The organism is Pseudomonas sp. NPDC087346 (assembly GCF_044744235.1).
Classification (GTDB): Bacteria; Pseudomonadota; Gammaproteobacteria; order Pseudomonadales; family Pseudomonadaceae; genus Aquipseudomonas.
The window spans coordinates 57,672-107,519 of the sequence record NZ_JBIUXX010000011.1; the positions used below are offsets into that span (position 1 = coordinate 57,672).

The 49,848-nt window shown below is 60.0% G+C and carries 41 protein-coding genes and 1 pseudogene; 29 read left to right on the top strand and 13 right to left on the bottom strand.

The genetic code is table 11. The annotated features are described in order from the left end of the window. Nucleotides 1-51: 51 nt before the first annotated feature. The gene (locus ACIOZM_RS09575) at nucleotides 52-1,374 is read right to left on the bottom strand and encodes an MFS transporter (RefSeq protein ID WP_401212550.1); all 1,323 of its coding nucleotides are present in this window, start codon (nucleotides 1,372-1,374) and stop codon (nucleotides 52-54) included. A 193-nt stretch (nucleotides 1,375-1,567) separates the two neighbouring features. Here ACIOZM_RS09575 and ACIOZM_RS09580 point away from each other — a divergent pair, with 193 nt between their 5' ends. After that, nucleotides 1,568-3,304 (top strand): IlvD/Edd family dehydratase, encoded by a 1,737-nt coding sequence (locus ACIOZM_RS09580; RefSeq protein WP_401212553.1) that lies wholly within the window; start codon nucleotides 1,568-1,570, stop codon nucleotides 3,302-3,304. Nucleotides 3,305-3,512: 208 nt separating this feature from the next. Beyond that, a complete protein-coding gene (locus ACIOZM_RS09585) occupies nucleotides 3,513-4,232 on the top strand; it encodes a FadR/GntR family transcriptional regulator (RefSeq protein WP_401212556.1) in 720 nt (239 codons plus the stop codon). A 183-nt stretch (nucleotides 4,233-4,415) separates the two neighbouring features. Here ACIOZM_RS09585 and ACIOZM_RS09590 read toward each other — a convergent pair whose 3' ends face one another. Both ACIOZM_RS09590 and ACIOZM_RS09595 read right to left on the bottom strand, forming a co-directional pair. Further along, a complete protein-coding gene (locus tag ACIOZM_RS09590; RefSeq protein ID WP_401212560.1) occupies nucleotides 4,416-6,800 on the bottom strand; it encodes an RND family transporter in 2,385 nt (794 codons plus the stop codon). After that, the gene (locus tag ACIOZM_RS09595) at nucleotides 6,797-7,840 is read right to left on the bottom strand and encodes a WD40/YVTN/BNR-like repeat-containing protein (RefSeq protein ID WP_401212562.1); all 1,044 of its coding nucleotides are present in this window, start codon (nucleotides 7,838-7,840) and stop codon (nucleotides 6,797-6,799) included. Before ACIOZM_RS09595 ends, ACIOZM_RS09590 begins: the two co-directional genes overlap by 4 nt. Before the next feature lie 438 nt (nucleotides 7,841-8,278). Here ACIOZM_RS09595 and ACIOZM_RS09600 point away from each other — a divergent pair, with 438 nt between their 5' ends. From ACIOZM_RS09600 to ACIOZM_RS09630, 7 genes are all read left to right on the top strand, one after another. Continuing rightward, complete coding sequence (locus tag ACIOZM_RS09600) at nucleotides 8,279-8,869, top strand: amino acid synthesis family protein (protein ID WP_007957412.1); 591 nt, start codon at nucleotides 8,279-8,281, stop codon at nucleotides 8,867-8,869. 44 nt (nucleotides 8,870-8,913) lie between these two features. Beyond that, nucleotides 8,914-9,747, top strand: coding sequence for an alpha/beta fold hydrolase (locus tag ACIOZM_RS09605; protein WP_401212566.1), 834 nt, complete (start codon nucleotides 8,914-8,916; stop codon nucleotides 9,745-9,747). Next, a complete protein-coding gene (locus ACIOZM_RS09610) occupies nucleotides 9,744-11,225 on the top strand; it encodes an aldehyde dehydrogenase (protein ID WP_401212569.1) in 1,482 nt (493 codons plus the stop codon). The genes ACIOZM_RS09605 and ACIOZM_RS09610 overlap by 4 nt, the downstream gene beginning before the upstream one ends. Before the next feature lie 12 nt (nucleotides 11,226-11,237). After that, entirely contained in the window at nucleotides 11,238-11,723 is a 486-nt protein-coding gene (locus ACIOZM_RS09615) for a flavin reductase family protein (RefSeq protein ID WP_401212572.1), read from the top strand. Nucleotides 11,724-11,850: 127 nt separating this feature from the next. Continuing rightward, a complete protein-coding gene (locus ACIOZM_RS09620; protein WP_095125671.1) occupies nucleotides 11,851-12,240 on the top strand; it encodes a carboxymuconolactone decarboxylase family protein in 390 nt (129 codons plus the stop codon). A 59-nt stretch (nucleotides 12,241-12,299) separates the two neighbouring features. Then, a complete protein-coding gene (locus ACIOZM_RS09625; RefSeq protein WP_401212575.1) occupies nucleotides 12,300-13,052 on the top strand; it encodes a GntR family transcriptional regulator in 753 nt (250 codons plus the stop codon). A 1-nt stretch (nucleotide 13,053) separates the two neighbouring features. Next, nucleotides 13,054-13,617: an NUDIX hydrolase gene (locus ACIOZM_RS09630; RefSeq protein ID WP_401212578.1), complete on the top strand. Its 564-nt coding sequence runs from the start codon at nucleotides 13,054-13,056 to the stop codon at nucleotides 13,615-13,617. Between the two features lie 123 nt (nucleotides 13,618-13,740). Here the strand turns inward: ACIOZM_RS09630 and ACIOZM_RS09635 are convergent, their stop codons facing one another. Beyond that, nucleotides 13,741-14,037, bottom strand: a complete 297-nt coding sequence (locus ACIOZM_RS09635) for a DUF1330 domain-containing protein (RefSeq protein WP_401212581.1) — start codon at nucleotides 14,035-14,037, stop codon at nucleotides 13,741-13,743. A 69-nt stretch (nucleotides 14,038-14,106) separates the two neighbouring features. On the opposite strand from ACIOZM_RS09635, the gene ribBA reads away from it, so the two are divergent. The 5 genes from ribBA (at nucleotide 14,107) to ACIOZM_RS09660 (ending at nucleotide 19,536) form a co-directional block, all read left to right on the top strand. After that, nucleotides 14,107-15,216, top strand: a complete 1,110-nt coding sequence (gene ribBA, locus ACIOZM_RS09640) for a bifunctional 3,4-dihydroxy-2-butanone-4-phosphate synthase/GTP cyclohydrolase II (protein WP_401212583.1) — start codon at nucleotides 14,107-14,109, stop codon at nucleotides 15,214-15,216. A 362-nt stretch (nucleotides 15,217-15,578) separates the two neighbouring features. After that, on the top strand, nucleotides 15,579-16,604 hold the full coding sequence (locus ACIOZM_RS09645; protein ID WP_401212586.1) for an ABC transporter substrate-binding protein: 1,026 nt from the start codon (nucleotides 15,579-15,581) through the stop codon (nucleotides 16,602-16,604). Then, a complete protein-coding gene (locus ACIOZM_RS09650; protein ID WP_401212690.1) occupies nucleotides 16,601-17,548 on the top strand; it encodes an ABC transporter permease in 948 nt (315 codons plus the stop codon). The genes ACIOZM_RS09645 and ACIOZM_RS09650 overlap by 4 nt, the downstream gene beginning before the upstream one ends. Before the next feature lie 6 nt (nucleotides 17,549-17,554). Beyond that, the gene (locus ACIOZM_RS09655; RefSeq protein ID WP_401212589.1) at nucleotides 17,555-18,364 is read left to right on the top strand and encodes an ABC transporter permease; all 810 of its coding nucleotides are present in this window, start codon (nucleotides 17,555-17,557) and stop codon (nucleotides 18,362-18,364) included. A gap of 17 nt (nucleotides 18,365-18,381) precedes the next feature. Continuing rightward, nucleotides 18,382-19,536 carry an ABC transporter ATP-binding protein gene (locus ACIOZM_RS09660; RefSeq protein ID WP_401212592.1) on the top strand — a complete coding sequence of 385 codons (1,155 nt, stop codon included), beginning with the start codon at nucleotides 18,382-18,384 and terminating at the stop codon, nucleotides 19,534-19,536. A 130-nt stretch (nucleotides 19,537-19,666) separates the two neighbouring features. Here ACIOZM_RS09660 and map read toward each other — a convergent pair whose 3' ends face one another. The 3 genes from map to ACIOZM_RS09675 form a co-directional block, all read right to left on the bottom strand. After that, nucleotides 19,667-20,458 carry a type I methionyl aminopeptidase gene (gene map / locus ACIOZM_RS09665; RefSeq protein ID WP_401212594.1) on the bottom strand — a complete coding sequence of 264 codons (792 nt, stop codon included), beginning with the start codon at nucleotides 20,456-20,458 and terminating at the stop codon, nucleotides 19,667-19,669. Beyond that, entirely contained in the window at nucleotides 20,455-20,682 is a 228-nt protein-coding gene (locus tag ACIOZM_RS09670) for a ParD-like family protein (protein WP_166217502.1), read from the bottom strand. Before ACIOZM_RS09670 ends, map begins: the two co-directional genes overlap by 4 nt. A 65-nt stretch (nucleotides 20,683-20,747) precedes the next feature. Continuing rightward, nucleotides 20,748-21,605, bottom strand: a complete 858-nt coding sequence (locus ACIOZM_RS09675; protein WP_401212597.1) for a LysR substrate-binding domain-containing protein — start codon at nucleotides 21,603-21,605, stop codon at nucleotides 20,748-20,750. Nucleotides 21,606-21,714: 109 nt separating this feature from the next. Here ACIOZM_RS09675 and phnD point away from each other — a divergent pair, with 109 nt between their 5' ends. From phnD to ACIOZM_RS09715, 8 genes and pseudogenes are all read left to right on the top strand, one after another. Continuing rightward, complete coding sequence (gene phnD / locus ACIOZM_RS09680) at nucleotides 21,715-22,581, top strand: phosphonate ABC transporter substrate-binding protein (RefSeq protein ID WP_401212599.1); 867 nt, start codon at nucleotides 21,715-21,717, stop codon at nucleotides 22,579-22,581. Beyond that, a complete protein-coding gene (gene phnC, locus ACIOZM_RS09685) occupies nucleotides 22,578-23,369 on the top strand; it encodes a phosphonate ABC transporter ATP-binding protein (RefSeq protein ID WP_401212602.1) in 792 nt (263 codons plus the stop codon). Before phnD ends, phnC begins: the two co-directional genes overlap by 4 nt. A 2-nt stretch (nucleotides 23,370-23,371) precedes the next feature. After that, nucleotides 23,372-24,190: a phosphonate ABC transporter, permease protein PhnE gene (gene phnE / locus ACIOZM_RS09690; RefSeq protein ID WP_401212605.1), complete on the top strand. Its 819-nt coding sequence runs from the start codon at nucleotides 23,372-23,374 to the stop codon at nucleotides 24,188-24,190. Between the two features lie 133 nt (nucleotides 24,191-24,323). Then, the gene (gene psrA, locus ACIOZM_RS09695; RefSeq protein ID WP_401212608.1) at nucleotides 24,324-25,415 is read left to right on the top strand and encodes an iron-containing alcohol dehydrogenase PsrA; all 1,092 of its coding nucleotides are present in this window, start codon (nucleotides 24,324-24,326) and stop codon (nucleotides 25,413-25,415) included. Nucleotides 25,416-25,548: 133 nt separating this feature from the next. After that, nucleotides 25,549-26,843: pseudogene (locus tag ACIOZM_RS09700) on the top strand (MFS transporter). A 10-nt stretch (nucleotides 26,844-26,853) separates the two neighbouring features. Continuing rightward, on the top strand, nucleotides 26,854-27,723 hold the full coding sequence (locus ACIOZM_RS09705; RefSeq protein ID WP_401212611.1) for a LysR substrate-binding domain-containing protein: 870 nt from the start codon (nucleotides 26,854-26,856) through the stop codon (nucleotides 27,721-27,723). 74 nt (nucleotides 27,724-27,797) lie between these two features. After that, nucleotides 27,798-28,625, top strand: a complete 828-nt coding sequence (gene phnX, locus ACIOZM_RS09710; RefSeq protein ID WP_401212614.1) for a phosphonoacetaldehyde hydrolase — start codon at nucleotides 27,798-27,800, stop codon at nucleotides 28,623-28,625. Nucleotides 28,626-28,946: 321 nt separating this feature from the next. After that, nucleotides 28,947-29,882 carry a Ppx/GppA family phosphatase gene (locus ACIOZM_RS09715; protein WP_401212617.1) on the top strand — a complete coding sequence of 312 codons (936 nt, stop codon included), beginning with the start codon at nucleotides 28,947-28,949 and terminating at the stop codon, nucleotides 29,880-29,882. Nucleotides 29,883-30,271: 389 nt separating this feature from the next. On the opposite strand, the gene metE is transcribed toward ACIOZM_RS09715, so the two are convergent. Continuing rightward, a complete protein-coding gene (gene metE, locus ACIOZM_RS09720; RefSeq protein ID WP_401212693.1) occupies nucleotides 30,272-32,560 on the bottom strand; it encodes a 5-methyltetrahydropteroyltriglutamate--homocysteine S-methyltransferase in 2,289 nt (762 codons plus the stop codon). Nucleotides 32,561-32,973: 413 nt separating this feature from the next. Here metE and ACIOZM_RS09725 point away from each other — a divergent pair, with 413 nt between their 5' ends. From ACIOZM_RS09725 to ACIOZM_RS09740, 4 genes are all read left to right on the top strand, one after another. Further along, nucleotides 32,974-34,350 (top strand): pyridoxal-phosphate dependent enzyme, encoded by a 1,377-nt coding sequence (locus ACIOZM_RS09725; RefSeq protein WP_401212620.1) that lies wholly within the window; start codon nucleotides 32,974-32,976, stop codon nucleotides 34,348-34,350. Then, the gene (locus ACIOZM_RS09730; RefSeq protein ID WP_401212623.1) at nucleotides 34,347-35,525 is read left to right on the top strand and encodes a cystathionine gamma-synthase; all 1,179 of its coding nucleotides are present in this window, start codon (nucleotides 34,347-34,349) and stop codon (nucleotides 35,523-35,525) included. The genes ACIOZM_RS09725 and ACIOZM_RS09730 overlap by 4 nt, the downstream gene beginning before the upstream one ends. Nucleotides 35,526-36,164: 639 nt before the next feature. After that, a complete protein-coding gene (locus ACIOZM_RS09735) occupies nucleotides 36,165-36,548 on the top strand; it encodes a hypothetical protein (protein ID WP_401212626.1) in 384 nt (127 codons plus the stop codon). A 294-nt stretch (nucleotides 36,549-36,842) separates the two neighbouring features. After that, complete coding sequence (locus ACIOZM_RS09740) at nucleotides 36,843-37,037, top strand: PLDc N-terminal domain-containing protein (protein ID WP_401212628.1); 195 nt, start codon at nucleotides 36,843-36,845, stop codon at nucleotides 37,035-37,037. A gap of 848 nt (nucleotides 37,038-37,885) precedes the next feature. On the opposite strand, the gene ACIOZM_RS09745 is transcribed toward ACIOZM_RS09740, so the two are convergent. The 5 genes from ACIOZM_RS09745 to ACIOZM_RS09765 all read right to left on the bottom strand — a co-directional run bounded on the left by ACIOZM_RS09745 (nucleotide 37,886) and on the right by ACIOZM_RS09765 (nucleotide 45,082). Beyond that, nucleotides 37,886-41,014 (bottom strand): efflux RND transporter permease subunit, encoded by a 3,129-nt coding sequence (locus ACIOZM_RS09745; RefSeq protein ID WP_401212631.1) that lies wholly within the window; start codon nucleotides 41,012-41,014, stop codon nucleotides 37,886-37,888. Next, complete coding sequence (locus ACIOZM_RS09750) at nucleotides 41,011-42,285, bottom strand: efflux RND transporter periplasmic adaptor subunit (protein ID WP_401212633.1); 1,275 nt, start codon at nucleotides 42,283-42,285, stop codon at nucleotides 41,011-41,013. The genes ACIOZM_RS09745 and ACIOZM_RS09750 overlap by 4 nt, the downstream gene beginning before the upstream one ends. After that, entirely contained in the window at nucleotides 42,282-43,538 is a 1,257-nt protein-coding gene (locus ACIOZM_RS09755; protein WP_401212635.1) for a TolC family protein, read from the bottom strand. The genes ACIOZM_RS09750 and ACIOZM_RS09755 overlap by 4 nt, the downstream gene beginning before the upstream one ends. A gap of 98 nt (nucleotides 43,539-43,636) precedes the next feature. Further along, the gene (locus ACIOZM_RS09760) at nucleotides 43,637-43,987 is read right to left on the bottom strand and encodes a hypothetical protein (RefSeq protein WP_401212638.1); all 351 of its coding nucleotides are present in this window, start codon (nucleotides 43,985-43,987) and stop codon (nucleotides 43,637-43,639) included. A 96-nt stretch (nucleotides 43,988-44,083) separates the two neighbouring features. Continuing rightward, nucleotides 44,084-45,082, bottom strand: coding sequence for a bile acid:sodium symporter family protein (locus ACIOZM_RS09765; RefSeq protein ID WP_401212640.1), 999 nt, complete (start codon nucleotides 45,080-45,082; stop codon nucleotides 44,084-44,086). Nucleotides 45,083-45,167: 85 nt separating this feature from the next. On the opposite strand from ACIOZM_RS09765, the gene ACIOZM_RS09770 reads away from it, so the two are divergent. The 3 genes from ACIOZM_RS09770 to ACIOZM_RS09780 all read left to right on the top strand — a co-directional run bounded on the left by ACIOZM_RS09770 (nucleotide 45,168) and on the right by ACIOZM_RS09780 (nucleotide 48,939). Beyond that, entirely contained in the window at nucleotides 45,168-45,956 is a 789-nt protein-coding gene (locus ACIOZM_RS09770) for an AraC family transcriptional regulator (protein WP_401212643.1), read from the top strand. Nucleotides 45,957-46,085: 129 nt separating this feature from the next. Continuing rightward, nucleotides 46,086-47,789, top strand: coding sequence for an amidase (locus tag ACIOZM_RS09775; protein ID WP_401212645.1), 1,704 nt, complete (start codon nucleotides 46,086-46,088; stop codon nucleotides 47,787-47,789). Nucleotides 47,790-47,970: 181 nt separating this feature from the next. Continuing rightward, nucleotides 47,971-48,939 (top strand): TerC family protein, encoded by a 969-nt coding sequence (locus ACIOZM_RS09780; protein WP_401212648.1) that lies wholly within the window; start codon nucleotides 47,971-47,973, stop codon nucleotides 48,937-48,939. Nucleotides 48,940-49,848: the final 909 nt, after the last annotated feature.

The window sequence follows — 49,848 nt, forward strand, 5'->3', positions numbered from 1 at the left end:
ATCGCTGGCAAGCCAGCTCCCACAGGTTCGGCGGTGATTGCTGCATTGGTGTCAGGTGCGGGTCGCGCCTCGGGCGCTCGCGGCAAATTGGTCGGCGGGGAGCACGTGTTTGCGCTCCAGCAACCGATAAACCACGCCAGTCAAAATCAAGCCGAACACCATCACCCCTGACAGGAAATACAACCCCGAAGCCAGATTGCCGGTGTATTCCTTCAACGCCCCAATCACAAACGGCCCGATATAGCCCCCGAGGTTGCCCACCGAATTGATCAGCGCGATCCCCGCCGCCGCACTCGCTCCGGCAAAAAACCGCCCCGGCAACGTCCAGAACACCGCCGTGCAAGAGAACAGCGCAAACGCCACCAGACACAGCGCCGCCAGTTGCGCCACCGGCATCGACAGCCAGGCACTGAGGAACAGGCCAATCGCGCCGAGCACATAAAGCACTGCCAAATGGCCGTAGCGATCATTCAATCGGTCGGAACTGCGCGGGATGATCAGCAAACCGATGATCCCGAAAATGTACGGCACCGAGGACACAAACCCGGTGACCAGATCACTGCCACCAAACTGTTTGATCAGGGTCGGCAACCACAGACCGAGGCCGTAAATGCTCAGGGTCACCGGCAGATAAAACAGCGCCAGCAGCAACACGCGTTTATCTTTCAGCGCATGCAACGGATTGCCATGCCGGGTCTGGCCGTATTCCTGCAAATCCTTTTTCAGCTCGCCGGTCAGCCAGTCCTTCTCGGCCTGATCCATCCATTTCACTTGCTGCGGGCCGTCGGGCAACCAGCGCAGCACTGGCCAGGTCAGCAGGATCGCCGGGGTGCCGATGACGATGAACAGCCACTGCCAGCCGTGCAGACCGAGCACACCGTCCATGCCGAGCAGGCCGCCGGACACCGGGCCGGTGATCATCATCGCGATGGGTTGGGAAAGGATGAACAGGCCAAGGATCTTGCCGCGATGACGCACCGGGAACCATTGGGTGATGTAGTACAGAACGCCGGGAAAGAACCCCGCCTCCGCCGCGCCGAGCAGAAAGCGCATCACGTAGAAACTGTGCGGGCCCTGAACGAAGGCCATGCCGATGGTGATAGCGCCCCAGGTGATCATGATCCGCGCAAACCAGCGCCGCGCGCCGAAGCGTTCGAGCATCAGGTTGCTGGGGATTTCCAGCAGAAAGTAACCAATGAAAAACAGCCCGGCGCCGAGCCCGTAGGCGGCATCGCCGATACCGATGTCGGCGCCCATGTGCAGCTTGGCGAAGCCGACGGCGGAGCGATCCACATAGGCGATCAGGTACAGCAGGATCAGGAAGGGAATCAGTTTCAGTGTGATGCGGCGAATAAGCCGCAATTCCTGGCTCATGGGATCGGTCTCCGATTGTTGTTTTTATAGAACCTCGGGGGACACCTCTCGCGGAAACCGCCAGGGTCAATCCCTCCGTCGAAAACGACTATATAGTAATACTATTTGAGCAACAACACTTCCAAACCGGCGAATTTGCGCTTATGTTTAGCCAAAGCTTGAACACTATAGTCATACAATAAGAGAATCGATCATGTCTGATAAGAAACCCACCCTGCGCTCCGCCCAATGGTTTGGCACGGCCGACAAGAACGGCTTCATGTACCGCAGCTGGATGAAGAATCAGGGCATCGCCGACCACCAGTTTCATGGCAAGCCGATCATCGGCATCTGCAACACCTGGTCGGAACTGACCCCGTGCAACGCGCATTTCCGCCAGATCGCGGAGCACGTCAAACGCGGGGTGATCGAGGCCGGTGGTTTTCCGGTGGAATTTCCGGTGTTCTCCAACGGCGAATCGAACCTGCGCCCGACCGCCATGTTCACCCGCAACCTGACCAGCATGGATGTCGAGGAAGCGATTCGCGGCAACCCGATTGATGGTGTGGTGCTGTTAACCGGTTGCGACAAAACCACCCCGGCACTGTTGATGGGCGCGGCCAGTTGCGACGTGCCGGCCATCGTCGTCACCGGCGGGCCGATGCTTAACGGCAAACACAAAGGCAAGGACATCGGCTCCGGCACGGTGGTCTGGCAGCTCAGCGAACAGGTCAAGGCCGGCACCATCACCATCGACGATTTTCTTGCCGCCGAGGGCGGCATGTCCCGCTCGGCCGGTACCTGCAACACCATGGGCACCGCGTCGACCATGGCCTGCATGGCCGAAGCGCTGGGCACTTCGCTGCCGCACAACGCGGCGATTCCGGCGGTGGATGCGCGGCGTTATGTGCTGGCGCATATGTCCGGCATGCGTGCGGTGGAGATGGTTCGCGAGGACTTGAAGCTGTCGAAGATCCTCACCAAGGAAGCCTTCGAAAACGCGATTCGCGTCAACGCCGCCATCGGTGGTTCGACCAACGCGGTAATTCACTTGAAAGCCATCGCCGGTCGGATTGGCGTCGAACTGGATCTGGACGACTGGACGCGCATCGGTCGCGGCATGCCGACCATCGTCGACCTGCAACCGTCGGGGCGTTTCCTGATGGAAGAGTTCTACTACGCCGGCGGTTTGCCCGCCGTGCTGCGTCGCCTCGGTGAGGCCAATCTGATTCCCAACCCGAATGCGCTGACCGTCAACGGCAAAACCCTCGGCGAGAACACCAAGGACGCGCCGATCTACGGCGAAGACGAAGTCATTCGCACCCTCGACAATCCGATCCGCGCCGACGGTGGTATCTGTGTGCTGCGCGGCAATCTGGCGCCGCTCGGCGCGGTGCTCAAGCCCTCCGCTGCCACCCCGGAACTGATGCAGCATCGCGGCCGCGCTGTGGTGTTCGAGAACTTCGACATGTACAAGGCGCGAATCAACGATCCGGAACTGGACGTTGATGCGAACTCGATTCTGGTGATGAAGAACTGCGGACCGAAGGGTTATCCGGGCATGGCCGAAGTCGGCAACATGGGTTTGCCGGCCAAGTTGCTGGCCCAGGGCGTGACCGACATGGTGCGCATTTCTGATGCACGGATGAGCGGCACTGCGTACGGCACAGTTGTCCTGCACGTTGCCCCGGAAGCCGCAGCCGGCGGGCCTTTGGCGGCGGTGAAGGAAGGCGACTGGATCGAACTCGATTGCGCCACCGGGCGTCTGCATCTGGATATTCCGGATGCCGAACTGGCGGCGCGCATGGCTGATCTGCAACCGCCACAGCAATTGCTGTTGGGGGGGTATCGTCAGCTGTACATCGATCATGTGCTGCAAGCGGATCAGGGTTGCGACTTCGACTTCCTGGTGGGCTGCCGTGGGGCCGAGGTGCCGCGCCACTCCCATTAAGGCATTCAGCAGTTCCTACATTGGAATGCATTTCCCTGTAGGAGTGAGCCTGCTCGCGATTGCGGTCTGTCAGTTGATATTCATGTTGACTAAGACACCGCTATCGCGAGCAGGCTCACTCCTACATTTGCTTGTGTTGCGCCTCAAGATTGCATCACGCCTGCTATGATGCGCGGCATCTTCATCGCTCAGGATCGCGCCGTTCCCCATGGATTACCGCAAACCGTCCGACCGCAAAAGCATGCACTCGCGCATCGTCCAGGAGCTGGGCATGCAGATCGTTTCCGGGCGTTTTCTGCCTGACGACAAACTGCCCGCCGAAGCCTTGTTGTGCGAGGAGTACGCCGTCAGCCGGCCGGTATTGCGCGAAGCCACGCGGGTGCTGGTGGCCAAGGGGCTGGTGTATTCAAAACCGCGCGTCGGCACGGTGGTCAAGGCCCGTCGCGAATGGCACATGCTCGATCCGGACGTGCTGCACTGGCTGATGCAAAGCAGCCCGCAGAATGAGTTCTTCAATGTCCTGACCAGTGTTCGCAGCATCATCGAACCCGCCACTGCCGCCCTCGCCGCCCAACATGCAACCGATGCCGACATTGCTTCCATCAGCGAGGCGTATCAGCGCATGGAAGCGGCGCCGACGCCGGAAGCCTTGCTGCAACCGGATCTGGATTTCCATAGCCGCATCGCCGACGCGACGCACAATGATCTGCTGGCGAATCTGTGCAACATGCTTTCGGTGGCGATTGCCGAGGCGTTGAAGCATTCGAATCAGCGGCCGAATCTGCATGAACTGGCGTTGCCGCGACACAAGGCGATTCTCACGGCGATCGAGAACCGTGATGCGCTGGGCGCAAGGCATGCGACGCTGGTGCAACTGGATGATGCGCGCAGTGCGTTGAGTACAGTGCTGGGCACCGAACTCTCCTGAAACACCACCGCACCCTGTGGGAGCTAGCCTGCTAGCGATTGAGGTGTGTCAGGCAACACAAGTGTGATGGATAGACCGCAATCGCTAGCAGGCTAGCTCCCACAGGGGTCTAGCGTGACATTTGCGGGATAAAAAAAGCCGCAACCCCTCAAGGTTGCGGCTTTTTCATTTCAGCTCGGCAGATCAGTGAGCAAACAGCGAATTGCCCTTCTGCCCCGCCAGTTTCTCAGGCTTGATCAGGAACTTCGCCAGTGCCGGCAACAGCCACAGCGCACCGAACATGTTCCACAGCAGCATGAAGGTCAGCATCAGGCCCATGTCGGCCTGGAACTTGATCGCCGAGAAGATCCACGAGCACACGCCGAAGGCCAGGCACAGACCGGTGAACAGCACCGCTTTACCGGTGGATTTCAGCGTCTGGTAATAGGCTTCCTGCAACGGCAGACCGGCACGCAGGAAACTTTCCAGTCGGCTGTAGATGTAGATGCCGTAGTCGACGCCAATCCCCACACCCAGTGCCACCACCGGCAAGGTCGCAACCTTGACGCCGATGCCCATGAACGCCATCAGTGCGTTGCCGAGTACCGAGGTCAGCACCAGCGGCAGCACAATGCACAGGGTCGCCGCCCACGAACGGAAGGTGATCATGCACATCACCGCCACGCAGATGTAGACCAGGATCAGAATGGTCAGCTCGGCCTGTTTGATCACCTCGTTGGTGGCCGCCTCGATCCCGGCGTTACCCGCCGCGAGGATGAATTCCAGACCGTCCTTGTTGTTGTCCTTGGCGAATTCCTGCACCGCATGCACCGCCCGATCCAGGGTTTCGGCCTTGTGATCGTTGAGGAACACCAGCACCGGCGCCAGCGAGCAACTGTTGTTGTACAGACCATCGGCGCGGGCGATGGAGTTGTTCAGCACGTCCGGGTTACGCGACAGGGTTTCCCATTTCAGGTTGCCCTCGTTCATGCCCTTGATCATCTGCTTGGACACGGTCACCAGCGAGATCGCCGACTGCACGCCCTCGGTGTTCTGCATCTTCCACATCAGCTCGTCGATTGGCGCCATGGCCTCGTAACGCGAGCAACCTTCGGTCTTGGTCTTGACCATCACCACCAATACGTCGGAACTGGTGGAGTAGTTATTGATGATGAAGTTGTTGTCCTTGTTGTATCGCGAGTCCGGACGCAGTTCCGGTGCGCCTTGGTCGAGGTCGCCGATTTTCAGGTTCTGGCTGTACCAGAGGCCGCCACCGAAGGCGACCAACGCCAGCGCAATGGAGATCGGCGCCACTTTCGGGCTGGCGAAGTTCGACAGCAGGCGCCAGAACGGGTGCTCGCGGTGTGCATCCTTCTTGCTGCGGGCGATGGCGCGCTTGCTGATGCCGACATAGGAAATCGCGACCGGCAGCAGGATCAGGTTGGTGAACACGATCACCGCCACGCCGATGGACGCGCCAATGGCCAGTTCACGGATCACGCCGATGTCGATGATCAGCAGCGTGATGAAGCCCACCGCATCCGCCAGAATCGCGATCATCCCCGGCAGGAACAGTTGCCGGAAAGTCCGCCGCGCCGCAGTCAGGGCGTTGTCCGCCTCGCTGGATTGCAGGGCGATACCGTTGATTTTCTGTACGCCGTGGGAAATGCCAATGGCGAAGATCAGGAACGGCACCAGCATCGAATACGGATCGAGCCCGAAGCCGAAAAAGTGCATCAACCCCAGTTGCCAGACCACCGCCACCAGCGTCGTGCTCAACACCGCCACGGTGCTGCGCAGGCAGTTGGTGAACCACAGCAGCAGGATCAGGGTAATCACGAACGCGATGCCGAAGAACAGCACCACCATCACCAGACCATCGATCAGGTCGCCAACCTTCTTGGCGAAACCGACAATGTGAATCTTGACGTTGGGGTTCTGCGCTTCGAACTTGTCACGGATTTTCTCTTCCAGATCGTGGGAGAACTTCCGGTAGTCCAGCGGCAGCAATTTGCCTTGGTCCTGCGGGTCCGGGTAGGACTCCAGCAGCGGGATATCAACGATGCTCGACTTGAAATCGTTGGACACCAGACGCCCGACCTGACCGGACTTGAGCACGTTGTTGCGCAGCATATCGAGGCTGTCCGGCGAGCCGTCGTAGCTCTGCGGAATCACTTCGCCGCCAGCGAAACCCTCTTCAGTCACTTCGGTCCAGCGTACGCTCGGGCTCCACAGCGATTTCAGCCCGGAGCGGTCAACGCCAGAGATGTAGAACACCTCGTCGTTGATCTGGCGCAGGGTCTCCATGTATTCCTTGGAGAAGATGTCGCCGTCTTTGGCTTCAACCGAAATCCGCACCGTGTTGCCCAGGTTCGCCAGATCGTTGCGGTGCTCCATCATCTTCTCGATGAATGGATGCTTGAGCGGGATCATCTTTTCGAAACTGGTGGAAGGACGGATCAGCGTGGCCTGCCAGAACAGGAAGATACTCACCACCAGACAGATCAGGATCACTGCCGGGCGGTTGTTGAAGATCAGACGTTCGAGAAACGTCGCCTTGTCCTGATGATGATTGCTCAAGGAAGTCATAGCCCCGCCTTCTTATTATTAATCTCGGCGCCGTTTGGCGTGGTGGTGTGGACGCCACCCTGCCCGGTCAGAATCAGATTGCCGTCGCCGGCAGCGGTGACCGACGACAGGGAAATCCGGTCCGGGCGATTGAAGATGCTGAAGGTCTCGCCGTTGTCGCTGCTGCTGATCACCGAGCCGCCGTTGCCGACGATGACAATCGAGCCGTCATCGAGCAGCGTGGCGCCGGACAGGCCGAACTCCAGCGAACCACGCGCAGCCTTCAGTTCAACCTGCTGCCAGGTGCTGCCGAAATCGGTGGAGCGATAGAGATTGCCGCGCAAGCCATAAGCCAGCAGGGTCTGCGGTTGAGCGGTGCCAATCACACCGAACAGCGAACCTTCGTACGGGCCCTGGAGTTTTTCCCAGGTCTGGCCCCAGTCGGCGGAGCGGAACATGCTGCCCTGCTCACCCACGATGAACAGCCCGGCGTCTTTCACCGCAGCAATCGCGTTGAGGTGGAACTGGTCCTGATTGTCGAGGCGGTCACTGACGTCCTGCCAGTTCTTGCCGCCATCGGTGGTTTCCAGCAATGCGCCGTAAGCGCCCACGGCCAGACCGGTGTTGACGTCCTTGAACCAGACGTCGAGCAGCGGTGCTTCGCGTTTGAGGTCTTCGAATTGTTTGGTCCAGGTCAGGCCGCCGTCGTCGCTGGCGAGGATCTGCGCGTCATGGCCGACCGCCCAGCCGTGCTTGTCATCGACAAAGTACACCGCCGTCAGCAGTTGCCGGCTCGGCACCTTGGCCTGAGTCCACGAACTGCCCTGATCGTTGGAATAGAGAATGTGCCCACGATCCCCGACCGCCACCAGCCGGGTCCCGGCTTTGACGACATCGAGCATCAGACTTTTCGCGGCTTTGGCCGATTCGGTGGCATAGACCACATCGGCAGGCGCTTCGGCAGCCAGAACGGGCGCCGACAACGTGGCAAAGCCCAGCATGGAGAGTGCTGTGGCCAGCAACGCGGTGTTGCGAAACGCCGGCGGGCGGCAACGACTCATAGACCTTCCCCTATTTATTATTGTTAGGCCATTCGGCCTTAGGGCGCCGCAAGGGTGCTCGGGCGATTGACTGGTCAGAAGCATAGTCCTGAAACCCGCAACCCAGAGCCCCTTCGGAAGCTGGCTCATCCTATCGGGCTTTGGAAACGTCTGACAATCGGCGCCACGTTATCTTTTGTTAACCAAAAGGAGCGAACACAAAACCCTGCAGGAGCTGCGGCACGCTGCGATCTTTTGATTCTGGTCTTAAAAAACAAGATCAAAGGATCGCAGCGTGCCGCAGCTCCTACACAGGAATCACGCCGTGCAGGATTGGGGTGAATGCACAGCCATTCGCCGGATGGATGACGCAAAACTTGCGTGGGGGGACTTGCAGGATTGGTATTATGGTATACCATCAGACGCACAGACACTCTCAATCCCCCTACGGAGCAGCTCATGAGTTTCGAAATTCGCAAGATCGTCAGCTATGTCGAAGAAACCTTCATCGAAGGCGGCAAAGCCTCGGACACCCCGGTGACCATGGTCGGCCTGGCTGTCGTGATGAAAAACCCTTGGGTGGGTAACGGCTTTGTCGAAGACCTCAAGCCGCAGATCCGCGCCAACTGCTCCGACCTCGGCGCGATGATGGTCGAGCGCCTGGTGGGCATCATCGGTGGCGCCGAGAAGATCGAGGCTTACGGCAAGGCTGCGGTGGTCGGTGCCGACGGCGAGATCGAACACGCCTCCGCCGTGATCCACACCTTGCGCTTCGGCAACCATTACCGCGAAGCGGTGAAAGCCAAGAGTTATCTGAGCTTCACCAACAAGCGCGGTGGCCCGGGCACTTCGATTCAGATCCCGATGATGCACAAGGACGACGAAGGTCTGCGTTCGCACTACATCACCCTGGAAATGCAGATCGAAGACGCGCCGCGCGCCGACGAAATCGTCGTGGTTCTGGGTTGCGCCGACGGTGGCCGTCTGCACCCGCGCATCGGCAACCGTTACATCGATCTGGAAGAACTGGCTGCCGAAAAGGCCCAGTAATCATTCAGCAGAACGACAATAAAAAGGCATTGCAGGAGCGCTCCATGATTCGGCTCACCGCTGAACTCACCCCGGCTGGCACCAGTTACCTGGCGACCGGCCAAGGCCAGCCCGTGGTTTTGATCCACGGCGTGGGCCTGAACAAAGAAATGTGGGGCGGCCAAATCGTTGGCCTGGCCACCCAGTACCGAGTGATCGCTTACGACATGCTCGGCCATGGCGCCAGCCCGCGACCGGCCAGCGGCACCGACCTGCTCGGTTACGCCGATCAGTTGCTGGAGCTGCTCGACCACCTGCAATTGCCGCTGGCATCGGTGATCGGTTTTTCCATGGGCGGTCTGGTGGCGCGGGCGTTTGCCCTGCACTACCCCGAGCGCCTGAAAAGTCTGGTAGTCCTTAATAGTGTGTTCAACCGCAGCGAAGAGCAGCGCGCCGGGGTTATCGCCCGCACCGCTCAAGCCGCCGAACACGGGCCGGACGCCAATGCCGAGGCTGCGCTGTCACGCTGGTTCAGCCGTGAATATCAGGCCGCCAACCCGGCGCAGATCGCGGCGCTGCGGCAAACCCTGGCGGACAACGATCCGCAGGGCTACCTGACCACTTACGAACTGTTTGCCACCCAGGACATGTATCGCGCCGACGACCTGGGCAGCATTCAGGCGCCGACGCTGATCGCCACCGGCGAACTGGACCCGGGTTCAACCCCGGAAATGGCTGAGCAACTGGCCCGGTGCATACCCGGTGCGAAGGTTGCCGTACTGCCTGAGCAACGGCATATGATGCCCGTAGAGTCGCCGCGTCTGGTCAATCAGATGCTGCTGGAATTTCTCGAATTCGCACACTCCCGACAAAACCATATAAAGGGGATCGTTGCATGACACTCGCACGCTTCCAGATGTGCATCGGCGGAGAATGGGTCGATGCCCTCTCCGGCAAGACTTTCGAAAGCCTCAATCCTGCCCTGGCCCAACCTTGGGCCGAACTGCCGGACGCCGATGAGGCCGATGTCGAGCGCGCCGTGCAAGCCGCGCAGACTGCCTTCGACAGCCCGGCCTGGCGCGGTTTGACCGCCACGGCACGGGGCAAACTGCTGCGCCGCCTCGGTGACTTGATCGCCGAAAACAAAGAACAACTGGCGCAGCTGGAAAGCCGCGATAACGGCAAACTGATCCGTGAAACCCGGGGTCAGGTCGGTTATCTGCCGGAATTTTTCCACTACACCGCAGGTCTGGCCGACAAGCTCGAAGGCGGCACCTTGCCGCTGGATAAGCCGGATCTGTTCGCTTACACCGTGCACGAAGCAATGGGCGTCGTCGCGGCGATCATTCCGTGGAACAGCCCGCTGTACCTGACCGCGATCAAACTTGCTCCGGCCCTCGCCGCCGGCAACACCATCGTGATCAAACCGTCCGAGCACGCCTCGGCAACCATCCTGGAACTGGCGCGTCTGGCGCTTGAAGCCGGAATCCCGCCGGGTGTGGTCAACGTCGTCACCGGTTACGGCCCGAGCACTGGTGCCGCCCTCACCCGCCATCCGCTGATCCGCAAAATCGCCTTCACTGGCGGCGCGGCCACGGCGCGGCATGTGGTGCGCAGCAGCGCCGAGAACTTCGCCAAGCTGTCGCTGGAACTCGGCGGCAAGTCACCGAACATCATCTTCGCCGACGCCGATCTCGACAGCGCGATCAACGGCGCCATCGCCGGGATCTACGCGGCGTCCGGGCAAAGCTGTGTGTCTGGATCACGCTTGCTGGTGCAGGACGAAATCTACGACGAATTCGTCAACCGACTGGTGGAACGCGCCCAGCGCATCCGCATCGGCAACCCGCAGGAAGACAGCAGCGAAATGGGCCCGATGGCCACCGCGCAGCAACTGGCGGTGGTGGAAGGTCTGGTCGCAGACGCCGTCGCTGAAGGTGCGCGTTTGCGCCTCGGCGGCAAGCGTCCTTCTGGCCTCGGTGACGGCTGGTTCTACGAACCGACGCTGTTCGAGTGCGACCGCAATTCGATGAAGATCATGCAGGAAGAAGTCTTTGGCCCGGTGGCTTCGGTCATCCGCTTCAAGGACGAAGCCGAAGCACTGGCCATCGCCAACGACTCGCAGTTCGGCCTCGCTGCCGGTATCTGGACCCGCGATCTGGGGCGTGCCCATCGACTGGCCCGCGACGTGCGCTCGGGGATCATCTGGGTCAACACCTACCGCGCCGTCTCGGCGATGGCGCCGATTGGTGGCTTCAAGAACAGTGGCTATGGACGCGAAAGCGGCATCGATTCGGTGCTGGCCTACACCGAACTGAAAACGGTGTGGATCAACCTGTCTCAGGCGCCAATGCCTGATCCGTTTGTGATGCGCTAGGAGTCCTGAGAAATGATCGAACCCGGCATTTATAAAGACGTCATGAGTTCGTTTCCGTCCGGGGTCACGGTGGTCACCACCCTCGACCCGGATGGCGGCATTGTCGGCATCACCGCCAGCGCTTTCAGCGCGTTGTCGATTGACCCGGCGCTGGTGCTGTTCTGCCCCAACTATGCTTCCGACACCTACCCGGTGCTGCGCGACAGCAAGAAATTCGCGATTCACTTGCTCTCCGCCGAGCAGACCGCCGAAGCCTATGCGTTCGCCGGTAAAGGCAAGGACAAGGCGAAAGCCATCGAGTGGCACCTGAGCGAACTGGGCAACCCGATCCTCGCCAAAGCCACGGCAATCATCGAATGCGAGTTGTGGCGTGAATACGATGGCGGTGATCACGCGATCATCGTCGGCGCGGTGAAGAATTTAATCCTGCCCGCGCAACCGGTGACGCCGATGATTTATCACAAGGGCAAGCTGGGCGCGTTGCCAACGCTGGCCTGACAGATTCACATAACCCTGTAGGAGCTGCGGCACGCTGCGATCTTTTGATTTTTATTTTGAAGAACAAAGTCAAAAGATCGCAGCGTGCCGCAGCTCCTACAGGGGATGTGTGGTGTGAGGAGGATTTATGAATAACGAAAAATACGAAAAAGGTCTGAAGATCCGCACCCAGGTGCTCGGCGAAGCCTACGTGCAGCGTTCCATCGACAACGCCGATGACTTCACCCGCCCGCTGCAGGAAATGGTCACCGAATATTGCTGGGGCCATGTCTGGGGACGCGAGGGTTTGTCGCTCAAAGAGCGCAGCATGATCAACCTGGCGATGATCTCGGCCCTCAACCGGCCGCATGAACTCAAGCTGCATGTGCGCGGCGCCTTGCGTAACGGCCTGAGTCGTGAGCAAATACGCGAAATTCTGCTTCAGGTCGGCATTTATTGCGGTGTTCCCGCTGCCGTGGACAGTTTCCGGCTCGCCCGTGAAGCGTTCGCCGAAGCCGATGCCGAGGCCTCCAGTTAACCCCCTCGGCTGTTTTGATGCCCGTCTGGCATGGACAGCCATATTAAAGAGCGGACCCCATGAAACGCCTGCCACTCGACGACAGCTTCAAGGTCAATCGCAACCCCATTACCCTGCGCGAAATCGTGCTGGATAAACTGCGAAGCGCCATCATGAACTTCCAGCTCATGCCGGGCGACCGTCTGGTCGAGCGCGATCTGTGTGATCGCCTCGGTGTGAGCCGCACCTCGGTGCGCGAAGCCTTGCGCCACCTCGAATCCGAAGGCCTGGTCGAGTTTGCCGACGCCAAGGGCCCACGTGTCGCCATCATCACCCTCGCCGATGCGGTCGATATCTACGAACTGCGCTGCGTGCTCGAAGGCCTGATCGTCCAGTTGTTCACGCTGCGCGCCAAGGCCAAGGACATCAAAGCCCTGGAAAAAGCCCTCGACGACAACCGCAAGGCGCTCAAGGACGGCGAACTGCAACAGGTGATCGACTCGGTACAAGGCTTCTACGACGTACTGCTCGAAGGCTCCGGCAACCATGTGGCGGCCACTCAACTGCGCCAGTTGCAGGCACGCATCAGCTACCTGCGCGCGACTTCGGTTTCGCAGGAAAACCGTCGCGGCGCGAGCAATCAGGAAATGGAAAAAATGGTCGCGGCGATCAAGAGCGGCGATCCGCTGGCGGCGCATCAGGCTTGCGTCGATCACGTCCGCGCAGCCGCCGCTGTGGCCCTCGATTACCTCAAGCGCAAACAGGAAGAAACAGGCGCCACGCCTGCGATCACCCTGCCCATCGCCTTGAAAGAACCCCGTATAGGTCACTGATATGTTCAGCCCGAGCTATTGCCCGAAATGCGGTGGCCCTGACCTCAGTCAGCAGATACCGCCGGGCGATACGCACGAGCGCCTGATGTGCCGTGGCTGCGGCTACATCCACTACGTAAACCCGAAGATCATTGCCGGCTGCATCATCGAGCAGGACGGCAAATACCTGCTGTGCCAACGGGCGATCCCGCCACGCCCGGGCACCTGGACGCTGCCGGCCGGTTTCATGGAAAGCGGCGAAACCACCGAGCAGGCAGCCCTGCGCGAGGTCTGGGAAGAAAGCGGCGTACGCGCGGAAATCGTCTCGCCCTACTCGATCTTCAGCGTGCCGAAGATCAGCGAGGTCTACATCATCTTCCGCGCCCTCGCCGTGGAAATCACCGGCGAATACGGCCCGGAAACCCTGGACTACAAATTCTTCGCCCCCGAAGAAATCCCGTGGGACCAAATCTACTACCCGGCAATCCGCCAGATCCTCGAACGCTACATCGAAGAACGGCAGGCCGGGGTGTATGGCATCTACATGGGCAATGACGACAGCGGCAAAATCCACTTCATGCGCTGACAACGTTTCGCTTTTTGTAGGAGTGAGCCTGCTCGCGATAGCAGAATGTCAGTCAACATCGTTATCAACTGGCAGACCGCTATCGCGAGCAGGCTCACTCCTACAAGTGTTTTGCGGTGAGTCTTAGAGCGGGGCAATGCCTTCGACGATGATGATTTCCGCCCTGGCCCATTCCTCGCGATAACTTTTCGCCTCCTGATACGCCGCCGAGTGGTAGCACGCCACCGCTTGCTCGTAGCTTTCAAACTCGATCACCACGCTGCGCTGCGGCGTACTGCGCCCCTCCATCGCCTCACTGCGCCCGCCCCTCGCCAGAAACTTCGCACCAAACTCGGCAAACGCCTTGGGCGCACGCTGCGTGTATTGGCTGTAGTGCTCGACATCAGCAATGTCCACATGAGCAATCCAGTACGCCTTCATAGTGACCTCTCCGCTAATCTTGTATTATGGTATACCAATACTATTTCCAACAAACCCTGAGAGTCCAGCATGGCCTTCAACAGCATCGAAGAAATCATCGAAGATTATCGCCTCGGCAAAATGGTCTTGCTGGTCGATGACGAAGACCGCGAAAACGAAGGCGACCTGCTGCTGGCCGCCGACCGCTGCACAGCCGAAGCAATCAGCTTCATGGCTCGCGAGGCGCGCGGGCTGATCTGCCTGACCCTGACCGACGACCACTGCCAACGCTTGGGCCTGGAGCAAATGGTACCGAGCAATGGCAGCGTGTTCAGCACCGCGTTTACCGTATCGATTGAAGCAGCCATCGGCGTCACCACCGGCATTTCTGCCGCTGACCGCGCCTGCACGGTGGCGGCTGCCGTGGCGCCGAATGCCCGCGCTGAAGATCTGGTGCAGCCAGGCCACATCTTCCCGCTGCGCGCCAAGGAAGGTGGCGTGCTGACCCGCGCCGGCCACACCGAGGCCGGTTGCGATCTGGCGCGGCTGGCCGGCTTCACCCCGGCTTCGGTGATCGTCGAAGTGATGAACGACGACGGCACCATGGCTCGCCGCCCGGATCTGGAAGTGTTCGCGCGCAAGCACGGGATCAAGATCGGCACCATCGCCGACCTGATCCACTATCGCCTGAGCACCGAGCACACCATCGAACGCATCGGCGAACGTGAACTACCGACGGTGCATGGCACCTTCCGCTTGATCACTTTTGAAGACCGCATCGAGGGCGGCGTGCACATGGCGATGGTCATGGGCGATCTGCGCCGTGAAGACCCGACGCTGGTGCGCGTGCATGTGATCGATCCGCTGCGTGATCTGGTCGGCGCCAAGTACAGCGGGCCGACCAACTGGACGTTGTGGGCGGCGTTGCAGCGAGTCGCGGCCGAAGGGCATGGCGTGGTTGTGGTGCTGGCCAATCATGAGTCTTCGCAAGCATTGCTGGAGCGAGTGCCGCAACTGACTCAGCCGCCACGGCAGTTCAGTCGTTCGCAATCGCGGATTTATTCGGAAGTCGGGACCGGGGCGCAGATTCTGCAGAACCTTGGGGTTGGCAAGCTGCGGCATCTGGGGCCGCCGCTGAAATATGCGGGGCTGACCGGGTATGACCTGGAAGTGGTCGAGAGCATCCCGTTCACCGAATAACCCAAAGAAATAGGTGCTCCCCTGTGGCGAGGGGATTTATCCCCGCTGGGTCGCAAAGCGGCCCCAAATCCCGCCAAAGCGATCCATCAGACATACCGCATTCATCGGGCACAGGGCTGCTGCGCAGCCCAACGGGGATAAATCCCCTCGCCACAGATTTTTCATCGAGCAAAAAACGCCTGATGAAGCACGAAAACTCACTTTCAGCAGATAGCCGGTAAGGCAAAGTGCTTGCACAAAGTTTGGAATACCATAATATGATATTCCATAGACCGGACACCCAACGGGACGTCCATCTACTGCTCCCGTCAGGCGGGCAACAACGCAAGCCCGCTCAAAAACACAACAATGAGGGCGTAAAAATGGTGTTGAACAAAGCTGCAACCGCGATCTTTTTTGCGGGACTGCTCAGCGTCACCGGCCAGGCTGCAATGGCTGCCGAAAGCGTGAACTTCGTCAGTTGGGGCGGTAGCACCCAGGACGCGCAGAAACAGGCCTGGGCCGATCCGTTCAGCAAGGCCAGCGGCATCACTGTCGTGCAGGATGGGCCGACCGATTACGGCAAACTCAAAGCCATGGTCGAAAGCGGCAACGTGCAATGGGACGTGGTCGATGTCGAAGCCGATTTCGCCCTGCGCGCCGCGGCTGAAGGCCTGCTCGAACCCCTCGATTTCAAAGTCGTCCAGCGCGACAAGATCGACCCGCGCTTTGTCAGCGACTACGGCGTCGGCTCGTTCTTCTTCTCCTTCGTCCTCGGCTACAACGAAGGCAAGCTCGGTGCCGCCAAGCCGCAAGACTGGAGCGCCCTGTTCGACACCAAGACCTACCCCGGCAAACGCGCCCTCTACAAATGGCCAAGCCCCGGCGTGCTTGAACTGGCGCTGCTGGCCGACGGCGTTCCCGCCGACAAGCTCTATCCGCTGGACCTGGATCGCGCCTTCAAAAAACTCGACACCATCAAGAAAGACATCGTCTGGTGGGGCGGCGGCGCGCAGTCGCAGCAACTCTTGGCGTCCGGTGAAGTGAGCATGGGCCAGTTCTGGAACGGGCGGATTCATGCCCTGCAAGAAGACGGTGCACCGGTTGGCGTGAGCTGGAAACAGAACCTGGTCATGGCCGACATTCTGGTGATTCCAAAGGGCTCGAAAAACAAGGACGCGGCGATGAAGTTTCTGGCCAACGCCAGCAGTGCCAAAGGCCAGGCCGACTTCTCCAACCTGACCGCTTACGCCCCGGTCAACGTCGACAGCGTGGCGCGCCTGGACTCGGTGCTGGCCCCGAACCTGCCGACTGCCTACGCTAAGGATCAGATCACTCTTGATTTCGCGTACTGGGCCAAAAACGGCCAGGCCATCGCGACACGGTGGAACGAATGGCTGGTCAAATGAAAATGGCGGCCACCGCGTCCCGTCCCTCCACTGCCACCGGGAGCGCCGCGAGCGCTGCCGGTCCGGCCAACGGAAAAAAGGCGATTGCGATGCCGCAAGCTCCATCGCTTAAACAACGCTGGCGCGGCGCCGGTAATCTTGTCCCGGCGCTGTTGTTCCTCGGTCTGTTCTTTCTAGCGCCGTTGATTGGACTGCTGTTGCGTGGGGTGTTGGAACCGACGCCGGGCCTCGGCAACTACGAACAACTGTTCGCCAACTCGGCGTATGCGCGGGTACTGTTCAACACCTTTTCGGTGGCCGGTCTGGTGACCGTGTTCAGCCTGCTGCTGGGCTTTCCACTGGCCTGGGCGATCACGCTGGTGCCGCGTGGCTGGGGTCGCTGGATTCTCAACATCGTGCTGCTGTCGATGTGGACCAGCCTCCTCGCCCGCACCTATTCGTGGCTGGTGTTGCTGCAAGCCTCGGGCGTGATCAACAAAGCGCTGATGGCCATGGGCATCATCGATCAACCGCTGGAAATGGTGCACAACCTGACCGGCGTGGTGATCGGCATGAGCTACATCATGATCCCGTTCATCGTGCTGCCATTGCAGGCGACCATGCAGGCCATCGACCCGATGATCCTGCAGGCCGGTTCGATCTGCGGCGCCAGTCCATGGACCAACTTCTTCCGGGTGTTCCTGCCGCTGTGTCGGCCGGGGCTGTTTTCCGGCGGGCTGATGGTGTTCGTGATGTCGCTCGGTTACTACGTCACCCCGGCGCTGCTCGGCGGGGCGCAGAACATGATGCTGCCGGAGTTCATCATTCAGCAGGTGCAATCGTTCCTCAACTGGGGTCTGGCGAGTGCCGGTGCCGCGTTGCTGATCGCGATCACCCTGGTGTTGTTCTACTTCTACCTGAAGCTTCAGCCGGAATCCCCGGTTGGCGCCAGTAATGCGAGGTAAGCCGCCATGCTCCTGACCCCCAATGCCATGAGCCGCCGGATGCGCTTCGGCCTCTACATCACCACCGGGCTGATCGGCTTGTTCCTGCTGTTGCCGATCGTGTTCATCGTGCTGCTGTCGTTCGGCTCATCCCAGTGGCTGGTGTTCCCGCCACCGGGCTGGACGCTGAAATGGTACGGCCAGTTCTTCTCCAACGCCGACTGGATGAACGCCGCGCTGGCCAGCCTCAAGGTTGCAGTGCTGACCACCATCTGCGCCGTGGCCCTCGGTTTGCCGACCGCGTTTGCCTTGGTGCGCGGCCGCTTCCCCGGTCGCGAAATGCTTTACGGCCTGTTCACCCTGCCGATGATCGTGCCGCTGGTGATCATTGCCGTGGCGGTCTACGCGTTGTTCCTCAAGCTCGGTTACACCGGGACCATGTTCGCGTTCGTCGTCAGCCATGTGATCGTCGCGCTGCCGTTCACCATCATCTCGATCATCAACTCGCTGAAGCTGTTCGATCAGTCGATTGAAGACGCGGCGGTGATCTGCGGCGCCTCGCGCCTGCAAGCGGTGTTCAAGGTGACGTTCCCGGCGATTCGTCCGGGCATGGTCGCCGGCGCCCTCTTCGCCTTCCTGGTTTCGTGGGACGAAGTGGTGCTCAGCGTGATGATGGCCAGCCCGACCCTGCAAACCCTTCCCGTGAAAATGTGGACCACCCTGCGTCAGGATTTGACTCCAGTGATCGCCGTCGCATCGACGTTGCTGATCGGTCTGTCGATTCTGGTCATGGTGATCGCCGCCGCCCTGCGCCGGCGCAACGAAATCAGCGCCTGAGCGCCCAGGAGTACGACATGAGTGCCGTGATCAAAGACGCATCCCAGCAGAACGACAAACCCCTGGTCAGCCTGCGCAATCTGAACAAGCACTACGGCGATTTCGCCGCCGTGGACAACATCTCGCTGGACATCAAAGACGGTGAATTCCTGACCTTCCTCGGCTCCAGCGGCTCGGGCAAAAGCACCACGCTGTCGATGCTCGCCGGTTTTGAAACCCCGAGCAGCGGCGAGATTCTGGTCAACGGCCAATCGCTGGTGAATGTGCCGCCGCACAAGCGCGACATCGGCATGGTGTTCCAGCGTTATTCGCTGTTCCCGCACTTGTCGGTGCGCGACAACATCGCCTTCCCGCTGGCGATCCGCAAACTCGCAGCGGCCGAGCGCGAAAAACGTGTCGATGCGATGCTCAAACTGGTGCAGCTTGAGCAGTTCGCCCATCGCCGCCCTTCGCAACTGTCTGGCGGCCAACAGCAGCGCGTGGCCATCGCCCGGGCGCTGGTTTACGAACCACGTATTTTGCTGATGGATGAACCACTGGGCGCACTGGACAAGAAACTGCGCGAAGACTTGCAGGACGAACTGCGCCAACTGCATCGCCGACTGGGCATCACCATCGTTTACGTGACCCACGATCAGGAAGAAGCCATGCGCCTGTCGCAGCGCATCGCGATTTTCAGTCACGGCAAGATTGTGGGACTGGGCAGCGGATATGACCTGTACCAGAATCCGCCGAACGCCTTTGTCGCGTCGTTTCTTGGCAACTCGAACTTCCTCAAACTCAAGGCGCAGGGCAATGGCGCGGCGAGTTTCGAAGGGCAATCGTTGTCGATCCGGCTGACGGCGGGGCTGCGTAGCGAGCAGGATGTGCTGCTGATGGTGCGTCCGGAAAAAGCCCTGGCGCTGAGCACGCAACAGGCTGCCGCCGAACCGCTTGCCGCAGGTTGGAATGAAGTGTCGGCGAAGGTCGTGGAAGTGTTGTTTCTGGGCGAAAGCCAGACCTGCAGCGTGGTGACTTCGGGTGGGACTTCGATGACGGTCAAGGCGCTTTCGGCTGCGGGGATGCCGCTCAAGGCGGGTGATCCGGTGCAAGTGCGCTGGACCACCGCAGATGCTTGCGTCTACACCGAGTGGACCGAAAGCGATCTCAACAAAGCCGCTGGCGCTCACTGAAAATCCAGCAAAGGATTGCATTTCAACTGTGGGAGCTAGCCTGCTAGCGATAGTGATTTACAGGCAAGCGTCAAAGTCGCCTGATACACCGCCATCGCTAGCAGGCTAGCTCCCACAGGTATTGCTGTGGTCAGGTGATCGGGGTGAAACCTTCGATTGCATCCGGCCATGCCGTCAGCACTTCGAACCCGTTCTCCGTCACCGCGACCATATGCTCCCACTGCGCCGACAACGAGCCATCCTTGGTCAGCACCGTCCAGCCATCCGGCATGTTCTTCACATGACGCTTGCCGGCATTGAGCATCGGCTCGATGGTAAAAATCATCCCCGCCTTCAGCTTCATGCCTTGGTCGGGAAAGCCGTAATGCAGAATCTGCGGCTCATCGTGATACACCTTGCCGATGCCGTGGCCGCAGTATTCGCGCACGACGCTGAAGCCTTCCTTCTCCGCCAGACTCTGAATCGCAAAACCGATATCGCCCAACGTCGCACCCGGTCGAACTGCACGAATGCCCGCGCACATGGCGTCATAGGTGGTCTTGATCAGATGCTGCGCCTCAGGCGTCGCTTCCCCCACCACGTACATGCGGCTGGTATCGCCGAACCAGCCATCCTTGATCACCGCAATGTCGAGGTTGACGATGTCGCCATCCTTCAGCGGTTTCGCGTTAGGGATGCCGTGGCACACCGCATCGTTGACCGAGGCGCAGACGGTTTTCGGAAAGCCGTGATAACCGACGTTGGCCGGAATGGCTTTCTGCACATTGACGATGTAGTCGTTGCACAGCCGATCCAGTTCATCGGTGGTCACGCCCGCCTTGACGTGGGGTACCAGCATCGCCAGCACTTCGGCGGCGAGTTTGCCGGCCGCGCGGGATTGGGCGATGTCCGCCGGGGTGTTGATCTTGATCTGGTTTCTCATGCGGTGACTGCTTCCTGAGTCAGTTGTTGCAGATCCAGCCCGCCGTTCTGTTCAGCGCGGATCAGCAAGCGGCAAATAGCGCTGTGGTCAAGGTTGGGATGCAGCTCGGCGAGCATGCCGATGCGCATCCAGTGCTCGGCCTGCGCGTTGATCGAGCGGCTGAGCGCATTGCTGGAGATGCGCAGATTCTCATGCATGTCCTCTGAAATCTTTACGATGCCCACGGCGAATATCCGATATGAAATGTATATGGTTCGTATATTAGCCAAGCCTGACGAAGAATTGCAAATCAGCCCAACGCCGCATCGAAAAACGAAGAGATCAGTCGACTCGACCGACGCTCGGCCAGGCAATACAGATAAGTCTCGGTGTAAAGCGTCTCGCCTTCGATGCGGATGGTGCGGATTTTCGGGTCGGCGATGAACTCCGCCTCGGAAACCACACCCAACCCCAAACCGCGTACCACCGCTTCACGCAGCGCCTCGCGACTGCCGATTTCCATGGCGATACGCGGTTTGACCTGCGCGGCGTTCAGCGCCTGTTCCAGCACCAGCCGCGTGGTCGAACCCGGCTCGCGTTGCAGCAAACGCTGCCCTTCCAGCTCCTCCAGCCGCACGCTGCCACGGTTGGCCAACGGATGCTCGTGGTGGGCAAACAGAATGATCGCGTGTCGCGCATAACGCACCGCAGACAGCGCCGGATCATCCTGCCGCCCCGCGAGCACCGCGATGTCGGTCACGTAGTTTTCCAGATCCGACAGCACTTGCGCCGAGTTGCCGACCCGGATCGACACATCGATGTTTGGATACTGTTGCAGGTAGCTGTCGACCATTTCGATCACATGAAACGGCCCCACCGCACCGAGCTTGAGCTGGCCACTGTCGAGCCGCCCGGAGTCACGCAGCAGGTTATGCGCCTCCAGCTCCAGCAAGGCGATGCGTTGCGCAATCGGCAGCAATTGCCGCCCGACATCCGACAGCTCAATGCGCCGCCCTCGGCGGTGGAACAACTCGACATTGTGCTGACGCTCCAGGCTTTGCACCTGAGTGGTCAAGGTCGGCTGACTCAGCCCGCAGGCCCGTGCCCCGGCACTGAAGCTGCCATGACGGGCGACCGCCAGAAACGCACGCAGTTTGGCGCTCGACATCCATAGACTCCATCAATAGTTAACCGCTGTTTCGCATATTGAATTGATTGAATGACTGTCACGTGACAGACCTAGCCTGTGGCAACTCCCAACCACCCCGTGGAATGCCATGAAAACAATTCACAAGTTTGTGCGTGCCGCCAGCCTGACCTTGCTTGCCCTCGGCGCCAGTCATGTCTGGGCCAAAGACAAACTGACCATTGGCCTGATTCCCTCCGAAGACTCCCAGGCAATGATCGAGTCGAGCAAACAAGTGCTGGATGATTTGCAGGAGAAACTGGGCATGCCGGTGGTGCCATTTGTCGCCACCGACTACAACGGCATCATCGAAGCCCTGCGCGCCGGCAAGCTCGACGTCGCCTATCTGGGGCCGTTCTCTTATGTTCTGGCGACCTCGGTGGCGGACGTCGAAGCATTCTCGGTGGCGGTCACCAAAAAGACCGGTCAGAGCGCTTACAAGAGCGTGATCCTGGCGCGCAAGGACAGCGGCATTCATACCCTGGCCGACCTCAAGGGCCACACCTTTGCCTTCGTCGATCCAAGTTCGGCGTCCGGGCATCTGTTCCCCAAGGCCGGTCTGGAACAGGCCGGTTTTGCCCCGGACACATTGTTCAAACGGGTGATTTTTTCCGGCTCCCACGACGCGAGCATCCTCGCTGTAGCCAACAAAAAGGTCGACGCCGCCGCCGTGGCCGACCGCATTTTTGCCAGCGCCGTGTCCAAAGGACTGGTGAAGCAGGATGACTTCGAAGTGGTCTGGAGTTCGCGTCCGATTCCCGAATCACCGATGGTCTGGCGCAAAGCACTCGATCCTGAACTGAAGAAAAAAGTCGCCGCCGCGCTGGCGGGGATCAAGGATGTGCCGTGGGGCGATCAAGGCCAGCTCGACGGTTTCCAGCCCACCTCTGACGCGGCTTACGACGTGGTGCGCGAGACCGCCAAGGTGCTCGATCTCGATTTGCGGAGCATGAAATGATCAGCATCCGCCAACTGACCAAACACTACGGCGACAACCCGGTATTGCGCGGCATTGACCTTGAAGTCGCTGCCGGTGAATTCGTTGTGGTGCTCGGTCAGTCCGGCGCGGGTAAATCGACGCTGCTGCGCTGCATCAATCGTCTGGCCCAGGCCGATAGCGGCACGTTGAAAGTGGCCGGCATCGACGCTCTCGCCTGCCGGGACACCAGTGTTCTGCGCCGTGAAGTGGCGATGATCTTCCAGCATCACAACGTTGTGCCACGCCTGAGCGTGCTGAAAAATGTGCTGACCGGCCGTCTCGGTTCAGTGGGCACCCTCGCCTCGATTCTGCAGCTGTTTCGCCGTGACGATGTGGCGCTGGCCATGCAATGTCTGGAGCGCGTCGAACTGGCGCACAAGGCCGGCGAGCGCACCGATTCACTGTCCGGCGGGCAGAAGCAACGAGTGGGCATTGCCCGCGCACTGGCACAACGACCGCAAGTGATTCTGGCGGACGAACCGATCGCCAGCCTCGATCCGAAAACCGCACGGCTGGTCTTGCAGTATTTGCGCGATGCCAGCCGCGAACTGGGGATCACCGTGCTGTGCAACCTGCATCAGGTTGAATACGCCCGCGAGTTCGGCGACCGCGTGGTCGGTCTGGCCCACGGCAGTCTGGTGTTTGACGGCAAAGCCTCAAGCATGACCGAGGCGGATCTTGGCCGAATCTATCCGGGCCAGTCCCCGGAGCCATCCGCAACCAGCGTGACGCCCACCCTGACCTACCGCGCCGCTTCGAGGGCCTGAGCATGCAATCGCAAAATTATCAGTGGGTCGGCGACCGGCCCCGCGGCACACGCAGCTGGCTGACCAGCGGCGCCATCGTCCTGATCGTGCTGTGGATGCTGAACTGGAGCGCACAAGGCGCGCAACTCAGCCTCGGCGAACTGGCGGCGGGACTGCCGCAGATTGGCGACTTTCTTTCGCGCACCTTTCCACCGGATTTGAGCATCCTCCCGCGTCTGCTGGCGCCAGCGGTGGAAACCTTGCAGATCGCCATCTGGGGCACGTTGCTCGGGGTATTGCTGGCGATCCCCTTGTCGTTTCTCGCGGCACGCAATCTGAGCCGCAACCGCTGGGTGTTTCACACCACTCGCCAGGCGTTGAACTTCACCCGCAGCATCAATGAACTGATCCTCGCGCTGATCTTTGTTTCGGCGGTAGGTCTGGGCCCCTTCCCCGGCGTGTTGGCGCTGGCGCTGCATGGCCTGGGCATGCTCGGCAAGTTCTTCGCCGAGAGCATCGAAGAGATCGACCAAGGCCCGATTGAAGCCCTTCAGGCGACCGGGGCGCGGCCATTGCAAGTGATCGTGTTCGGTGTGCTGCCGCAAGTCATCACCGCGTGGATTGCGGTGATTCTTTACCGCTTCGAAGTCAACCTGCGCTCGGCCACGGTGCTGGGAATGGTTGGTGCTGGCGGCCTCGGTTTCGAACTGGTGAGCAGCCTCAAGCTGTTCAAATATCAGGAAACCGCCACCTGCATCATCGTCATCACCTTCATGGTGATCGTCGCCGACGCGGTGTCCAGTCGCTTGCGGGCAGCGATCCAGAGCGGTTCGGCGCACTAGCTCCAACACCGGTCAAACGGCTGCGGATTTTGTTATCGCCTCAGCCGATTCAAACCTGCGAATTATCGATTTGAGCGGTTGTCGACGGCGCCTGAGTATGGCGCCACACCGACAACAACAAGAAGGGTCCACCATGACTGCCCGATTCCAGAACCCCGTCGACACCCGTTTCGGCTGGGGCAGCCTGCAAGAACTTGCCAGCCTTACCGAGCAGCAAACCGTGGCGCTCGTCACCTTCCCCGAGGCCCGTGGGCTGGGGTTGGTGGATCGCCTGCAAGCGTTGCTGGGCGAACGTCTGGTCTACATTTTCGAAGACGTCCAGCCCAATCCCGATGTCGCTCACTTGCGCAGCACTTATGAGCATTTCTGGGAGCATGCCGCCGCCTGTGACGTGGTGCTTGCTGTCGGCGGCGGCAGCGCCATCGACACTGCCAAGGCGTTGATTGTCGGCACCGAGTCCGCTCGTTTCGACGAATTGCTCGCACTGCTGGCCACCGGCAAACCGTTCACCCCGGCGCGCTGCAAACAACTGATCGCCGCACCGACCACCGCAGGCACCGGCAGCGAAGTCACGCCGTGGGCGACCATTTGGGACAGCGCCAGCCAGAAGAAATACTCGCTGCATCTGGATTGCACCTGGCCGCGCGTGGCGATCATCGATCCACAACTGATGCTCACCGTGCCGGCCAGTGTCACCGTCTCCACCGGGCTTGACGCGCTGTCGCATGCACTGGAAGCGATCTGGAACGTCAACGCCAATCCGGTCTCCGACACCTTCGCGATCTCGGCCATCGAAGACATTCTCGAATGCCTGCCGCGACTTCATCAAGACCTCGCCAGCCAGGAGTTGCGCACGCGCATGGCGCTAGCGGCACTCAAGGCCGGGCTGGCGTTTTCCAATACCAAAACCGCGCTGGCGCATTCCATTTCTTATGAAATGACCCTGCGCCACGGCCTGCCCCACGGCATTGCCTGCTCCTTCACGTTGCCGCTGGTATTGGGCCTGGCCTGGGGGCATGACGCCACCCGCGACCGTACCTTGCAGCGGATCTTCGGCACAGACCTGACCAAGGCCCAGCAGCAATTGCGCGAGTTCCTGCACAGCCTTGGCGTGAAGACCGAGTTTGCCGACTACGGCGTGTCGGCCAAGGATGCTGAAGACATCATCCACCTCGCCATGCAGGGCGCGCGCGGCAAGAACTTCATCGGTTCACAAGCCGCCTGAACCCACCCAACCAACGCAAACAGACAAAGCACAGCCAGCGGCGTAAAACGCTGCGGTGATTTCCTGCCGCACCGAGAAAGAGTGCACCCGCCGACGACATTCGGCGGGAACCTACAACAATAAGGAAAAGATCATGAATCGTGCCCAAACCATGCCTGGTCTCGCCGTACGTACTGCCTCGTTTCGGGTCGCCCAGTGGCGAATGCTGCTGGCGGCGATGTTCTGTTACCTGTTTTTCTACACCGGCCGGCAGACCTTCGGTTTCGCCATTCCGGGAATTCAGGCCGAGTTCGGTTTGAGCAAGGAAACTCTCGGCTGGGCCTCCGCCGCGATGCTCTGGGCCTATGCCATCGGCCAAGCGATCAACGGCAACCTCGCCGACAAGTTTGGTGGCCGGCGCATCATGACCCTCGGTGCAGTGCTGTCCTGTGCGGCCAACTGGGTCACCAGTTTTGCTGGCGGTTTTACCAGCCTGATTCTGCCGTGGGGCGTCAACGGTTACTTCCAGGCGTTGGGCTGGGCACCGGGCAGTCGGCTGATTTCCAACTGGTGGAGCGCCGGCGAGCGCGGCAAGGTCTACGGCTTCTATACCTTCGCCGCCGGTTGCGCCTCGATTCTGTCGTACGTCACCTCCATCGTCGTACTCGAAGTGCTGCAACTGGAATGGCGCTGGATCTTTCGCCTGCCAGTGCTGCTGATGCTTGCCGGCGGGATCATTTCTATCTGGTCGCCCGTGAACGGCCGCAGGACATGGGCTTCGAACCGCTGGCCGATACCGGCGTGGCGAATACCGACGACAAACTTCAGGAAGCCGCTTATGGCGAGGCCGAAACCTCGGCGCAACGCTACAAAGCCGTGCTGAAAAACGCCCGTCTGATCATCGCCGCCGTGTCGCTGGGCTTTCAGAACGCCGCGCGCTACGGCTTGATCGTCTGGGTGCCAGTGCATTTTCTCGGCGCCAACTGGAAAAGCGGCGACAGCATGATCGATCCCAAATGGATCACCGTCGCCCTCCCCGTCGGCATGGCGGTCGGCGCGCTGAGCAACGGTTGGGTATCGGACACGCTGTTCGGCTCCAAGCGTTATCTGGCGATCATGCTCTACATGGTGCTCGGCGCTGCGACCAGCCTGTGGATGTGGAGCCTGCCGCCGCACAGCTCGATCGGTCTGGTGGCGTTGTTCCTTTGCGGCTTCTTCGTCTATGGCCCGGCATCGAGTTTCTGGGCGCTGTGCCCGGACCTGGTCGGTGCCAAACGGGCCGGTACCGCGACTGGCGTGATGAACTTTTCGTCCTACCTTTTCGCCGGTCTGGCCGAACCTATGATCGGCCGTCTGCTTGACTCCAGCGCAAATACGTCTCTTATTTTCATTGTGGTCACCAGCACCTGCCTGTGCAGCGCGGCGGTGGCAATGTTCATCCGACGCTGACGGGGCTTGCATGTACCAGTACCACAAGTGGTTGCGTTCGTTTCATGCGGTAGCCAAGACCGGCAGTTTCACCCTCGCCGCCGAGTATCTGTGCGTCGGTCAGCCGACCGTTAGCGAGCAGGTCAACGCGCTGGAGAAAACCTTCTCGGTCGAACTGTTCCATCGGCGCGGACGCTACATCGAGATGAGCGCCGCCGGGCACAAACTATACGCAATCACTCAGGGGCTTTTCGGCCAGGAGGATGAAGCGGTGCAACTGCTGCAGAGTTTCAAGCAGCGTAAGAACGGCATGCTGCGCCTCGGCGCGGTGTCGCCGCCAATTGCGATGAACCTGACTTACGAGCTGATGCAGCGGCACCCGGATATCGAACTGGAAACCTCGTTCTCCTCGGAAAAGGAAACCCTGGCGCGGCTGTTCAATTTTGATATCGACGTGGCGATCCTCGCGTTGTCGGAGTTCGACCAGCGCTTTCACACGCACCTCTATCACCGCTATCCGATCATTGCCGTGGTACGCGATGACCACCCGTGGGCCAGTCTCGAGCAAGTCCACGTCAGTCAGATCAGCAGTGAAAAATGGGTGCTGCGTGAACAGAGTTCGCGCACCCGACAACTGGTGGAAGAAACCTGCAAACGCCTCGACGTCGAACTTAATTGCGTGATGCAGCTGAACAGCCGCGAAGCCATTGTGCATGCCATCGCCAAGGGCATCGGTATCGGTCTGGTGTCCGCCGTCGAGTACGCGCAAACCCCGGGCACCAAACCGATCACTTTTGTCGATCACCCGTTCTTCATCGAATACCACCTGTGCTGCCTCGGCATCCGCAGAAACCGCCCGGTGATCGCCGAACTGTTCGACTCGGCCCCACCGATGAACTGATGCAAACCCACGTTCAAACGCCCTACCTCATGACCGAGGGACGGCCAACGCTTACCTGAAAACGGAGATTGACCATGCAGTACAAGCAACCGACTCACCTGCAAGCCGCCATCCTCGACTGGGCTGGCACCGTTGTCGATTTCGGCTCCTTTGCGCCGACGCAGATTTTTGTCGAAGCCTTCGCCGAGTTCGGTGTCGCGGTCACGCTGGAAGAAGCGCGCGGGCCGATGGGCATGGGCAAGTGGGATCACATCCGCACGCTGTGCAACCTGCCGCAGATTGCCGAACGTTATCGTGCGGCGTTCGATCGTTCGCCGAGTGACGAGGATGTGACAGCGATTTACGAGCGCTTCATGCCGCTGCAAATCGAGAAAATCGCCCTGCATTCGGCACTGATCCCCGGCGCCCTCGAAGCCATTGCAGCGTTACGTGACAAGGGTCTGAAAATCGGTTCCTGCTCAGGTTATCCGGCAGTGGTGATGGCCAAGGTTGTCGAACTGGCACGGGAGAACGGCTACATCGCCGACCATGTCGTCGCCACCGATGAAGTGCCCAATGGTCGCCCTCATCCGGCGCAGGCGCTGGCCAACGTGATTGCGCTGGGCATCGACGATGTGGCGGCGTGCGTCAAGGTCGATGACACCTGGCCGGGAATTCTCGAAGGTCGCAGCGCGGGCATGTGGACCGTGGCGCTGACTTGCTCCGGCAATGCGCTTGGCCTGACTTACGAGCAGTACAAGGCGCTGCCGTCGGATCGACTCGCCGAAGAACGGGCGCGAATCGGCAAGATGTTCGCCCCTTCTCGTCCGCATTACCTGATCGATACCATCGCCGATCTGCCGGAGGTGATCGAGGACATCAACGCGCGCCTGGCCCGTGGTGAAACCCCGCAAGGCTGCTAAACACCGCCGATAACCTGTAGGAGCTGCGGAACGCTGCGATCTTTTGACTGTTCTTTGAAGATCAAAAGATCGCAGCGTTCCGCAGCTCCTACAGGTGATATGTACGGAATTTCGGGCAAAAAAAAGCTGCCATATATGGCAGCAAAAACTTGAGAACACGCGATGTATTGGGCTCAGTATTGGCGCCGGATAATGACAGTGTCATGACAGCCCACAATTCATTGAACCGCCCCCGCCCCGTCATCAGGATGTCATCAAGATAACGGCAGAATCCTCGCAAACCGTCTTGAGCCTTCGACGGAAGATTTCGCAAGGATTCCCATGAAAGAAGACGCCTCGCTGTTTGCCGCCATCGATCTGGGTTCGAATGCGTTTCGCCTGATGATCGGCCAGTCGGTGCGCAGCCGAAAAGGCTTCATGATTCAGGAAGTGAAAACCGTGCGTGAGCCGGTTCGTCTCGCCGAAGGCTTTGACGGCGGCGCGCTGGATGCGTTGGCACTGGATCGCGGCTGGCAGGCCTTGGCGCGGTTCGGCAAGAAGCTGCGCGGTTTCGAGCCGGGACGTGTGCGAGCCGTGGCGACCAGCGCAGTGCGCGAGGCGGACAACGCGCAGCTGTTTCTGGCCAGTGCCGAGCGTCATCTGGGCTTCAGCATCGATGTCATTTCCGGACATGAAGAGGCGCGGTTGGTCTACGCCGGCGTGGCTCACACCATTCCCAGCGCCGAGGACATGCGGCTGGTGGTCGATATCGGTGGCGGTTCGACCGAGTTGATTCTGGGTCAGGGGGCGCAACCGTTGCTGACTGAAAGCATCGCCATCGGCAGTGGCACTCTCGGCGCCCGCTACTTTCGTGGTGGCGATATTTGCGCAGCGGCGCTGCAGGAAGCCGAGCGTGTGGCGATTGTGCAATTCGAGAAAGTCGCCCGACGCTATCGTGCTCAGGGCTGGCAGCAGACCATCGGCTCATCGGGCACGGCGCGAATGCTCGCCAAAGTGCTCAAGGCCAATCGACTGAACGACTTCGGCCAGGACGGCATTACTTATGGTGGGTTGTTGCGCTTGTCGTTGCTACTGCTGAAAGTGAATAACGTTCAGCAACTGAAACTCGCCGGCCTGCAACCGCATCGCCAGAGCATCCTGCCGGGTGGTCTGGTATTGATGCTCGCGGCGTTCAAGGTGTTCGGGATTTCGCAGATGGTGCCGTCCGAGCCGGGGCTGAGGCTCGGTGTGCTGCATGGATTGATGTCCAAACATTAAGGCAACACCTTCAGGTGCATGTTCACACCGCACAATTTGTGGGAGCTGATTTCTTTGCTCACACCACAAAACCCTGTAGGAGTGAGCCTGCTCGCGATGGCGTCGGCACAGGTTGAATCTGTGCCGGCTGACCCACCGCTATCGCTGGCAAGCCAGCTCCCACAGGGTTCCGGGGTGCAGCTGATTTCTTTGTTCACACCGCCAAACCCTGTGGGAGTGAGCCTGCTCGCGATGGCGTCGGCACAAGCTGAATCTGTATTGGCTGACCCACCGCTATCGCTGGCAAGCCAGCTCCCACAGGGTTTTGTGTTGGGGTTTGGTATCGGGTGTAGATGCAAAAAAACCGGAGCACTGTGGGGTGCTCCGGTTGGTGATGTAGTTTTAATACGTCAGGCCAGTTCTTTACGCAACTGACGAGCCGCAGTCACCATGTGCACCAACGCCGCTTCAGTCTCCGGCCAGCCGCGGGTTTTCAGGCCGCAATCCGGGTTGACCCACAGGCGCTCGGCGGGAATTCGTTTGGCAGCCTTGCGCAGCAAATTAGCCATTTCCGAGGCGTCCGGCACGCGTGGCGAGTGGATGTCGTAGACGCCCGGGCCGATTTCGTTCGGGTAAGCGAAGGCTTCGAAGGCGTCCAGCAACTCCATGTCCGAACGTGAGGTTTCGATGGTGATCACGTCCGCATCCATCGCCGCGATGGACTCGATCACGTCGTTGAATTCGCTGTAGCACATGTGCGTATGGATCTGGGTTTCGTCACGCACACCCGAGGCGCAGAGCCGGAACACTTCAGTCGCCCAGTCCAGGTAATGCTGCCACTGCGCCTGACGTAACGGCAGACCTTCACGGAATGCCGCTTCGTCGATCTGCACGATCTTGATCCCGGCAGCTTCCAGATCAACCACTTCGTCGCGAATCGCCAGCGCCAGTTGCCGCGCCTGCACTTCACGCGAAACATCTTCACGCGGGAACGACCACATCAGCATGGTCACCGGCCCGGTCAGCATGCCTTTCATGACTTTATGGGTCAGGCCTTGCGCATAGCGAATCCACTCCACGGTCATGGCTTTCGGACGGCTCAGGTCGCCGAAGATCACCGCCGGTTTCACGCAGCGCGAACCGTAACTCTGCACCCAGCCAAAACGAGTAAACACATAGCCGTCCAGTTGCTCGGCGAAGTACTCGACCATGTCGTTACGCTCGGCTTCACCGTGCACCAGCACATCGAGGCCAAGACGCTCCTGGATTTCCACCGCGTGGCGGATCTCGCTATGCATCGCTTCGGTGTATTCCGCTTCGCTCAACTTGCCCTGCTTGAACGACTGACGCGCCAGACGGATCGAAGCAGTTTGCGGGAACGATCCGATGGTTGTGGTCGGGAACAACGGCAGATCGAGACCGGCGCGCTGCTTGGCAATTCGTTGGGCAAACAGCGACTGACGCTGGCTGTCCTTGGCGGTGATCGCCGCAACACGCGCCTGCACCACAGGTTTGTGAATACGTGGCGAAGCAGCACGAGCCGCTTGCACCGAACGGCTTTCAGTCAGTGCCCGCAGCACTTTCGGCGCCTCAGGTTGGTTGACTGCCTGTGCCAGCACGGCAACTTCTTCGCACTTCTGCACGGCGAACGCCAACCAACTCTTCAACTCGGCATCGAGCTTGTCTTCACGCCCCAGATCCACCGGGCTGTGCAGCAACGAGCAGGACGGCGCGACCCACAGACGATCACCCAGACGCTCATGTGCATGCTGCAAAGTGGCGAGGGCATTTTCCAGATCGCAACGCCAGACGTTACGGCCGTTGACCACACCCAGCGACAGCACTTTATAAGCCGGCAGACGATCAAGAATGGTCGGGTACTGTTCCGGCGCACGCACCAGATCAATGTGCAAGCCATCGACCGGCAGATTCGCGGCCAGACCAAGGTTCTCTTCCAGACCACCGAAGTAGGTGGCGACCAGTTTCTTCAGCGGGTCGCGCTGGATCTGGTTGTAGGCACGCTCAAAGGCGTTTTTCCATTCCTGCGGCAGGTCGAGCACCAGAATCGGCTCGTCGATCTGCACCCACTCCACGCCTTGAGCGGCGAGGCGCTGGAAGATTTCACCGTACAGCGGCAGCAGGCGATCAAGCAGTTCGAGCTTGTCGAACCCGGCGCCCTTGGCCTTGCCCAACCACAGGTAAGTCAGCGGGCCGATGACCACTGGCTTGACGTTGTGCCCCAATGCGCGGGCCTCTTCGACCTCTTCGAAGAGTTGCTCCCAGCCGAGTTGGAATTGCTGATCAGCGCTGAACTCAGGGACGAGGTAGTGATAATTGGTGTCGAACCACTTGGTCATTTCCTGGGCGTGCGCGCCGCCACAGCAACTGTCGCTGACGCCACGCGCCATGCCGAACAGGGTTTGCAGGGAAGCTTTGCCGTCATGCGGACGGAAGCGCTCCGGGATCACACCGAACATCAGCGAGTGAGTCAGCACCTGGTCGTACCAAGCGAAATCACCGACCGGCAGCAGCTCGATGCCAGCGTTTTTCTGCAAATCCCAATGGGCCTTGCGCAACTCGCTGCCGACTTTACGCAGGCCTGCCTCGTTCAGTTCTCCTTTCCAGAACGCCTCTTGCGCTTTCTTCAGTTCGCGGTCGCGACCGATGCGCGGAAATCCAAGGGAATGGGCCAGTGCCATAACAAACAACTCCAAAGTCTTGTTGATGGCGGCCATTGTCGTTACTTGCACACGAGTGAGACAAACTCATTTTAATCTTGATGGTCGCGAGATTTACTCATGTTCAAATGATCGCTGATTGTCCCCGAACGAAAATCCATTCATGCGTTATTGATCGGTTTGCACTGCAGGAAAAGCGTGCGCAGATCAAGCTGTTCGCGACGATGAAGACGCCCTTTGAATACTCAATGACGCCTCGATATAAACCCGCTCAAACCCGTCCCTTACGCGCTTTGTTTTTGATCTATGGTTAGATCGAAATGGCTGTATTTGCGGCGGACTAAAGGTTGCGACAGAACATGTCTGAGCCTATGTTGCAGGCGAGCTTTTCCCCCGCGAACGGAACGCGATCAACACCATCAAGAGGTGAAGAAATGTCAAAGGAATCACGCCCTGCGGTACTTGGGCTGATAGGCAACACTCCGCTGGTTCAAGTCACCCGCTTCGATACCGGCCCCTGCACGTTGTTTCTCAAACTTGAATCGCAAAACCCCGGTGGTTCGATCAAGGACCGCATTGGTCTGGCGATGATCGATGCCGCCGAACGCGATGGGCGCCTGCGAGCGGGCGGCACTATCGTCGAGGCCACTGCCGGCAATACCGGGCTCGGCCTGGCGCTGGTCGGTCGCGCCAAAGGCTACCGCGTGGTGCTGGTGGTGCCGGACAAAATGTCCACCGAAAAAGTCCTGCACTTGAAGGCCATGGGCGCTGAGGTGCACATCACCCGCTCCGATGTCGGCAAGGGTCATCCCGAGTATTACCAGGACGTCGCCGCACGTTTGGCCAAGGATATACCCGGCGCATTTTTCGCCGATCAGTTCAACAATCCGGCCAACCCGCTGGCCCACGAATGCAGCACCGCACCAGAGATCTGGGCGCAGACCGAACATGACCTCGACGCCATCGTGGTCGGCGTCGGTTCGGCCGGGACGCTGACCGGTCTCACGCGTTTCTTCAAACGCGTGCAACCGGATCTGGAAATGGTCCTCGCCGATCCGGTCGGTTCGGTGATGGCCGAGTACAGCCGCAGCGGCAATATGACGAAGCCCGGATCATGGGCCGTAGAAGGTATCGGCGAGGATTTCATTCCATCGATCACCGACCTCTCCAGCGTGCGTCACGCCTACTCGATCAGCGACGAAGAAAGCTTCGACCACGCCCGTCAGTTGCTGCGCGCCGAAGGCATTCTTGGCGGTTCATCGACCGGCACCCTGCTCGCCGCCGCGCTGCGTTATTGCCGCGAACAGACCGAGCCGAAACGCGTGGTCAGCTTCGTTTGCGATACCGGCACTCGCTATCTGTCGAAGGTTTACAACGATCAATGGATGACCGATCAGGGTCTGCTGCATCGCAAGGGATATGGCGACCTGCGCGATCTGATCGCCCGGCGTTTTGAGGACGGTCGGGTGATCAGCGTTGGTCCTGACGACACACTGCTGACGGCGTTCCAACGCATGCGTCTGGCGGATGTCTCGCAGCTTCCGGTGCTGGTTGAAGGCAAACAACTGGTCGGTGTGATCGACGAATCCGACATTCTTTTGGCTGTTCACGAAGATGCTGCACGCTTCAGCCAATCGGTCGCCAGCGTGATGACCGACAAGCTGCAAACCCTTGCGCCCGGCGCTTCCCTTGCCGATCTGGAAAACGTACTCAGCCGCGGTCTCGTGGCAATCATCGCCGACGCTTCGGGCTTCCATGGCCTGATCACCCGCGTCGACATGCTCAACCAATTACGGAGATCCCTCGCATGAGCCAGCACGACAAAAATGCCCCGGCCCAAGGCTTCGCCACCCGCGTGATCCATGCCGGTCAGGAACCGGACCCGACCACCGGCGCGCTGATGCCACCGATCTACGCCAACTCCACCTATCTGCAAGACAGCCCTGGCGTGCACAAGGGTTTCGACTACGGCCGCTCGCACAACCCGACGCGTTTTGCGCTGGAGCGCTGTGTGGCGGATCTTGAGGGCGGCACCCGAGCCTTTGCTTTTGCGTCCGGGCTGGCGACGATTTCCACAGTGCTGGAATTGCTCGATGCCGGCTCGCATGTGATTTCCGGCAATGACTTGTATGGCGGCACTTTTCGCCTGTTCGACAAGGTGCGCCAACGCAGCGCTGGGCATCGCTTCAGCTATGTCGATTTGACCGATCTTTCAGCGTTTGAAGCAGCGCTGCAGGACGACACGCGCATGGTCATGGTCGAGACCCCGACCAACCCGTTGCTGAGCCTGTCGGACCTCGCCGCCATCGCCCGCATCTGCCGTGCTCGCGGGATCATCACCGTGGCCGACAACACCTTCGCCAGCCCTTATATCCAGCGTCCGTTGGAGCTGGGTTTCGACATCGTCCTGCACTCGACCACCAAGTACCTGAACGGGCATTCGGACGTGATCGGCGGTATCGCCGTGGTCGGGCAGAACGCCGAACTGGCGGAAAAACTCGGCTTCCTGCAAAACGCGATTGGCGCGATTGCCGGGCCGTTCGATGCGTTCCTGACCCTGCGCGGGGTGAAAACTCTGGCGCTGCGCATGGAGCGTCATTGCAGCAATGCGCTGGCACTGGCGCAGTGGCTGGAGCAGCAGCCGCAGGTCAAACACGTCTACTACCCGGGCCTGGCGTCGCACCCGCAACATGAGCTGGCCAAGCGGCAGATGCGCGGTTTTGGCGGGATGATTTCGGTTGATCTGAACAGTGATCTGGCGGGCGCCCGGCGCTTCCTGGAAAACGTCGAAATCTTCGCCCTCGCCGAAAGCCTTGGCGGCGTCGAAAGCCTGATCGAGCATCCGGCGATCATGACCCACGCTACCATTCCGCCAGAAACCCGCGCGCAACTGGGGATCAGCGACAGTCTGGTGCGGCTGTCGGTGGGTGTCGAAGACCTCGAAGACCTGCGCGCCGATCTGGCGCGGGCCCTCGCGACCATCTGACCGGCCACGAACGACAAAGCCCGCAACAATGCGGGCTTTGGTGTTCGAGTAGGCGGCCAGTGCTGGTCTCTGGCTTACAAGGTTTATCGGGCTTCTCACAGTACCGGGCGAAAGTAAAAAGGTACGGCCTCGGCTGCTTCACACGGCATAAGGGCTGGATCTCAGCGCGGAGATCTTTCTAACCGTGTACCCTTCGGAGCGCGCCCCACGCGCCCTTGCTATCCGCTTGCGCATCAGTCTGCGTCTTCGCCTACACCTTTGAGCCTAGCAAAGCGCTCCAACACTGCACTGACGTTTTTAGACCGAATTCCTTTTAGCGATGCCTCCCAAGTAATCCAAACGCCTAATGCCCTTTGATCCGGTGCCCGCCGTGCCGCTGAAATGGCGATCTATACTTTTTCAGTTCGCTTTTGCCGTGTCACGCAATCCGTCGACACCCGCGCACCCGACCGTGCGCCCGTGCCAAATGCCAATCTGGTTGACCCTGACCAGCGACGCACGCCGCGCCGCCCGTTGAAGGTCGAGGGGTCATGGAGAAGATCATGAAACACAAGCTTTTGTCAGGCGTGGTCCTGGCGCTCGCGACGACGGTGATGATACCGACCGTGTGGGCAGCCGAGACGCGAGCGGTGGCTTCAGATGGTGCAGATCATGTGGGTGCGGGGGCTGTGGCTTCTGATGGTGCGGATCATGTTGGCGCTGGGGCTGTGGCTTCGGACGGTTCGGATCATGTTGGCGCTGGGGCCGTGGCTTCCGATGGTGCTGATCATGTCGGTGCTGGGGCCGTGGCTTCTGATGGTGCGGATCATGTCGGTGCTGGGGCCGTGGCGTCTGATGGTGCGGATCATGTTGGCGCAGGTGCCGTGGCTTCTGATGGTGCGGATCACGTTGGCGCGGGTACCGTGGCTTCTGACGGTGCCGATCATGTTGGCGCAGGTGCCGTGGCTTCTGATGGTGCGGATCATGTTGGCGCTGGCGCCGTGGCTTCCGATGGTTCGGATCATGTCGGCGCGGGCGCATTAGCTTCCGACGGAGCAGACCGAACCGGAGCCAACCGTCTCGCCTATTCACGGGCCGGCGTCGGTTCCGACCGGGTTGCCTCCGCACTCATGACGGGCAGCTATTCCGACCAGTTCAACAGCCCTCAATAATCCCTTTCAACGCAAACGGACGACTCCCATGAGCCGTCCGTTTTTCGTCGCTGTTTACAGAGCGATAGGCAAGGCTCGGCGTTCATTCAACGTTGACCTTCGAATATCAAAATGAACCCTTGAGCTTCGATGCTGACCTAACTGATAGACCATCAGGAGGTAGCCTATGCAAATCGAAACAATGTGGGTCGTACTCGCGACCGTTCTCGTGATCATCGAATTGTGGGCCATCAACCGGGTGCGCAAAAGCGCCGGCAAAGGCAGCACCAAAGGTGTGTGGATCGTCGCCATCGTGTTTGTGCCACTGCTCGGCCTGATCGCCTGGGCCTTGGCCGGGCCGAAGCATGTAACCCAGGATTAAGCCCAAAACTGCACCCTTGTGGCGAGGGGATTTATCCCCGTCCGGCTGCGCAGCAGTCGCAATCCCTGAGCACGCGGTGCATCTGAAAAATCGCAGCCACCGGATTTGGGGCCGCTTCGCGGCCCAACGGGGATAAATCCCCTCACCACAGGATTGAGTTCCTTCAATTTCATCTGAGGCTATGAACCCCATGTAGGAGCTGCGGCACGCTGCGATCTTTTGATCTCGCCTCTAAAAAATCAAAGATCGCAGCGTGCCGCAGCTCCTACCGTTTGGATTCAGCTTTGCCTGTTGGATCAACTCTGTGCGACATCACAACGCCGCACCCTTGTGGTGAGGGGATTTATCCCCGTTCGGCTGCGCAGCAGTCGCAATCCCTGAGCACGCGGTGCATCTGAAAAATCGCAGCCACCGGATTTGGGGCCGCTTCGCAGCCCAACGGGGATAAATCCCCTCGCCACAGGATTGAGTTCCTGCAATTTCATCTGTGGCTATGAACCCCATGTAAGAGCTGCGGCACGCTGCGATCTTTTGATCTCGCCTCTAAAAAAATCAAGATCGCAGCGTGCCGCAGCTCCTACCGTTTGGATTCAGCTTTGCCTGTTGGATCAACTCTGTACGACACCACAACGCCGCACCCTTGTGGTGAGGGGATTTATCCCCGTTCGGCTGCGCAGCAGTCGCAATCCCTGAGCACGCGGTAAATCAGAAAACCCGCAGCCACCGGATTTGGGGCCGCTACGCAACCCAACGGGGATAAATCCCCTCGCCACAGGATTGAGTTCCTTCAATGTCATCTGTGGCGGTGGGCGCCATGTAGGCGTCAGCCGTGCCTGCGAATGTTTATCTCAGCGCGTTAACCCCCGACGGCGCATCAAACGATATGCCGCAGGAATCACCAGCAGCGACAGCAATGGCGCGGTGACCATGCCGCCGACCATGGGCGCGGCGATGCGGCTCATCACTTCGCTGCCCGAGCCACTGCCCAGCAGGATCGGCAGCAACCCGGCGATAATCACCGCCACGGTCATCGCTTTCGGTCGAACCCGCTGCACTGCGCCCTCGCGAATAGCGTCCGTCAGTCCTTGCTCACTGTGGTCGCCGAACGCCTCACGCTCGGCCCAGGCGTTTTTCAGATACAGCAGCATGATCACGCCGAACTCCGCCGAGACCCCGGCCAGCGCGATAAAGCCAACACCCGTCGCCACCGACAGATTGAAGCCCAGCAGATACAAAAACCAGACCCCACCCGACAGCGCAAACGGCAACGTTGCCATGATCAGCAGCGCCTCATCAAGTCGACTGAACGTCAGATACAACAGCACAAAAATGATCAGCAACGTCGCGGGAATTACCCACTTCAGCCTGGCGTTCGCACGCTCAAGAAACTCGAACTGCCCCGAATAACTCAAGCTCATCCCAGGCTGCAATTTCACCTTCTCACTGACCGTTTGCCGCAAATCAGACACCACTGAAGCGATATCGCGGTCTCGCACATCGATGTACACCCACCCCGAGAGCCGCGCGTTCTCGCTTTTGAGCATCGGAGGGCCTTCGCTGATCCTGATCTGCGCCACTGTGCCCAAGGTGATCTGGCTGCCCTGCGGCGTGTAGATCGGCAATTGCTCCAGCGCACCGACCGAGTCGCGCCACTCGCGGGGATAACGCAGGTTGATCGGGAATCGTGCGAGCCCTTCGATGGTTTCGCCGACGTTTTCGCCGCCGATGGCACCGGAAACGATGGACTGCACATCGGCAATATTCAGCCCATAACGAGCAGCAGCCTTACGGTCGATATCGACATCAATGTAGCGCCCGCCAGTGAGCCGTTCGGCCAGTGCCGAGCTGACGCCAGGCACGGTTTTCGCGACGTGCTCGACGGCCTGAGTCACCGCGTCGATCTGGCTCAGGCTGGCTCCCGCAACCTTCACCCCAATCGGGCTCTTGATCCCGGTGGCGAGCATGTCGATGCGGTTGCGGATCGGCGGAATCCAGATGTTGGTCAGCCCCGGCACCTGCACCACCCGATCCAGTTCCTGCACCAGTTTTTCCGGGGTCATGCCCGGGCGCCATTGCTCGTGAGGCTTGAAGCGGATGGTCGTTTCAAACATCTCCAGCGGCGCCGGATCGGTAGCGGTTTCGGCGCGTCCGGCCTTGCCGAACACATGCTCAACCTCCGGTACGGTTTTGATCAGTCGGTCAGTTTGCTGCAGCAATTGCGCAGCCTTTTGCGCCGACAGTCCTGGCAGCGCCGACGGCATGTACAGCAAATCCCCTTCGTCCAGTGGCGGCAGAAACTCACCGCCCAGACGCGAGATCGGCCACAACGCACTGACGAACACCAACGCAGCAACGGCCAAGGTGATTGTCGGTCGTCGCAACACTGCATCGAGCAGCGGTTGATAGAGGCGGATCAACCAGCGATTGAGCGGATTCTGTTGCTCACTCGGGATATGCCCGCGAATCCAGTAACCCATCAACACCGGAATCAGCGTCACCGACAGACCGGCAGCCGCCGCCATGGCATAGGTCTTGGTGAAGGCCAGCGGCCCGAACAATCGGCCTTCCTGCGCCTGCAAGGTAAACACCGGAATGAACGACAGCGTGATGATCAACAGACAGAAAAACAGCGCCGGCCCGACTTCCGCCGCCGCTTCGGTGACTACCTTCCAGTGCGGCTCACCCTGCAACGTTTGTCCCGGGTGAAGCACATGCCATTGCTCAATTCTTTTGTGCGCGTTCTCGATCATCACCACCGCCGCATCGACCATCGCCCCGATGGCAATCGCGATGCCGCCCAGGGACATGATGTTGGCGTTGAGCCCCTGATAACGCATGACGATGAACGCAATCAGAATGCCGACGGGCAAGGAGATGATCGCCACCAGCGACGAACGCAGGTGCCAGAGGAACACTGCGCAGACCAGCGCCACCACCAGAAACTCTTCGAGCAGCTTGTGACTGAGGTTGGTCACAGCGCGGTCGATCAGTTGACTGCGGTCGTAGGTGGTGACGATTTCCACCCCGGGCGGCAGGCTGGTTTTCAGTTGTTCGAGCTTGTCTTTGACCGCGGCAATCGTCTCGCGAGCATTCTTGCCGCTGCGCAGAATCACCACCCCGCCGACCGCCTCACCCTCGCCGTCGAGTTCGCTGATGCCCCGGCGCATTTCCGGGCCCAATTGAATCGTCGCGACATCACCCAGCGTGACCGGTACACCGCCAGCGGCGAGTTTGAGCGGGATCGAGCGGAAGTCCTCCAGGCTTTTCAAATAGCCGGAAGCCCGCACCATGAACTCGGTTTCGGCCATTTCCAGCACCGCGCCACCGGTTTCCTGATTGGCCTTGCCGATAGCACTGCTGATCTCGGCCTGAGTAACGCCAAGGCTGGCCATTTTCAATGGATCGAGTTGCACCTGATACTGCTTGACCATGCCGCCGATACTTGCGACTTCGGCGACGTTGGGCAGGGTCTTGAGCTCGAACTTGAGGAACCAGTCCTGCAAGGCGCGCAACTGCGCCAAGTCATGTCCGCCGCTGCGATCCACCAGTGCGTACTGATAGATCCAGCCGACACCGGTCGCGTCCGGGCCCAGCGCTGGCCGCGCATTGGCGGGCAAACGGCTCTGCACCTGACTGAGGTATTCCAGCACCCGCGAGCGCGCCCAATACAGGTCCGTCCCGTCCTCGAACAACACATAGACAAAGCTGTCGCCAAAGAACGAATAACCACGAACGGTCTTCGCCCCCGGTACCGAAAGCATGGTGGTTGCCAGTGGATAGGTGACCTGATTTTCGACGATCTGCGGGGCCTGCCCCGCATAAGGCGTGCGGATGATGACTTGCACATCCGACAGATCCGGCAACGCGTCAATCGGAGTGCTTTGCACGGCCCACACGCCCCACGCTGTGACAAACAGGGTGGCGAGCAGCACCAGAAAGCGGTTGCCCACCGACCAGCGAATCAACGCGGCGATCATGGCTGAACCCCGCTGTTTTGCGCAGGCTCTGCATCCTTCATGTTGTCCAGAGGCCGGGCGACCAGACCTTTCAGGCTGGCCTCCGAATCGAGCAGGAACTGCCCGGATGCGACAACCTGCTGTCCCTCCTCCAGGCCCTGCAAAATAATGGTCTTGCCGTCGTTGTCCGATCCGGTCTGCACCTCGACCGGTCGATAACGGCCAGCGTCGTCGGCGAGCATCACCAAGGCGCGGCGACCGGTGCGAATCACCGCTTCGCTGGGCACCCACAGCACGCTCTGTTGCGTCGAGCGCTCAAGGTTCACCTGCGCGCTCATGCCCGGCCTGAGCTGGCCCTGCGGATTGGGCAGCTCGATGCGTACCTGGAACGTGCGAGTGTCTGCGCGGGTTTGCGGCAGAATCGCGCTGACCGTGCCGTGGATCACCGCACCCGGTAGCGCGGTAAAACGCGCCTGCACCTTTTGCCCCGGTGCGATTGATCCGGCCTGCGCCTCTGGCACCGCGACATCGAGCCAGACACGGCTCAAGCCATTGACCCGCGCCAGTGTTTGCCCGGCAGCCAGCGTCATGCCTTCGCGCACATCCAGTTCCAACAGAGCGCCACCGATGGGTGTGACGACCGTAAAGTTCGATTGCACTTTGCCGCTGCGTTCAACCTTGGCGATCAGCGCCGCAGGCATTCCGGCAAGTTGCAGCCGTTGACGTGCAGCCGCCAGCAAACCCGTTTCGCCATGCTGTTTGAGGGCGAGAAACTCTTCCTGAACCGCCGACCATTCTGGTACCAGAATATCCACCAACGGCGCGTTGGCTTTGAGCACATCCCCCGGCGCGTGGTCGTAAACCCGTTCGACGAATCCCGCCGTACGCGCCTGAACAACCGCCAGATCCCGCTCGTTGAAAGCCAGCACACCCACCGCATCCAGACTCGTCACCGACAGCCCACGACTGACCGGCGACAAGCGCATGCCGAGGTTTTGCGTGAGTGCCGGATCAATCTTGATGGCCGCCCCGCTCGCCTGGCCATCGGCGTAACGCGGCACCAGTTGCATGTCCATAAAGGGCGATTTTCCGGGTTTGTCGAACTTCTGCTGCGGGAACATCGGGTCGTACCAGTACAGCGCCTCGCGTTCGCTTGGGGCCTTGGCGCCCTGCTCCTGCATGGAATTCGGCATCGTGTTGATTGCCGGTCGCGCCAGCCAGTAACCACCGGCAGCGCCCAAGGCCAGCGAGAGCGCGGTCAATGCCGCGCCTTTGAATATTGCGCCGTTCATTGTGCGACCTCGCCATAGGTGAAATGCAGACGGGCACTGGTCAGCGCGCGTTGTTCTTCAACATCGATCTGTTTGAGGCGGGATTCGATCAGCTCGCGTCGAGCGGTGACCACAGCATTCAAATCGCCTTTGCCAGCGCGATAACTGGCGAGGCTTAGCTCAACTTTTTCCTTGGCCAGTGGCACCAGAGTTTGCTGATTGCGCTGCACCGAGCGATCAAGCCGCTGGTAGTCAGCCAGTTGATCCTCCAGTTGCTCGGTGTGTTCACGTGACAGCGTTTCGCGCTGCGCCTCCAGTTGGTTGAGTTGCGCGTATCGGGCGGCTATCACCGGGTTCTGTCGGGTCTCGGGAAACAGCGGCAGATCCCAGGAAAACTGCACGCTGACCATGTCGCCGAACTCGCGGCCTCGGCGCTGATAGTCAAGTTCCCAGCTCCAGTCGGAACGCTTCTGCGCCTCGGCTTCACGCACTTTGGCTTGCGCTTCGCGGGTCATCGGTTCGAAGGCTGCCAGCTCGGGATGGTGTTGCAAATGACGGGAATAATCCGCAGGTGTGACCGGCCAGTCGGGCAGCTTTCCGACCGGTTTATCTGCGGCAGCCGCGCCGATCCAGCGTTTGAGGGCTGCTTGGGTCGAGGCTTGCTGACTCAGCAGTTCATCCTGCTGTTCGGCCAGTTGCGCCGCCTCTTGTTTGGGTGTCACGGCATCAGCCGGTTGCGCACGGCCACCGGCAATTTGCGCGCGGACGACATCGCTCAGCAGGCGATTCTCCTGATAGAAGTCCTGAAACAGCGCATTTTTACGCTCCACTGAATAACGGCTGATCCACGCCAGCGCGGTAGCCAAACGCACTTTTAGGCGCTCCACCTGACGCTCCGCCACAGCGCGATCAACCCCGGCTGCAGCCACGTCAACCCGCGCCTTGCGCTTGTCGCTATTGGGCATTTCCTGGCGGATGCCGACCATTTGCATGGTCATGAAATCCTGATCGACGCTCCAGCGATCCGGGCCACCAATCGGATAGTTCTGCAAACCCAGCAACAACTTCGGGTCAGGCAATTCCCCGGCGGGAATGGCCGCGCTGGAGGCCGCCTGAATGCCGGCATCCTGCGCGGCCAGCGACGGCGCTCGGGTTTCGGCCAGTCGCAGGGCTTCGTCGAGGGTCAACGGTGCAGCGAGGCTCGGCAACGCCAGTACGCTTGCCGTCAGGCCGACCCATAGCGGCCAGCCCGTGCAATAGCACTTGAAATTCATGTGTTCGATTCCTGTGATCATCCACTGCGCGAGCCAACGGGCAGACACGCAGCAAGACATCCCGCTGAGGCGGAATGAGGCTTATCGGGAAACAGGAATCAGACGCGCGGGGGGCGCCACGGCCCGGACGGCGCCGGTACAGGAAGGAAGTCGCTGGAGATTGAACGTACAACGGGGCTGAACAGATTTACCGGCGGTTTGACCATAGAAACTTGCAGCAGCCCACCGCTTTTGCACTCCTGGCCAGGCTTGCAGGGTTTGCCGTGATCGGCAGTGCCATTTTTGCTGGAGCTCGCCATGTCGTTGCAGCAGTCGGCGCCCATGCCATCCATCATCGCCATGCCCATGGTTTGCATCGGACACGGTTGCGCCTCGACGCCCGCCATCCCGCTGAGGGGAAGCGCCAGGCTGATCACGAAGATGAGGAAAAACCGCAAATAGCGTTTCATGGGCTGGAGTGTAGTCGTGAAAAAGACTGCTAACGGGCCGCCGATAACAACGGAACGGCATTAAGCCAACATTAGCAGCCGTTCGTCACCTGAAATTCAAGGATCGACCTGCGCCATCAACTCCGGCACCGATTCCGGACGTTTCGCATAGCGCTGCGCCAACACCGCACAGACCATCAGCTGAATCTGATGGAACAGCATCAGCGGCAGAATCAGCACGCCGATGGTGCTGCCGGCAAACAACACCTGGGCCATCGGCACGCCGGTAGCGAGGCTTTTCTTCGAACCGCAGAACAGAATGGTGATGCGGTCTTCCTGGCTGAAACCGAAGGCCTTGCCCAGCAGCGTCGAGGCGAACAGCACCAGCGCCAGCAGAATGCAGCAGACCACCACCAGCCCCAGCAGATCGATAACCGGAATCTGATGCCAGATCCCTTCGTTGACCGCCTCGCTGAATGCGCCGTAGACCACCAGCAGAATCGACCCCTGATCGACGAACTTCAGCCAGTTCTTGTTGCGCCCGACCCATGCGCCGATCCAGCGACGAGCGATCTGCCCGGCAACGAACGGCAGCAGCAGTTGCACACTGATTTTCAGAATCGCATCAAGCGTCGAGGCACCGTCGCCATGCACGTTCAGCAACAACGTCACCAGCAACGGCGTGAGAAAAATCCCGAACAGGCTGGACGCCGCCGCGCTGCAAATTGCCGCCGGAACGTTGCCCCGGGCCAGCGAAGTGAAGGCAATCGCCGACTGCACGGTGGCAGGCAGCGCACACAGATAAAGCATGCCCATGTACAGGTTGTCGCCGATCAGCGGCGACAGCAGCGGTTTCAGCGCCAGACCCAATAGCGGGAACAGGACAAAGGTCAGGCCGAACACCAACAGATGCAGACGCCAATGACCGGCGCCGGCAATGATCGATTCACGCGAGAGCTTGGCGCCGTGCAGGAAAAACAGCAGCGCGATGGCGATGTTGGTCAGCCAGCCGAAGCCCACCGCAACCTGACCGCTGGCGGGCAGGAAACTGGCGAGCAGCACGACGCCGATCAAGGTCAGGGTGAAGTTGTCGGGCAAGAATCTTGGGCGGGGCATGGGGTTGGTCATCCGGGGGTTGCCAGTACGTGATTGCGACTCTAACGTGGTCGGCAATTACCGACTAACGCCGATGAGCCAGCAGATGCCGCCTAAAGGACATGAAAAAAGCTTCCGGCGCAGCATTCCCGGGCTTCCCAGCCTGCCGCGACCGCTGTACGGACGCACCGAATCATTGCCCAATCGCGCATTGACCCGGCGCCACAGTCACCCGTGGGTGCAATTGTCGTACGCGATTCAGGGCGTACTTGAAGTGCAAACCGGCGCCGGTCGTTTCGTTGCGCCGCCGGAGCGCGCAGTGTGGATTCCGGCGGGCATGCCGCATCGGGTATTCAGTGCGCCGCACACCGAAATGCGCAGCCTGTACATCGATTGCAGTGTGGCGCCCTGGGCGATCGAGCGCTGTCATGTGCTCGGTGTCAGTGATTTGCTGCGTGAGCTGATTCGTGCCTTTAGTCAGATACCTGTCGAGTATGATCAGAATGGCGCGCATGGCCGATTGGCTCAGGTGATCCTCGATCAACTGGCCGACGCACCGCAGATCGACCTGATGCTGCCGCTGCCCCAAGACCCGCGCCTGCGGCAGATTTATCTGAGTCTGGAGCAGCATCCAGAGCAACAAACCACACTCAGCCACTGGAGTGACAAGTTCGGCGTGACCGAGAAAACCCTGAGCCGGCTGTTCCTGCGCGACACCGGGCTGACCTTTCGCGCCTGGCGCCAACGCCTGCGGTTGCTCGGTGCGCTGACTCCGCTGGAACAGGGCGAACGCGTCACCGACGTGGCTTTGGCTTGCGGGTACGATTCAACTTCAGCGTTTATCGCGGCGTTCCGCCAGCAGTTCGGTGAGACCCCCGGAGAGTTTTTCCGCTGAATAACACCGATAATTATCGAGTTAGCGCGAGCATTTGCCCAAACTTCAGGGTAGAGTTTCATCCATCAAGAATTTTTGACGCGCTAGACACCTAACAATCATGAACAACCTTTTTTCGGCGGTAATCGCATGATCGACGTCACTGAAGTTTCTATTGCCCAATTGCGCTCGGCGCTGGAATCCGGTCAGACCACGGCGGTTGAACTGGTTCAGGCCTATCTGGCGCGGATCGACGCCTACGATGGCCCGAACACTGACACCGCGCTGAACGCGGTGGTCGTGCGCAATCCGCAGGCATTGAAAGAAGCCGAAGCTTCGGATGCCCGCCGCGCCAAAGGCGAAACACTCGGTCCGCTGGACGGCATTCCTTACACCGCCAAGGACAGTTATCTGGTCAAAGGGCTGACCGCTGCGTCCGGCAGCCCGGCGTTTGCCGATCTGGTTGCCTATCGCGATGCCTTCACCATTGAACGTCTGCGCGCTGCCGGGGCGATATGCCTGGGCAAGACCAACATGCCGCCGATGGCCAATGGCGGCATGCAGCGCGGGGTCTATGGTCGCGCCGAAAGCCCTTACAACGCCGACTACCTGACCGCGCCGTTCGCTTCCGGCTCGTCGAACGGTGCTGGCACTGCCACTGCAGCGAGTTTCTCGGCGTTCGGTCTGGCGGAAGAAACCTGGTCGAGCGGTCGCGGCCCGGCGTCGAACAACGGTTTGTGCGCCTACACTCCGTCACGCGGGGTGATTTCGGTGCGTGGCAACTGGCCGCTGACGCCGACCATGGACGTGGTTGTGCCGTACGCCAGAACCATGGCTGACCTGCTCGAAGTACTGGACGTGGTGGTTGCCGAAGACACCGACACCCGTGGTGATCTGTGGCGCTTGCAGCCATGGGTGCCGATCCCGAGCGTCGCGTCCGTGCGCCCGGCCTCCTACGCCGAACTGGCAGTGCAGCCCGATGCGCTCGCCGGCAAACGTCTGGGCGTGCCGAAGATGTACATCAATGCCGACCCCGACGCCGGTACCAGCGAAGAACCCGGCATCGGCGGCCCCACCGGTCAGCGCATCAACACCCGTCCATCGGTGATCGCACTCTGGGAAGAAGCCCGCAAAGCCCTCGAAGCCGCTGGCGCCGAAGTCATCGAAGTCGATTTCCCTCTGGTGTCCAACTGCGAAGGCGACCGCCCCGGCGCACCGACCGTGTTCAATCGAGGTATCGTCTCCAAAGAATTCATGCACCACGAATTGTGGGACCTGTCGGCCTGGGCTTTTGATGATTTCCTGCGCGCCAATGGCGATCCAAAGCTCAATCGTCTGGCGGATGTCGACGGGCCGAAAATCTTCCCGCACGATCCGGGTACCCTGCCCAACCGTGAAGGCGATCTCGCTGCCGGCATGGACGAATACGTGCGCATGGCCGAGCGCGGCATCACGCCGTGGGATCAGATCCCGACGCTGCCCGACGGCCTGCGCGGTCTGGAGCAAACCCGCAAGCTCGACCTCGAAGACTGGATGGATGAACTGAAACTCGACGCGGTGCTGTTCCCGACCAATGCCGACGTCGGCCCGGCAGACTGCGACGTCAACCCGGCTTCAGCCGACATCGCCTGGAGCAACGGCATCTGGGTCGCCAACGGTAACCTCGCCATCCGCCACCTCGGCGTACCCACCGTGACCGTGCCGATGGGCATCATGGCCGACATCGGCATGCCGGTCGGCCTGACGTTTGCCGGTCGTGCCTATGACGATTCGACGTTGCTGCGACTGGCTTCGGCGTTTGAAGCGACTGGTTCGAAACGTCTGGTGCCGCCGCGTACGCCGTCGTTGAAGTAAGTGCATTGAAATAAATCGGGGCCGTCATGGCCCCGTTTGCATTGGCCGTGAAGTGCGCCTACACGCCAACACTTCGTTTTTCCCGAACTATCCCTCAGAAATAACCGATTTTTCTTCTGCGCAATCCTCCCGCTAGCATGACCGCATCCAACCCTCTTCATGTTCAGTCAGGGAGAACGGCATGCAGCATCTCAACATTGGCGAGCCCTGGATGTGGACCGCCTTCATTGTCTTTGTCCTCGCCATGCTGGCGGTGGATCTGTTTGTCTTCGGCGGGCGCAAGGCGCATCGGGTTTCGGTGCGTGAGGCTTCGTGCTGGGTGGTGGCCTGGTGTTTGTTGGCCTTGGCCTTCGCCGGGCTGTTGTGGTGGTATCTGAACGGCGCGTTCGGGCCTGAAATCGCCCAGCGCAAAACCCTGGAGTTTCTCACCGGTTATCTGATCGAACAGTCGCTGTCGATCGACAACATGTTCGTGTTCGTGATGATTTTCGGCTACTTCGCGGTGCCACCGGAGTTGCAGCGTCGGGTGCTGCTTTATGGGGTGCTCGGGGCGATTGTGATGCGCGCGGCGATGATCTTTGCCGGAGTCTGGCTGGTGACGCAGTTCGAGTGGTTGCTGTATGCCTTCGGGGTGTTCCTGATCATCACCGGGATCAAGATGCTGATGTTTGCCGAGCAACAACCTGATCTGGATAACAACCGACTGCTGCGCTGGGTGCGCTCGCATTTGCGCATCACCAATGGCTTTCATGGCGAGCGCTTTTTCGTGCTGCAGAACGGTGTGCGTTGGGCCACGCCGATGTTTCTGGTGCTGGTACTGATCGAGGCCAGCGACCTGATGTTTGCCGTGGACAGCATCCCGGCGATCTTCGCCGTCACCACTGACCCGTTCATTGTGTTCACTTCGAACATCTTCGCGATCATGGGGTTGCGGGCGCTTTACTTCCTGCTGGCGGACATGGCGGACCGCTTTCATCTGCTCAAGTACGGGCTGGCGATTGTGTTGGTGTTCATTGGCGGCAAGATGGTGCTGATGCCGTGGATTCACATGCCGGTGGAGTGGTCGCTGGCGGTGGTGGGTGCGGTGATTCTCGGCTCGGTGCTGCTGAGCTTGATCATGAGCAAGAATAAAATCGAAAGCACTCAATGACACAACACAAACCTGTGGGAGTGAGCTTGCTCGCGAAGGCAATCTGTCAGTCTATTAATGCTTCGACTGACACGACGCCTTCGCGAGCAAGCTCGCTCCCACAATGTCCGTGGCAACACTGAATGCTTTGATCACAACACAACACCTGTGGGAGCGAGCTTGCTCGCGATTGCGCTGTGTCATTCACCTTTGATGGTGGCTGACTTGACGCTATCGCGAGCAGGCTCGCTCCCACAATGTCCGTGGCAACACTGAATGCTTTGATCACAACACAAAACCTGTGGGAGTGAGCCTGCTCGCGATTGCGCTGTGTCATTCAACTTTGATGTTGGCTGACTTGACGCTATCGCGAGCAGGCTCGCTCCTACAATGTCCGTGGCAACGCTGAATGCTTTGATCACAACACAAACCAGTAGGAGTGAGCCTGCTCGCGATTGCGCTGTGTCATTCAACTTTGATGTTGGCTGACTTGACGCTATCGCGAGCAGGCTCGCTCCCACCATGTCCGTGGCAACACTGAATGCTTTGATCACAACACAAAACCTGTAGGAGCGAGCCTGCTCGCGATGCGCTGTGTCATTCAACTTTGATGTTGGCTGGTTTGACGCAATCGCGAGCAGGCTCGCTCCCACAATGTCCGTGGCAACGCTGAATGCTTTGATCACAACACAAAACCTGTAGGAGTGAGCCTGCTCGCGATTGCGCCGTGTCATTCAACTTTGACGTTGGCTGACTTGACGCTATCGCGAGCAGGCTCACTCCCACAATGTCCGTGGCGACACTGAATGCTTTGATCACAACACAAAACCTGTGGGAGTGAGCCTGCTCGCGATTGCGCTGTGTCATTCAACTTTGATGGTGGCCGACTTGACGCTATCGCGAGCAGGCTCGCTCCTACAATGTCCGTGG

Excerpts from the sequence above, each read along its gene's own strand:
- ACIOZM_RS09575 (WP_401212550.1), bottom strand. The coding sequence starts at position 1,374 with ATGAGCCAGGAATTGCGGCTTATTCGCCGCATCACACTGAAACTGATT.
- ACIOZM_RS09580 (WP_401212553.1), top strand. The coding sequence starts at position 1,568 with ATGTCTGATAAGAAACCCACCCTGCGCTCCGCCCAATGGTTTGGCACG.
- ACIOZM_RS09585 (WP_401212556.1), top strand. The coding sequence starts at position 3,513 with ATGGATTACCGCAAACCGTCCGACCGCAAAAGCATGCACTCGCGCATC.
- ACIOZM_RS09590 (WP_401212560.1), bottom strand. The coding sequence starts at position 6,800 with ATGACTTCCTTGAGCAATCATCATCAGGACAAGGCGACGTTTCTCGAA.
- ACIOZM_RS09595 (WP_401212562.1), bottom strand. The coding sequence starts at position 7,840 with ATGAGTCGTTGCCGCCCGCCGGCGTTTCGCAACACCGCGTTGCTGGCC.
- ACIOZM_RS09600 (WP_007957412.1), top strand. The coding sequence starts at position 8,279 with ATGAGTTTCGAAATTCGCAAGATCGTCAGCTATGTCGAAGAAACCTTC.
- ACIOZM_RS09605 (WP_401212566.1), top strand. The coding sequence starts at position 8,914 with ATGATTCGGCTCACCGCTGAACTCACCCCGGCTGGCACCAGTTACCTG.
- ACIOZM_RS09610 (WP_401212569.1), top strand. The coding sequence starts at position 9,744 with ATGACACTCGCACGCTTCCAGATGTGCATCGGCGGAGAATGGGTCGAT.
- ACIOZM_RS09615 (WP_401212572.1), top strand. The coding sequence starts at position 11,238 with ATGATCGAACCCGGCATTTATAAAGACGTCATGAGTTCGTTTCCGTCC.
- ACIOZM_RS09620 (WP_095125671.1), top strand. The coding sequence starts at position 11,851 with ATGAATAACGAAAAATACGAAAAAGGTCTGAAGATCCGCACCCAGGTG.
- ACIOZM_RS09625 (WP_401212575.1), top strand. The coding sequence starts at position 12,300 with ATGAAACGCCTGCCACTCGACGACAGCTTCAAGGTCAATCGCAACCCC.
- ACIOZM_RS09630 (WP_401212578.1), top strand. The coding sequence starts at position 13,054 with ATGTTCAGCCCGAGCTATTGCCCGAAATGCGGTGGCCCTGACCTCAGT.
- ACIOZM_RS09635 (WP_401212581.1), bottom strand. The coding sequence starts at position 14,037 with ATGAAGGCGTACTGGATTGCTCATGTGGACATTGCTGATGTCGAGCAC.
- ribBA (WP_401212583.1), top strand. The coding sequence starts at position 14,107 with ATGGCCTTCAACAGCATCGAAGAAATCATCGAAGATTATCGCCTCGGC.
- ACIOZM_RS09645 (WP_401212586.1), top strand. The coding sequence starts at position 15,579 with ATGGTGTTGAACAAAGCTGCAACCGCGATCTTTTTTGCGGGACTGCTC.
- ACIOZM_RS09650 (WP_401212690.1), top strand. The coding sequence starts at position 16,601 with ATGAAAATGGCGGCCACCGCGTCCCGTCCCTCCACTGCCACCGGGAGC.
- ACIOZM_RS09655 (WP_401212589.1), top strand. The coding sequence starts at position 17,555 with ATGCTCCTGACCCCCAATGCCATGAGCCGCCGGATGCGCTTCGGCCTC.
- ACIOZM_RS09660 (WP_401212592.1), top strand. The coding sequence starts at position 18,382 with ATGAGTGCCGTGATCAAAGACGCATCCCAGCAGAACGACAAACCCCTG.
- map (WP_401212594.1), bottom strand. The coding sequence starts at position 20,458 with ATGAGAAACCAGATCAAGATCAACACCCCGGCGGACATCGCCCAATCC.
- ACIOZM_RS09675 (WP_401212597.1), bottom strand. The coding sequence starts at position 21,605 with ATGTCGAGCGCCAAACTGCGTGCGTTTCTGGCGGTCGCCCGTCATGGC.
- phnD (WP_401212599.1), top strand. The coding sequence starts at position 21,715 with ATGAAAACAATTCACAAGTTTGTGCGTGCCGCCAGCCTGACCTTGCTT.
- phnC (WP_401212602.1), top strand. The coding sequence starts at position 22,578 with ATGATCAGCATCCGCCAACTGACCAAACACTACGGCGACAACCCGGTA.
- phnE (WP_401212605.1), top strand. The coding sequence starts at position 23,372 with ATGCAATCGCAAAATTATCAGTGGGTCGGCGACCGGCCCCGCGGCACA.
- psrA (WP_401212608.1), top strand. The coding sequence starts at position 24,324 with ATGACTGCCCGATTCCAGAACCCCGTCGACACCCGTTTCGGCTGGGGC.
- ACIOZM_RS09705 (WP_401212611.1), top strand. The coding sequence starts at position 26,854 with ATGTACCAGTACCACAAGTGGTTGCGTTCGTTTCATGCGGTAGCCAAG.
- phnX (WP_401212614.1), top strand. The coding sequence starts at position 27,798 with ATGCAGTACAAGCAACCGACTCACCTGCAAGCCGCCATCCTCGACTGG.
- ACIOZM_RS09715 (WP_401212617.1), top strand. The coding sequence starts at position 28,947 with ATGAAAGAAGACGCCTCGCTGTTTGCCGCCATCGATCTGGGTTCGAAT.
- metE (WP_401212693.1), bottom strand. The coding sequence starts at position 32,560 with ATGGCACTGGCCCATTCCCTTGGATTTCCGCGCATCGGTCGCGACCGC.
- ACIOZM_RS09725 (WP_401212620.1), top strand. The coding sequence starts at position 32,974 with ATGTCAAAGGAATCACGCCCTGCGGTACTTGGGCTGATAGGCAACACT.
- ACIOZM_RS09730 (WP_401212623.1), top strand. The coding sequence starts at position 34,347 with ATGAGCCAGCACGACAAAAATGCCCCGGCCCAAGGCTTCGCCACCCGC.
- ACIOZM_RS09735 (WP_401212626.1), top strand. The coding sequence starts at position 36,165 with ATGGTGCAGATCATGTGGGTGCGGGGGCTGTGGCTTCTGATGGTGCGG.
- ACIOZM_RS09740 (WP_401212628.1), top strand. The coding sequence starts at position 36,843 with ATGCAAATCGAAACAATGTGGGTCGTACTCGCGACCGTTCTCGTGATC.
- ACIOZM_RS09745 (WP_401212631.1), bottom strand. The coding sequence starts at position 41,014 with ATGATCGCCGCGTTGATTCGCTGGTCGGTGGGCAACCGCTTTCTGGTG.
- ACIOZM_RS09750 (WP_401212633.1), bottom strand. The coding sequence starts at position 42,285 with ATGAACGGCGCAATATTCAAAGGCGCGGCATTGACCGCGCTCTCGCTG.
- ACIOZM_RS09755 (WP_401212635.1), bottom strand. The coding sequence starts at position 43,538 with ATGAATTTCAAGTGCTATTGCACGGGCTGGCCGCTATGGGTCGGCCTG.
- ACIOZM_RS09760 (WP_401212638.1), bottom strand. The coding sequence starts at position 43,987 with ATGAAACGCTATTTGCGGTTTTTCCTCATCTTCGTGATCAGCCTGGCG.
- ACIOZM_RS09765 (WP_401212640.1), bottom strand. The coding sequence starts at position 45,082 with ATGCCCCGCCCAAGATTCTTGCCCGACAACTTCACCCTGACCTTGATC.
- ACIOZM_RS09770 (WP_401212643.1), top strand. The coding sequence starts at position 45,168 with ATGCCGCCTAAAGGACATGAAAAAAGCTTCCGGCGCAGCATTCCCGGG.
- ACIOZM_RS09775 (WP_401212645.1), top strand. The coding sequence starts at position 46,086 with ATGATCGACGTCACTGAAGTTTCTATTGCCCAATTGCGCTCGGCGCTG.
- ACIOZM_RS09780 (WP_401212648.1), top strand. The coding sequence starts at position 47,971 with ATGCAGCATCTCAACATTGGCGAGCCCTGGATGTGGACCGCCTTCATT.